Source organism: Candidatus Margulisiibacteriota bacterium, assembly GCA_003242895.1.
Taxonomy (GTDB): Bacteria; Margulisbacteria; Riflemargulisbacteria; order GWF2-39-127; family GWF2-39-127; genus GWF2-39-127.
The window spans coordinates 1-40,542 of the sequence record QKMY01000007.1 but is presented as its reverse complement, the minus strand read 5'-3'; the positions used below and the strand labels follow the sequence as shown (position 1 = coordinate 40,542).

23 protein-coding genes are annotated in these 40,542 nt (G+C 40.0%); 9 read left to right on the top strand and 14 right to left on the bottom strand.

The window, feature by feature from the left end:
• Nucleotides 1-176 precede the first annotated feature (176 nt).
• From DKM50_00875 to DKM50_00865, 3 genes are all read left to right on the top strand, one after another.
• Nucleotides 177-2,525, top strand: coding sequence for a hypothetical protein (locus tag DKM50_00875; GenBank protein PZM83969.1), 2,349 nt, complete (start codon nucleotides 177-179; stop codon nucleotides 2,523-2,525).
• Between the two features lie 19 nt (nucleotides 2,526-2,544).
• Nucleotides 2,545-4,266, top strand: coding sequence for a hypothetical protein (locus tag DKM50_00870; protein ID PZM83968.1), 1,722 nt, complete (start codon nucleotides 2,545-2,547; stop codon nucleotides 4,264-4,266).
• Nucleotides 4,267-4,552: 286 nt separating this feature from the next.
• Complete coding sequence (locus DKM50_00865; GenBank protein ID PZM83967.1) at nucleotides 4,553-4,969, top strand: hypothetical protein; 417 nt, start codon at nucleotides 4,553-4,555, stop codon at nucleotides 4,967-4,969.
• An 82-nt stretch (nucleotides 4,970-5,051) separates the two neighbouring features.
• Here the strand turns inward: DKM50_00865 and DKM50_00860 are convergent, their stop codons facing one another.
• The 4 genes from DKM50_00860 to DKM50_00845 form a co-directional block, all read right to left on the bottom strand.
• A complete protein-coding gene (locus DKM50_00860) occupies nucleotides 5,052-6,044 on the bottom strand; it encodes a hypothetical protein (protein ID PZM83966.1) in 993 nt (330 codons plus the stop codon).
• Between the two features lie 94 nt (nucleotides 6,045-6,138).
• Nucleotides 6,139-8,679: a hypothetical protein gene (locus DKM50_00855; GenBank protein PZM83965.1), complete on the bottom strand. Its 2,541-nt coding sequence runs from the start codon at nucleotides 8,677-8,679 to the stop codon at nucleotides 6,139-6,141.
• Nucleotides 8,680-8,879: 200 nt separating this feature from the next.
• Entirely contained in the window at nucleotides 8,880-9,122 is a 243-nt protein-coding gene (locus tag DKM50_00850; GenBank protein PZM83964.1) for a DUF2164 domain-containing protein, read from the bottom strand.
• Between the two features lie 91 nt (nucleotides 9,123-9,213).
• Nucleotides 9,214-9,918 (bottom strand): hypothetical protein, encoded by a 705-nt coding sequence (locus tag DKM50_00845; protein PZM83963.1) that lies wholly within the window; start codon nucleotides 9,916-9,918, stop codon nucleotides 9,214-9,216.
• Between the two features lie 234 nt (nucleotides 9,919-10,152).
• Between DKM50_00845 and DKM50_00840 the strand changes: the two genes are divergently transcribed.
• The 3 genes from DKM50_00840 (at nucleotide 10,153) to DKM50_00830 (ending at nucleotide 16,938) form a co-directional block, all read left to right on the top strand.
• The gene (locus tag DKM50_00840; protein ID PZM83962.1) at nucleotides 10,153-11,301 is read left to right on the top strand and encodes a hypothetical protein; all 1,149 of its coding nucleotides are present in this window, start codon (nucleotides 10,153-10,155) and stop codon (nucleotides 11,299-11,301) included.
• Nucleotides 11,302-11,305: 4 nt separating this feature from the next.
• Nucleotides 11,306-16,063, top strand: a complete 4,758-nt coding sequence (locus DKM50_00835) for a hypothetical protein (GenBank protein ID PZM83961.1) — start codon at nucleotides 11,306-11,308, stop codon at nucleotides 16,061-16,063.
• Nucleotides 16,064-16,569: 506 nt separating this feature from the next.
• Nucleotides 16,570-16,938 (top strand): four-helix bundle copper-binding protein, encoded by a 369-nt coding sequence (locus tag DKM50_00830; GenBank protein PZM83960.1) that lies wholly within the window; start codon nucleotides 16,570-16,572, stop codon nucleotides 16,936-16,938.
• 230 nt (nucleotides 16,939-17,168) lie between these two features.
• On the opposite strand, the gene DKM50_00825 is transcribed toward DKM50_00830, so the two are convergent.
• From DKM50_00825 to DKM50_00800, 6 genes are all read right to left on the bottom strand, one after another.
• Entirely contained in the window at nucleotides 17,169-17,747 is a 579-nt protein-coding gene (locus DKM50_00825) for a hypothetical protein (GenBank protein ID PZM83959.1), read from the bottom strand.
• Nucleotides 17,748-17,934: 187 nt separating this feature from the next.
• The gene (locus DKM50_00820; protein ID PZM83958.1) at nucleotides 17,935-18,147 is read right to left on the bottom strand and encodes a GTP-binding protein; all 213 of its coding nucleotides are present in this window, start codon (nucleotides 18,145-18,147) and stop codon (nucleotides 17,935-17,937) included.
• A 148-nt stretch (nucleotides 18,148-18,295) separates the two neighbouring features.
• Nucleotides 18,296-22,066 carry a hypothetical protein gene (locus DKM50_00815; GenBank protein PZM83957.1) on the bottom strand — a complete coding sequence of 1,257 codons (3,771 nt, stop codon included), beginning with the start codon at nucleotides 22,064-22,066 and terminating at the stop codon, nucleotides 18,296-18,298.
• Between the two features lie 45 nt (nucleotides 22,067-22,111).
• Entirely contained in the window at nucleotides 22,112-22,939 is an 828-nt protein-coding gene (locus DKM50_00810; protein ID PZM83956.1) for a hypothetical protein, read from the bottom strand.
• A gap of 334 nt (nucleotides 22,940-23,273) precedes the next feature.
• A complete protein-coding gene (locus DKM50_00805; protein ID PZM83955.1) occupies nucleotides 23,274-25,244 on the bottom strand; it encodes a hypothetical protein in 1,971 nt (656 codons plus the stop codon).
• A 31-nt stretch (nucleotides 25,245-25,275) separates the two neighbouring features.
• A complete protein-coding gene (locus DKM50_00800) occupies nucleotides 25,276-27,759 on the bottom strand; it encodes a hypothetical protein (protein PZM83954.1) in 2,484 nt (827 codons plus the stop codon).
• Nucleotides 27,760-28,040: 281 nt separating this feature from the next.
• Between DKM50_00800 and DKM50_00795 the strand changes: the two genes are divergently transcribed.
• A complete protein-coding gene (locus DKM50_00795; protein ID PZM83953.1) occupies nucleotides 28,041-28,448 on the top strand; it encodes a DUF2721 domain-containing protein in 408 nt (135 codons plus the stop codon).
• Nucleotides 28,449-28,524: 76 nt separating this feature from the next.
• Here DKM50_00795 and DKM50_00790 read toward each other — a convergent pair whose 3' ends face one another.
• From DKM50_00790 to DKM50_00780, 3 genes are all read right to left on the bottom strand, one after another.
• On the bottom strand, nucleotides 28,525-31,389 hold the full coding sequence (locus DKM50_00790; protein PZM83952.1) for a hypothetical protein: 2,865 nt from the start codon (nucleotides 31,387-31,389) through the stop codon (nucleotides 28,525-28,527).
• A gap of 189 nt (nucleotides 31,390-31,578) precedes the next feature.
• The gene (locus DKM50_00785; protein PZM83951.1) at nucleotides 31,579-32,826 is read right to left on the bottom strand and encodes a glycosyl transferase family 2; all 1,248 of its coding nucleotides are present in this window, start codon (nucleotides 32,824-32,826) and stop codon (nucleotides 31,579-31,581) included.
• Nucleotides 32,827-32,897: 71 nt separating this feature from the next.
• A complete protein-coding gene (locus tag DKM50_00780) occupies nucleotides 32,898-34,217 on the bottom strand; it encodes a hypothetical protein (GenBank protein PZM83950.1) in 1,320 nt (439 codons plus the stop codon).
• A 95-nt stretch (nucleotides 34,218-34,312) separates the two neighbouring features.
• On the opposite strand from DKM50_00780, the gene DKM50_00775 reads away from it, so the two are divergent.
• Both DKM50_00775 and DKM50_00770 read left to right on the top strand, forming a co-directional pair.
• Nucleotides 34,313-35,293 (top strand): hypothetical protein, encoded by a 981-nt coding sequence (locus DKM50_00775; GenBank protein PZM83949.1) that lies wholly within the window; start codon nucleotides 34,313-34,315, stop codon nucleotides 35,291-35,293.
• Nucleotides 35,259-36,269 (top strand): hypothetical protein, encoded by a 1,011-nt coding sequence (locus tag DKM50_00770; GenBank protein PZM83948.1) that lies wholly within the window; start codon nucleotides 35,259-35,261, stop codon nucleotides 36,267-36,269. Before DKM50_00775 ends, DKM50_00770 begins: the two co-directional genes overlap by 35 nt.
• 15 nt (nucleotides 36,270-36,284) lie before the next feature.
• Here the strand turns inward: DKM50_00770 and DKM50_00765 are convergent.
• Nucleotides 36,285-40,542 (bottom strand): hypothetical protein (locus tag DKM50_00765; GenBank protein PZM83947.1); only part of this gene is annotated, 4,258 nt, incomplete at its 5' end.

Sequence of the window (40,542 nt, the reverse complement as noted above, 5' to 3'; positions counted from 1 at the left end):
ATTATCCATTAGGTTGTTTTAATTATGGAAAGTATCTTTTCAGGTTGGGTTATCTTGAGAAAATGCAGGACGTTTTAGTTGCTTTATTTTAGGATATTACAGCCTCAAAGTACGATAAGAAAATTTTTTTTCAGCATCTGTTTAGATAGCTGAACGATATTATCAATAAAGGAGTTATGGCTATGAAACCGTTAAATTTAAGATTTCGTGATAAATTACTTTTAGCAGTTATTCCGTTAATTATTATCTCACTAAGCACACTTGGTGCGGTAATGTATTATTCAACTTCAAAAATCATAGGCATTCAGCAAAAAGAATCTATGAATCAGTCGCTGTACAAAATAGCTGAAGAAATCGAACAATGGATGAAAAGTGTTGAACAGCAAAGCGAAGTGTACTCGATTACTGACGTACTAATTAATGCATGCAAAGGCATAGACACAGAAGGAGCGCAGCGTTCCCTGACAAAATACAACCGTATAATGAATATTTATGAAAACATATTTCTTGCTAACATGAACGGAAAAATTCTCATTGATTCCATAGGGGGGAAATCAGTGGGGCTAGAAATAGCTAAAATACCTTTTTATGAAAAGAATATTCAAAAAGCCAAAGAAGGGAAGCCATGGATTACTGATGTCGGTAAATCTCCAGCAACAGGAATGCCAATTGTCTTCATGTCAAGGCCTATATATATGGAGGGCTCACTTGCAGGAATACTTGGGACACCTGTTCAGCTTGAGACATTTTCAGATACATTTATATCAGGAATTAAGCTTGGAGAAACAGGGATTATCTATATTGTTGATAAAACAGGAACAACAATAGCTCATCCGAACAAGGAACAAATCTTTAAGCTCAACATTAGCGATTATGATTATGGCAAAAAAATCCTTACTCAGAAAAACGGAGAGCTGCATTATGAACTAGAAGGCAAGCAGATGGTTGCTTTCTTAAAACATATAGAAAAGAGAGACTGGATTGTTGTAGCTGCTATACCTGAAAATGAAATATACGCTACATTAAGCAAAGCAAAACAAATTTGTCTAGTTTCAGTCTTGGCCTTTATAATAATAACAACCATTATTATCTGGCTATTTTCTGAGAAACTAATCAAACCTATCAAAAAGACATCCAGTGTTCTCAAAGATCTGCTTGAAGGAGAACGTGATTTTAGCAGGAGAATAGAGAAGACAAGCAATGACGAATTTGGCGAAATGTGTCAGTACGTGAATAATTTTTTTGATTCAATGCAGAATATAATGAAGAATGTAAAATTACACGCAATAAAGGTGCAGGATTTTTCAAAGACTCTCGCACATATAGCCCAGGAAACTGCAAAGGGAATAAACCAGATTAGCACAGCGTTGGACGGAGTTGCAAAAGGGACATCTGACCAGACGACGAGTATCGGTGAAGCCATTTACAAAACAAGAACACTCCTCGATATGATCAACAACATCGCGAAGGGGGCACAAGAACAAAACGAAAATATCAGCAAGTCTATGGAAATCTCAAGGCAAAACAGCGATGCGATGTCACAAATAAATGAAACATCGACAAAACAACTAGATAGTGCTGATAAGGTAATGAATGTTTCTTCACAGATGACCAAGGCGGTGGACCAGATTGCATCTGATGCTTCCAGAGCGGCCGAGAACTCGAAACAGACAAGAGACATAGCTCTCAATGGAGAGAATATAGTGACTCAAACCGTTATCGGCATGGGCAGAATAAGTGAGAAAGTTCTATCAGCCGCAGACAAGATAAACGAACTGGGCAAGAATTCCACCAAAATAGGCGAAATTGTCAATGTTATTGATGATATCTCTGAACAGACCAACCTTCTGGCCCTCAATGCTGCTATTGAAGCTGCCCGGGCTGGCGACCATGGACGAGGATTTGCAGTCGTTGCCGATGAGGTAAGGAAGCTGGCAGAGAAATCTTCACGAGCTACCAAAGAGATCGCTACATTAATCAAAAGCATCCAGGAATCTACGGATATAGCAGTTATCTTTATGAAGGAGAGTACCGACGAAGTCCGTAGTGGGTCTGGTTTGGTTAATCAAGCAAAATCGGCACTTACCACTATTATTGATGCGGTCAAAGACACCGTTAATCAGATCGAAAATATATCCGCCTTTACCGAAGAAATGTCTGCATCTGCATGTGAAAATGTTGCAAACATGCACAAGCTCACACAACTAACCGAAATCACAGATGGAGCCGTAAAAGAAGTATCCGTTTCTTCCAATGTAATTTTTGACTCTTTTGCAGTAGTCAGCAAAGTAGCAAAACTGAACGTTTCAATCACAAACGATATGAAGCATGGAATGGACGAGTTTATTGGACTCATTAACGACATTAGCAATGTGGCTACTGATAATTCCTCATCAACACAGGAAATAACCGCCTCCTCAGAACAAATATCAGCATCAATTAATTCGCTTAAAGATTCTTCGGAGGAAATGGTTAATCTATCAAATGAACTCTACGATAACATAGCTCAGTTTAAACTCGACTAATTGCACAAAGGAGAATAAAATGATTAGCTCCAGGTTCAGTGTCCGTTCAAAATTATTGTCCTTCATTATTCCTACGATCCTAATCTCAATTTCAGTGGTATCAATCTTTTCATATACTATTGTCTCTTCAGCCATATTGAAACAACAACGGAATACGGCAGAACATATGATAAATAAGGTCCGGGAAGATCTAAGCCTCTGGATAGAAGACAAAAAACAACAAATAACTATATATTCTGAAACAGGAGTATTCCGGGATGCTTGTTTAGGTCAGCGCTTAAATGAAGCTAAAGAAAGACTTGAGAAATACATCGAAATACAGCCAATCTATGAAAATATTTTTATCGCCGACAAATCAGCGAAGATATTCGCAGATGCAATTGGCGGGAAAACAATCGGGATCGAAATCGATAAAATTCCCGAGTATAGAATAAATGTCGAAAAAACGCTGGAAGGAAAACTATGGATTGGAGACGTTCAAAAATCGCCTGCTACCGGCAAACCAATAACATTGATTACAGCTCCTATATATGCGAACAATGAAATTATTGGAATACTAGGAGCTCCTCTACAGCTGGAAATGTTTTCTGACGCATATGTCCGCAAAGTAATTGTAGGTAAAACCGGTTATATTATAATAACTGATAAAACTGGAAAAGCAATTACTCATAAAAAAAAGGATTATATTTTAAAGCTCAATATCTCTGACTATGATTTTGGCAAACGTATGCTAGCCCAAAAAAATGGGGAATTTAAGTATTCTTTTGATAACGTCAATAAAACAGGATATTTTGTAACCTTTGAAAAGCTTGGCTGGCTTATTCTCGCAAATATCCCGATAGAAGAAACTTATGAGGATATTAATAGAATAAAAAAGATAAATATATTTGCCGGAGTATTTTTTGTTGTGATTACTGCACTATTTATTCAGGGAATAACTTCCCATCTTATGAAGTCATTAGATATAAATATTAACGGCATAGCAAAAAATAGCCGGTTGATAGCATCTGCCAGTATTGAAACAGCGTCAACGAACAATCTTATGGCAGAAAACGCGAATAATCAGTCCTCTAAACTGGAAATGGCTGCGTCTGCTCTAACACAAATATCCTCAGTAACAAGGCAAACCGTAGCCCCTGCAAAACAGGCAGACAAATCTGCGATGCAAGCTCTCGATCTAGCCCAGCAAGGTCAGCATTCTATGCTGAATCTTGTTGCTGAAATGAACGAGATGAAGAACACTTCCACCGAAACGACAAAAATCGTCAAAACTATTGACAGCATTGCATTTCAGACAAATATTCTTGCGCTTAATGCTGCGGTCGAAGCTGCGAGAGCAGGTGAGGCCGGTAAAGGATTTGCTGTAGTCGCTGACGAAGTGAGAAATCTAGCTCTGCACAGTGCGGAGGCTGCAAGGAATACGGCATCGATGCTTGAAGGTGTAGTAATGAATGCAGAAAAAGGAGTTGCAGCATCAGCAGAGGTTGTATCTTGTTTTGATAATATTGTTTCTTCTATTACGGATTCTTCAAAGATGATTGCCCAGGTAGCACGTTCGAATGAAGAACAGGCTCAAGGCATAGAGCTAATAAATACTACAATAACCCAAATGAGTGAGGTTAATCATAATTATACATCGCACATTGTAAAAATGGCAGCTGCGAACGAGGAATACAATGCAAAGGCTCAAGAACTTCAGCAATCAGCAGAACAGTTAAAAGAAACTTTCTACGGTAGCTAAGCAGATGATAAAGAAAAAAGAAAGATTGCGGTTACTCTATTGCTTAATGTATATATAATTATACTAAATATTTAATATAATCAATACTTTCATGATTGCAGAATAATATTTGCTTGCTTTTGCAAACAACAATTAATCGAAGAAGGGAGAATAAATGATATAGAATTAAATATATTATGTTATCAATTAGTTGAAACCATACCAAAGGTTAGTAATTACAAAAGAGCATCTAATCTGGGTTTCCAGGTTAATTATTTTATATATGTTCGATTACAGGAGGAATACTATGGCTAAGATAGAGATTCATTCAATACCGGGAGTTATGAGTTCTGTTCATCACGTTGGGGATTATGCAACAGTTGATACATGGTCTAATTTTTATGGAGCATCATTAGAAGCATTTAAAGGATTAATTGACGCTCATATAGCCTTTACAAAGAAACAAAAAGTGTTAGCTGTTGTTGTTGATTCAACTTATGCCACAGGTGTAATGCCAAATGCGGTACAAAAATTCATTCAAGATGAAGTTTTTTTGAGATTTAGCAAAAGTGGAATTAAATTCTTTATTAACATAAAAGCTAAGAGTTCTTTAACTAAATTAGCTGTAGATTCTTTTTCAGTAAATGCTGGTCCGGCAGGCATTACATTAGGAGAATTTGCTGACGTAGATTCAGCAATTGCCTGGCTCAAGAAAAATTCTTAAAGTACAGCCATCTTAATAATATTCCTTTTTAAATACTCAACTCTTGATTAGAGAGTTGAGTATTTACTAGCATAGCAGGTCCTTACGCATAAGGGATAGCTTCGATTTCAATCAGTCTGCGTGAAGTCGTCGCCACCTCGGCATTATCAAGGGTGGTGTTCTTATCAGCATAACCAAATTCCACGTAAAAATATCCTAATTTCGGATATTTAGCCTTAAACACCGAAATAAATCCTTGTTTCTGCAACTCTTTTATTAGCTTTTGGATTGTCTTTTTATTGTTTCGCACGTCATTGGCGGTAAGAGGAATCTTTCTTATAATCTCATCATATGAAAGCACTGCCGATAGTCTATTCAACTTATCATAATTGCTATATCTGATAACCTCGTATAATCTTTGGGCGGTAGGATTAGATATAGTATTCATAAGCTTAACCGGTAACTCATAACTATAATCGTTCTTAACGTTATTTAGAAAAGATTCTGAAAAAGAAATAGCATAAACCCTGTCATCAAACAAAAGGTTATCTGTGTAGGATACATCCGTCAGTATTGTCATCAGATGAACATCCTGCAAAGAATATTCATTTTCGTCAACTTTTGATATATATTTATTATAAATATTGTATACCGTTGTCTTCAAACGATCTATGCTTTCAGTTATTCGTTTTAAGTCTTTGCCGCCCGTAGTAGTGTTATTATTATAAAGCTCCTTAGATATGCGATAAGCATTAATAAGAAAATAATCCTTAACTCTATAATATTCACGATATTTCAGGAGCACATTCAATACTTTATAATCAAAAGCTGTGGGCACATATTGATTGTTAGCAGCGATTACTTCTACCTGGATATTCTTTTCTTTATCAAAAACATAATTAATTTTTTTATATTTCTTTTTTTTGAAACTAAAAAAAGGTATATCCACAAAATTAGCATCTTTTTTTATATATTCGATCTTGGAAATGTCTACAGATTTTGGCTTTTCTTTCTCCGTTAGATCGTATGTAATTTCTTCTGTTTCTATTGTATTTATAAATTTATTAAATTCTTCAGACACAACAGGCTCCTTAATTAACCGGCATTATTCCTACAATATAAGATTAATAGAGAAAGGTCATATATTAAATATAAATGCATCGTATTGTAACACGTTGTATGGCTACACACTACTCCTGTTGTTCCGACAGCTCTTCTGCAGATGAATCATTTATACTTTTTCCGAGAGTAAAATAAAAAATAGCTCCCCTGCCTTCTGCTCCCTCTGCCCAAACCTCGCCTAAATGCTTCCTGATAATAGCATGCACAACAGTTAGCCCGACTCCGTAGCCTGTTTCACCGGTAGGATACCCACCAAGTTGATAAAAAGGACGGAATATCTGTTCTGCATACTTATTATCAAAACCAATACCATTGTCCCTGACATAATAGGTAGCTTTTCCATCTTTATAGATTCTACCGAATTCTATTTTATATGATTTTAGGACCGTATATTTCCAGGAATTGGATATAAGGTTTTTTAGCACTTCTGTTATAGCTTCTTTATTAATCCAGTCAACGAGATCAGGCTCGATAATAAACTCTCCCGTACGCTTCGGGTCTTTACTCTTATATTCATTTGCTATTGTTGTGAATACTCCGGACAAATCAGTTTCTTGCCTCGGATAAACATCTTTAAATACTCCCAGGAGAAATTTTATTGCACTTATCATATGTTCCATCCTTTTGGTTATATCCTGTACTCGGTCAGCATATAACCTGGCTTCCTGATCACCTTCGGACTTTTCGAGTAGTTCATTCAACATTCCAGCATACCCGCTAATGCCTCTTAGCGGGCTATAGAGATCATGCGACATACTATAAATAACAGATTCCAGCTCTTCATTAGTTGCTTGAATCTGTGCCGTACGTTCGATTGCCTTCTGTTCAAGAGTCCTGGTTAGCTCCTGTAACTTTTCTTCTGCCTTCTTACGCTCACGTACGTCAAATCCAATGCCTACCAGCCTGCCGTCCGGCAGTTGCCTATGTGCCATGCTAACGATTTTTTTTGTTCCATCTTTCGCTATCATCACAAAATCCCGAAATCCTGTTTCTGAAGAAAGAGCATACTCCTCAGCCATTTTCCGATATTCAGGATCAGGATATACGGCTTCCGGCAGATTCATATGCAGTACCTCCTCTTTCGTCCAGCCCAGAAGCTCTTCAGTATATTTGTTGATCTCAATCTGGGATATGACGGGATCAAAAATATTTATCATAACAGGAACACTATCAATTATTGTCTGTAGAAGTTCCCTCTCTCTATAGAGGGCATCTTCGACCTGCTTTAATCTTGTTAAATCAGTAAAGGTAATTATTACTCCGTCTATAGCTCCTCTCTGGTCTCTGATAGGCGCTGCACTTGAATGTATCCAGTATCTCTCATCAGTCCCGAAAACATGAACACTAGCTTCTCCTGTAACAGATTCTCCTTTGAGAGCTTTTTTAATAAACATATCATTAATAGATAGAGGATTACCCTGTGCTGTTTTTAACTCAACAATCCCTGCCATCCGTTCCTCGATTGGCAAGCTAAAAACAGCTTCATCATATCGAAGTATATTTCTGATCGCAGGATTCATTCGCTTTATTCTTCCCTCTGTATCATAGATAATCAGCCCATCTGCAATAGCTGAAAGTGCAGCGTCAAGCTCAATGGATTCCTGTTCTAACTGGCTGGCCCTTTGCTGAACCTGTGATTCCAACTCTCTGTTCAATTGAATAAGGCGGCTCTCAGAATGTTTCATTTCACTAAATGCAGCTGTCAATATTAAGCCGGCAATTGTATATATTGACAGAAATCCCTGTAATAATAGAGATTCAAGTGCGGGATCTCCACTTCCAAAAGGTCCGATTCTATTTATGGTGCCCCAGACAGACAACACAAAGTTTATTACGGAATACGTGACAACCCCTTCAATATTGAATTTAAAGGCACCCCAAAAAATAAAAAAGATCAACATATACTGAATTGGATAATAGGTGCTGTTCCATGAAAATATATTGGTAAAAACAACCAGTTCAAAAATTATTAGAGATATAACAAACAGTATGCAGTTTAATACATAAGGTATCGTAATCGTGGATTTGGAAAACCTTGCAAAGGTTAAGATAAAAGGCGCAAACAATATTGCACCGGTAAAGTCGCCAAGCCACCAACCTGCAAATGTTTTACAGAAAGCCGTTACCGGAAGGAAACCGCCTACTACGTTAGTAATAGCGCCGATGGTCGAGTTTATTAAGCAACTCAATAAGATAATTATTATAAATTTAAAAACATTTGAAATACTTCTAAATGGGAACGGCGTTTTGATAATCCTTACTATCAAATAAGCCCCCGCCGATGCCTGGATAGCTGCACCGGCACCAATAACAGCACTCGATAATAGTATTGGCGTTAAGTTGGTTATATGTAAGAGACTGTAATACAATGTAAATTCAGCAAAAAAACTGCCAAGAAATACACCTGCACATATTCCATAACCTCTCAGCAATACAGCTGCAAGTGCGATTCCTGTCGAGATCCATATTGGAGATGCAATTTCCTGCGGTTGAACTAAAAATAGCCCGACCCTTGCACCAATATAATAGAAGAGAGCTACTATTAGTGTATCAACAAAACTTAGTCTACCCATTTTAAGCTTAGCATCGTTATTTACCATGGTACGCATATTAGCAGGCGGCGGATTTCAAGCAACACAAAATATTTCCCATAATCACTTCTTTACCTAATAATTGATGCTATATAAGACATGCACGACTCTGAATCAACAGGCTCATGCATGTCTCTCATAATTTCTAATTTTAGGGGGACTTTATGAAGGGGAAATTATAAAATGGTCCGATGCGGAACTATAAATCTCTTGCAATCTCAAAAAAGTTTTTTATAAAGCGGATAACAATCAGCGTCGATGTCTTCAATGACGGTCGCAAGTTTTGCTTTTATATCGTCCATAGCTTTAAGATAGAATTGAGTTCCAAGATTACTCACAAAAAAATCGATTACCTTCTCAGCAGCTATTATACCAATTTGTTCATCATACTCTTTAGAAAAGAAACCCTGCACATCACTAATCAGTTTTCTTTTATTCTCCTCTGGTAATTTTATCTCCATTATAATTGGCCTTTCTAACCATAGTAAATCCTGATTTTAACAATATCCTGCAGGGTGCAACTATCAAACCCAGATAATTCTTTTCAAAATACTATTTTCCTGCGGTTTCAATTCCAACTAGTTCGATATCAAAAACCAACACGGAATTAGGTTCTATTTGCGGAGGTGCACCCCGGTCACCATAAGCCAGTTGTGACGGAATAGTAACTTCCCACTTGTCCCCCGGTTTCATAATTTGAAGGATTTCGGTCCAGCCAGGGATAACACCGTTTAGAGGAAAAGTAACCGGTTCGTTACGTTTGTATGAACTGTCGAATTCTTTCCCGTCAATTAATCGGCCGCTGTAATGCACTTTAACCGTGTCGGTAAGTTTAGGTGAAGCGCCTGTACCTGATTTGATAACTTTGTATTGAATGCCGCTGGAGAGTGTTTTTACACCTTCCTTGGATTTGTTTTGTTCGAGGTATTTCTGTCCGAGTTCCAGGTTTTTTTTGCCTGATTCCAGCATGTTTTTTTCCTGGGCGGCGCGTTGTTCTGTCTGGAATTCAGTCAAGATCTTAGCCATTTCCTCCTCGGTTATTTTTGTTTTGCCGGCAAAGGCATCTTGAATTCCTTTGGATATTATCTTTGGGTCCAAATCCAGTTTTTGTTTAGTAATCCCGGTACCGATACTCATTCCTATAGCGTAACTATATTTTTCCTTCGGGCTGTTTAAAGCTGCTTTTTTGTCTTTAATAGTGCAGCCGGTTGCAGTAACTAAGACTAGTGCTGCAGTAACAATCAATAATTTATTCATAGGTGTTCCTCCTTGGGTAATAAACAGATACTTTTGACAAGAAATTATTTTCTCGCGCACAATAGAATATCACAAAAGACTAATTTCTGTCACCCTTTAAACTCAAAAAAAGACACAGGATAAAGTTCTAGCCAAGTGAGGATACAATGTTTCGATGTTTCACAAGATGGGTAAACTAGTTTATAGAAAAAAGCTTACGCTAAGTATATACAACGAATAAAGCAGGAGAAAATCATGAATCATTATCCAAAAATCATCTCACTCCCACACACACCGGCACGAAATAAAATTCTCCTGACGGGCAGGCCTCCCATGCCAGAGAAATATGTAGCAATGGTTGCAGATGCTGCCCGCACTGGGTGGGGAGAAAAAGCTTATGATTATATCCAACAGTTTGAACAGGAATTTGCTCAATACGTCGGGGCAAAGCATGCGCTTGCCACATCCAGCTGCACAGGCGCTCTTCATCTTGCATTGCTGGCATTAGGCATTACTGAAGGCGATGAAGTAATTGTGCCGGAAATAACCTGGGTTGCCAGTGCGGATACTGTAAAGTATTGCGGCGCCGAACCAATTATGGCAGATATCTCAGAAGACACCTGGACAATTGATCCGGATTCTATTATTGAGAAAATAACACCGAAAACAAAGGCTATAGTCATTGTCGATAACTACGGAAATGTGTGTGATATGGCTGCCATAAGAGAAATCGCACGAAAACATAATTTATATATCCTTGAAGACGCGGCTACCGGGCTTGGTGCATCTTACAACGGTACAAAAGCAGGTATTCTCGGTGATATAGGGACATTCAGTTTCGAAGGATCAAAGATAATAACCACAGGTCAGGGAGGAATGCTGGTTACCAATAATACTTCTTTTTATGAAACAGCTAAAAAATTTGGAAATCATAATATGAATACCAATGAGCCTTATATTTTTGATGGAGTCGGCTATAAATATAAAATGCCGAACCTCGTTGCTCCTTTAGGATTGGCACAGCTTAGAGATATTGACAGCTTAGTTGCAAAAAAACGACAAATATTCGATTGGTACAATAATCAGCTCAGACATATTGAAGGAATACAACTGAATGTCGAAAAACCAGGAACCAGAAATGCTTTCTGGCTTACCTCTATAGTATTGAATAAAAATTTCGGGCTCCGCAGAGATGCGATAATTTCAGCGCTGCACTCTAAAAATATTATGATCAGACCTATGCATTACCCGATTTCCAGCATGCAAGGTTATATTCCTCAGAACAACCCTACTGCCCGGAAGGTATCTGCAAACGGCATTAATTTACCTTCAGGATTTGATATGACAGAAGATTCTGTCGGTTATGTTTGCGAAAAGTTACTCGAAGTAATACAGAGGAAATAAGAAAATGACACTCTCATTTAAACTTATTGCTACAGAAACAGAAACAGTAGGAGATAATCCCCAGTCCGTTCTTAGCTGTCAGCGTTTGTTGTCCAAATTACATAATGAAGATGATCCGTTTATCTGGCATCAAACATTTGCAAAGATTGATTCCATGCTATCAGAGAAGGATCGAGATCCGATAACTCTCGTAATTAGAGATTATCGTCACGGAGTGAGAAAACTCGCGATCAATGTACCCTCGGCTGATTTACTTCGGAAAGAACATGAAAACATTATTATTTCCTATATTGCACGCTATATAAACGACTTAATTCATACATATATTCCAACAAGTATATCTGTTGCACTCCCGGAGATATATCAAGCTCGTCTGTTGACCCGGATTAATAACAAATATAACCAGATTAATCTTATTGAAAACAAGCAAACACCAGGACATATAGTCGAATTTGTCCCATTGGAGACACTATCTCAAATTGTGCCTCAATCGCCCGCCTTTGATACCATCCATTCCTATGATCCCGGCGATGGGACCGCAATCGGGCTCGACATCGGCGGCACTAATACAAAATTAGTAGTAAAGAAAAACAATGAAATAGTTTCTTCAGAAACCATCCCAACTTTTAACGCTACTGGTGAGCCGGCGCCTCAGTTCATTGCAAGATTACTCAGAACAATAAAAAGGACCCTCGATACTGCAAAGTTTACACCGGCAGATTTGTCGGCAATTTGTATCAGTTGGTGTGGCGGCACGGACAGGAACAGAGCACTTCTGCTCAGCGGCGCTCTAAGTCACTATGAAGGAACACCAGACGAAAAGATGATCAACAATCTGGCTGCTTTAATAAAAGAACACTTCAACGTTCCGGTCGCAATCCTGGATGACACGGAAACGACAGGATTTTTTCTATCAACAAGACTAAAACCAAAGACATATTTCCACATAGAAGGCACAAGTTTAATGGGAGGATACATCGATGAAAATGGAACCCATCAGAACTACACGGCTATCGATAGCAGAATCGTAGTTGATACCTCGTCCAAGGCGCGCAATCACAGCTCAACGGGAACACCGGGCGTATATCAGCAATATTGTGCTTCAAGAGGTTTTGCCAATATACTTTTAGAAGTTCTGACTGCAAAAAATATTGATCTAAATAGTTTCGGGGAAATTACTAACAATACAGCCGGACCAATAATTCAAAAACTTTTAGACAGCAGTAATACTGATGAACGAGAAATAGCAGAAGCTGTAATTAGAATGCTAAGTGAATATACTGCTCGTTTTATAGCGTTAAGAAAAAGATCGTTCCCTTTCGAAAATGTATTCCTTGGCGGTCCGTTTGTCAGCGGGAAAATGGGTGAGCTGCGAATAAAATTTGTTCAGGAAATATTGCAGCATAGATATCAACTATCGTTAAATATAGAGGTAAACCCAGAGATTAACAACTCATATCTGACTGCGCTAAGCAGCGCCGAGTACGCAACCTGTTTACTCCAGAAACCAATCCGGGCTCAGAACGTCGTAGTTTTTTCAAGGGGAACTGCAAGCGGAGAAAAGCTTGTCGAAGATATTTTAGAAAGCAACCATAACCTTATATCTATAGCAATACCCAGGAAAGCAAAAGAATTCCAAGATTTTGTTCGTGCAAAGGGTATTCCTGTTCTTATATTTCCTGATCAGGATGATCCGTTATACACGCAGAAAGTCAATGAACTGCAAACAAAGCTTCACGAGCTAAACGCTGATGTTGGCATGATTATGCAATGGTCTCATAAAATGCCGTCAGCACTTTTCGATTCCTTCAAAAAAGGATTGGTTAATTACCATCCGAGCCCGCTGCCACAATATAGAGGGGCTAGCCCGCGTCAAGCACAGATACTCGCTGGCGAAAAGACCACTGCGCTTACCTGGCATGAAGTGAACTCTGCTTTTGATGCGGGCAATATAGTTAAACAAGTTCGGGATGTCCCAATAGATAAAAACGAAACCGCTTATCAAATGTTCCAGAGGATTTTGCCGATGGCAACTGCAGCAGCAGTATCCTATCTGGACGAAATTGGAAAAGGGACCGACCTACCAGTACCACAAATCGGCGAGCCTACTAAATTTTCCTGGCGAAAAAAGAAAAGCGAACAAGAGCCTCTCATTGATATTGGGATTAATAATCAAAAACAAATAAACTGGCGCGACCTATCAGCGGATGAGATTATTACTGGAGTTAGGGTATTTAAAAATTTTTTACCAGAAGCCTTTACAACCTATGAAGGCAAAAGAATAATGATAGAAAATGCACGAAAGCTAGATATAGAGAATAATTCTCATCATGATTCCAGCCCCGGGCAGATTATAGGAATATCTCAGCAAGGATCAGTGACAGTCAGAACAAGAGATGGTTATGTCGAATTGTATTTAAGCAATAGTCATCCTGACAATCAAATATCAGCGGATGACCTTCAGGTTGGGAAGAATTTTGAAAGTTCTTCTGCGCTACCTACGTTATCGATGAACGAGGTAAACAACTTATATGTTAAAGCAGAAAAAGTTTTTAGCGAAGGGATTAATGACGTAACAAACTTTCTGCTTAATGATTTGTTTGGACTAGACCCGGATTACCTTCGCCAGTATAAAACTTTTCAGTTAAATAACGTACCAATCAACGAAAATAATAAAAATTTCATAACCGGTCTTTTCGGCTTAGATATTAAATTGCCTTGGGGATCACCAAAAGAATTAGGCAAAGAAACTTCGGCAACATTACTAACGTATGCAGGCTGTCCGATATCGTTAACACTTAAAAATGATGATACCGGATACAATCGAGGAGTCTGGTTACATAAATTGAACAGCATACCTCTCGATAACCCTATCGTAGACTTTGTTTTAAAAAAAGCTGAAGAAATAATAAAAAAACATGATTTACGATTTATTGAAAATCCTTTTGATCAGTTAGATCCTTTGGATGACAGCATCAATAGGTTATTTGGTTTGAAAGGATTTTTTTATTCCCTAAGATTATACTCCCCCTGGCTTGATGTTTACTATCAGACATTTGCTGACCTGATGGGAAAAACTGCAGTTGGTTCTATGAAAAAAGAACAGGAATTTCTGCAAATATCCAATGTAGACATAGAGCCATTAGTTGGCGCTATTTTTGACGTAATAAGCCATGACAACAACGTGCTTGTTTTTAATGGAGAATCCGGCCTGCAAACAGTCAATGCTTCCAGGAGACAGCTGAATGTGGATACTGTATGTTTTTCAGCACTTTCCTCAGCAGTTACTAAAATGAATTGCCTGGCAAACGAATGTTCACCCGGACGTATTTATGAGCAAAAAAACCTATCCGGCTTAGGTCAGTATGAGTATATTATTTATAACGGGTTGCGGCCGATGTCTCAATCTGACTATCCTGCGGGAGTGACTGTGATCCCTGATGAAAGAACTACCGACTGGAATGGGGAAATATTGCAAAACTTGCTAAAGACTGCAAAATCACATCTGGGAAGGAATGGGAAATTACTAATTATACTGAGCAGGCAATCTGATAATTATCTGAATAAGCAAGCTATAGAAGAAAATTACCAGTGTAGGTTATTGAAGTCAAACAGTTCAGGCATAACGCTATTTGAGTTGAGTATGCAAATACCTGATACGAATGAATTTCCTTTATTACCGGCTAACCACAGTTCGGAAATAATAAAGGAATTATCCGGTGGCTCATACGCCTCAACAGTGCTGGTTGGCAGTGAAAACGGCTTAATTGTCAGAAAAACTGCTACCGGGCCAGGATATAAAAAACTCGTTGAAGAAATTAACTGGATAGGCAGTTTATCAAAGGAATCTTCCCGGTACTTTCCTCAAATATTGAAGCATGAGATTTCCCCTGAACAGGCGATGTACGAAATGCCATACTGGGGGAAGAGCATCTGCCGGCTTATCATTGATGGAGAGCTGAGTTCAGAACTAGCTGTATCCGCTATCGAACAAATAGTAAATCAAATGAATAACAGTCTATATAATAGAGTGAGTTCTAATGAGGTCGGTGATTATGTCGATCGGTTCCACGTGAATAAAGTTAGGGAAAGAATTGAGGAAACAAAAACAAAAAGCGAAAATCTAGCTCAACTTATTTCACAGCCGGCACTCTCAATTAATGGCAGGGAATATTATAACATATCGCATTATCTGGACTTAATACAGCAGAATGAACATATCAGAATGCTTTTAACTCCGCCTTGTATGGTAGATGTCCATGGCGACTTTCATTTTGATAACATTTTGCTCGATCCTTCTCGGCTACCCGATCAGTATCAGGACCTTAACTTTATGCTGATAGATCCCAGAGGCATGAAAGAGGGAAATGATTTGGCCTATGAAATGGCTAAACTATTACATAGTTCCGTAGGTCTCTATGACTACGGGCATTATTTTGATGATAATATTCAAATTAAAATAGACAGCAGCGGAAAAGTGCCTGATGTTACTTTTTATCCCTTACTGCACGATACTGTAACCAGAAAATACATAGGTATTTTCGATCAAATGCACAAATACCTGGAAAAAGATTCTCTATTCAAGGGAATAGGGGTCGGAGATTCATGGAGATGCCGGGTCTTGTTTCAGCTTGCTAACGTATATGCGTCACTCGTACCCTTCCATATTAACAAAGACATCGGAGATAAACGAGGTATATTCTATTATCTTATGGCGATCAAAGCATATGACAATGCGCTCAAAGCAGCTAACTTGCAATAATCGTATCTTTATCTTCTTGTACTGCCATGGATACTCCTTAAAACACAAGATAATTTATAAGAATGATTTAACAACAATCTAAGCCTTAGCGTTTGTTCACGCAGCCTTTTGGATATTTCGCTGACAACTTTCCCGACCTCCGAGAGTAAAGTAAAAATGTTGCACCTTATTCACTTCTATTCTGCCAAGAACATTTCCAACGTGATTGATGAGAATATACCCCTTTATTGTCAGCTGCTAAATAATTGATAAACCATGTGAGAACGACTGATTCGGTAAAATAATTATGCTGGTTAGTCGCTTTGGGTATAAGGTCTGCTTGTTTAAAAAGTTCATTTTTTAATTTGATGTTGTAAAAAAGAAGACAAAACTATATTGAAAACCATACTGAATTGAGGATATAAAATAACTAAGCGGCAATGGCTATCCTTCTGATTTGACAATATATCGGTTCTAAACTATCATACCGCCCATAAATAGCTTATCAATCAAAGGGAGGTAAAAACATGGCAAAAATACTTGAGTTAAGCGACCAAATAAGAGAATGTATCGGTATTACAAAAGATTGTGCTAACACCTGTACAGAAACACAAACATACTGCCTGCAACTTGGCGGAAACCATGCAGAGCTAAATCATATGCGAATGTTACTTGATTGTACCGAGATGTGTAATACATGCTCAGATGTCATGATGAGAGGTTCTGATTACTACCAGAGCATCTGTTATACCTGTGCAGAAATTTGTGAATGGACTGCTGCCAGTTGTGATCAGTTTGAGGATATGAAAATGGGGATGTGTGCAGACACCTGTCGGCAATGTGCTAATGTATGTCGACAGATGAGTGGCAAAATGGGAGAGCGTTCTGCAGCATAGTAGCAACAAACTTCGAGTAGCTTTAAGACGTGCTGCACAAATTTATTAGGGCTGTCATCAGCGCCCTCTATTTCCAGTCAGGTTTATCCGTTCCGAAAGGTAACACCGGCTTAGAAAGCCCTAGAAATAAGGGCTTTCTAAGTTTTAGAGGCAATTACTGCTATTAATAGTAATGATGTATTTACTCCATACAGCTGAGTTCTTGTCAGACATATATAGGACAATCTGTACTAGATACCGCAGACATCAAAGGCTTTCCCTAGCCGCATAATCATAGCCGATTCTTCTCCCGAAATTTTCCCGATCCCTAAAAAACCTCCGCTGACACGCGCTATCTTATCGCAATGACCCATGATTTGTTCTTTTAAATACTTGAGTTGGGCGTCATCAAGCTCTTTACATAATCCGTGGACATAACTTATCCAGGCGTCGATTAGCTTCTTCGGAGGTTTATGTGTTAACCATGAGTCTATCAAATCCCGGTCTATCTGATTTTTCCTAAAAATATCATTATCCGCACATTCCAACACGGATTTCTTCTCCTTCTCATCAACTACACCATCTGCCCATGCAACTGCAACCAATGGAATAATTGATACCGAAGCCATAACTTGCGGATGAATATCCAACTGCACCAACCGTTCCAATATTGCATCATCGGTAATGCCTGACACTTGGGACAACGTTTCCTTAGTCTCTTTCATTTTTTCCATGAGTTTGAGGTTTTCAATCAGTTTCTGATCCTGATCATAAAAAAACAAATCTTCCAGGTTTTTACCCTGCTTGAACAAAAAGCTATCCTGATCCATAAAAAAAACACCTCCTAATATAACATAATACTTGTTGCCTTAAGTTTACAAATTATATCACGTTTGTAAACAGATGTGCCACAATCTGCTGATCAGTCACAGGCATTGAAAATGAATTCTGTTTCGATATGAAGAGTGTGCGCTGAACCGGCTCCACCCTAAATTTCTCAATCGAGAGAAAAAATCCCTAACTTGTAAAAAGATCAAATATATTACCAAGCAATCCTGATTCTGCCTTGTATAATTCTGTATATTTGCAATTATTACAAGTTACAGCCGTGAACTTCTTATTCTGGATATCAAAAAAGCGGGACATACCGCCGGTTGTTCTGATTTCATCGGTTTCATAGCCGGTGTTGCCGCATTTAGGGCATTTGTAGTTAATATTCACATTATTCATATTTTTCAATCTCCTAATCGAGTAATAATAGTAATGATAATATTAAATCATTCCGAAAGTCTACCCCCCTCAAACTCTTAATTATTTATATATATACGAACGAAACAAGCCCCCTTAGGGAACAAGGGGCTTGTTAGGGTGGGAAAACCTAGTGATATTTTATTTCATGAGCTTTCGGAGTGCCCATGAGAGTTTGCAAATACTCTTCTTTTTCAGTATTGCTGTCAAATACATAGATGTAATCCAGATTAGCGATATTCCCAGGAATCTTCAAATCTTTGAGCTCTTCAGTGGAAGTCAGGACAATCGTTTTCAAGCCGCGTTTTTTGGTGGCATTAAAGGCGATAACGTCAGTCAGGCTGTTGAGCCCGTCAATAATGACTGCTGGATAATGTCCATGTTTTCTCGCTTGTTCACTGAGCCTGGTCAGTTCTTCTTCAATCCGGTGCTGCTCATAATCCCGGTCAAGCCATTGGTTACGATCTTCCTTGATAACAGCGATATCATCGAACATCTCTATGGTTTGTTCCAGATGGGCGCTATCGCGTAGCGCTTTGCGCTCATACACTTTGCTTTGTTCCAGTATAGTTAAAACGATCTCTTCTCGCCTTGACCGCTCCAGAGAGACAGTTTCCCGGTGAGATCCCGGAGTTTTTATATTAAAAATCGGACCATTGATCCCCTGGTTTTTATGTTTCGTTTTTTCGTAGCGGAGAATATGGTAAGCAATATACTGTGCATATTCTTCCCAGTTGAACAGGTTTTCCGGATCGAGAAATTCTTTCATAACAGTGAACTGCTCAAGGTTCTTGGTAGTGAGGTACCGGTCAAGAAGCGCATTCATACTGCTGGGCGCGACTTTGTTTAAGCGCATCGGCATAAATTTAAACTCCAGACCACCGATTTTCAAGGGTTTTTTCATTGCTTTGACAGTTGCTTCTTTGCTACCCAGGATTTTTTCCAGTTTATTGATCTTTTTATCGAGTGCTTCCTGTCGGTGTGGGTCAGAAGAAAGTGCCCGGATATCTTTCCAGATAGAAAGCTCATAAAGAAGCATACCAGTCTTGTCAATCCGGTTTAAACTGAAAATGTTGCGCAAAAAGCTGAAATCATCCCGGGTATTAGACAGATCACTGATGGTCCGGCGAAGTTTTCGTGAGAGAGCAAAATCAGAGACACCGCTCAGAGATTGGGACAGATCTTGTTTGATCGTATAGAGATAAAGCAATTTGACAGTCGCACTGCTGATGGATTGCAGTGGGGCAAATCCGCTTGCTTCAATCCCGCCGGGCGTAAAGTTGCCCCGATTCTTTTTGTCTTCGGTAAGCGATCCTATATTGACTGCGTATTGTCCTTTGGCATCCCGCCGGTCCATTTCCCGGGTCACTAAATAGCTACGGAGTGCAGAGATATTATTGAAAAACAGGTTCTCCACGTGACCAACCAACTCAACCCAGATATCGATCAACCGATCGATTTTTTTCCGTTGACCTTTATCCGGGATACTCTTGTGCAATTCGGTTTTCAGTTCGTTGATCACCTCCGGGCTGAGTGTTTCCCGGAATACAGTAGGATTCGTTACCTGATCAGGCAGCATTTCTCCTTGATTTTTATAGCTTTTTCCTTGTATACCTGCAATTTTAAGCAAGGTATTAATAAATGGCCAAACCACATAATTGCCGGTGATATGTGTAGCTATGTTCGATAATCCTATTGCTGCCAGGAAAGTAAGGTTCATCCCGGACAGGAACCATTCCGGCTTGAACATGATCGAAACCTGAACTTCGGTTTTGTTGCTGAAAGCGTTCCACAACCCTTTGAACAGCACATTGAAAAACCGATGGTTCATCGCCGGCATGATAAAGGTCTTAATAATGACTGCCTGTTCCAATGCTTGTTTCCCGACTAGCTTTTTGATATCTTGCGGAGTCTTGTCCGGCCATGCAACCTGTGCCTGACGATAAAGTTTTTCCACGAGATGTTGATGATGAAGGTTCTGGGCCTCTCCAAGAATACGTTGCAAAAAATCACCCTGGACTGTTCCATCGTTATTGAAAGCGGCAAACCGGATATTATTTTTTTCCCAGTAATCAGCGACACTCAGGATCAGGTTCCGTACCGCTTGTTCTTCGGGTCCTTTGATCAAATAGTCCTGGTTAACCTGGTCAACACTTATTTCTCCTTTTTTAGAGAACGAGAAACTGAGGATCGAGTTTTTGTATTGTTCGGATGTCCCGACGAACTCGCCTTTACCGTTAGTCAGGTAGCTTGCACCGGCCATCAGAATATGGTCGAGGCCGCCCAGTGAATTAATGTAAAGAAGAGGCACTCCGTATTGTTCGCTGACAGTTCGGATCAGATCTTCCCGGGTGTCGGTGCGAGGATTTTCCAGTGTAAAGGCCATGTTCTCTATAATCGCTGTTCCAGGACGAAGGTTGCGAAAATTTTCCGGGTTCAGTTTATGAGGAATGAGGTATCCGACCTGTTCGGGCGAGGCTGAAGTATTGATCAGAATATCGGCTGCACTATTCAGCGTTCCTTCCAGCCTTTTATCCAGAATAATTCCACCCTGAGAATCCATGAGTTTGGCTGCGACTTTTTGGTTAGACTCCTGCCACATGTCTTCACAGATATAGACCCCGATCTTTTGCCCTCTCCAGAGAAACACATGTTTACGGTTATGATCCCCGGGCGAGAAGATATGTTTTTCATAAAAATATGAACTGGGATCATCAGCTAGCCGTTGTTTGTGAACCTGCATACCCAAACTTCCATCCCCTCGGAAACAGAATGCAGCATTGAACGGTTTGTCGTTACTGGCAATGGCTACAGGGATAATGCTGGCCATTCCAAAAGCATCATAATTATTCTCAAGCCGTCTGATAATCTCAGAGCAGGGCTCAAGGTTATGTCGTTCCAGTATCTGCTGCAAAGCAAAACTGAGCCGTTCCTGTTTTAGCGGTGGTTGCTTGGTTTCATCATGCCAGGAATCGGTTGCCAGATCTCCGGCATCAATGTCGTCGAGCGCTTTTGCGAATTCACTCATGATAGCCCGAGTATTATCGATATCGTATAATTGCAGTTGCTGACTAAGCCATGCGGTTATGTCTTCTTTAAAATAGTAACGTTGTTGTTTGTTGAGATTTTGTACAACGGACATTTGTTTTGCCAGGAATTGTGAATATTCGACGGAATCGAGCACTTGATAAGAAGAGACAATCAATTCCGGGAAAATAACGAGATTGGTGTTCCGCTCACGGGCTCCGGCCAGCGCCAGGCTGAGCTTAAGCAAATTGTCTTCAAAGGCACCGGCCTTGACGTTAACGGTTATCCCTTCGGCTTTGATCTCCTTTTTCTGTTGATCGTTGAAGGCAAGATGGCTGGTATAAAGAGAAACAATCCGGTTGAGGGTTCGTCTTTTTTCTTGGTTATCATCAATATTTTTCAGCATCCGGCTAGCGCCGTTACGGATCGTGGAATCAGTGCTTTTGAGCAGGTTAGTTAGGATCGCCAACTCAACTAGTTCTTCTCCCTGTCCTTTATAGTCACGTTTTCCGAACCGAAGAAACTCAAGAAGGTCTTTGGATAAAAGGATTTCTTTAGTTTCGCTGTTAATCAGCGTGGTAATATAGGTATTGGAATTTAAGCCGGCAGTACGAAAGAGTTTAAACGAATAATCTTTCAACTCTGGTATTTGTTCGATCAGCTTCGAATAAAAAGGAGTGCTGATAACACAATGGTCTGGATACAGTTTCGGGTCGGTATACCCGTCACTGGTCCTGTTATAAGTAAGTACCTGCCCGGGAAAAACAGCCCGCAAATGCTGAGTAGAAGCAATTGTGCTGTAGCTCCTGGATATTTCACTTACACTTCGCGCTATTACTCGTTCTTCTATTCCTGCAATAAATTTATTTCTCATAATTAATCCCTTCTTTCTATCTTTTTCAGTCTGGCTGCTCTTATTTCAGTTCGTTTGTTTCGGCACCTTACCCTTTAAGAAATAGTCTATATACGGCGTGATGCCGGAGATTGATTCACTTAACTTTTTCTTCCCTTCAGTCCAGGCATTGCTTATGGTGTGTGATACACTATTCGCTGCAGGCCCAAGGGTTTGAGAAATCTCTGAGCCCACTGACCGGACATTAGTTTTCAGCGATTCAAACCAACCATTGGCCGAAGATGTCGCGGATTGCTCCGATTGCGTTGAAGGAGCTGGGGTAGCTTCCACCTGAGGGGCGATCTCAAGCGGATCAACCTGTGTAATGGCAATGGGAGGATAGACCGGCGTTGCCATGTCCGGTGTGTTCTGTGGCTTTTCTTCAGTAACAGCTTGGATATTCTCAGAAGTAACAGTCGGCTCCGGTGCTTCTGCCTTAAGAGGCGCTAATCTGCTTGGAGCATAAGCAAAGCGGTTAAAATCGATCGAGTTTTTTTTAACTGTTTCGATAAAGTCATTTATATAGCCTTTCGGAGGAATATACAGCTCTTGCCCGGCGTAGATCAGGTTAGGGTTCGGTACGTGGAAGTTCCGGTTCAGACTGAGATTATAGTAATAAATACAAAGCCAGTACTGCCCGGCATCATTTTTTCTGGCTTCAGGGTAAGTTTTCAGATAATCTTCGGCAAAGCATCGGACCGCAATTCGGCTGAAAGAATTTAAGCTCGTATTATTCACGGTCATTGTGGTAGTGGGTTGCTGATATTTTTCGGCCAATTCCTGTAAAGCCGGATGGACTCCGGGTACCGCCGTGTACGAAACTGTTCCTGCCTGTACTGAATTGATCATGGTCATTGCTGTGCTCCTTTGCTACTTTTTTTATAAAGATTGCAGCAAAAAACGAGCCAAATGATCGTAACGCTTATATCTGTAGTATTTCATTCATGCATAGCTCATTTATCCGGGATCAGGAGGACCCGAAAAGATACATTTTTGTCTAGCATTGTCATTACTCGAACAAAAATGTAACAAATCAGACACTTATTTTCATAGAGACTTGGCGTGAGGTTGATAGCGGGCAAATATAATTTAAGGCATTAGGAAAAGAATTCAGGAATCGGGACTGGAATTCGTCTCATCCCAGGCAAAAAAGTACAGACTTTCTAATAAGAATTTATGCGTTAAGGATTTAATATCCCACCATATTTTTATATCCATAAGGATCATATGTAGCTTGTGACATATCAGCAGCGGCAGCTTCAAGGCCATTCCAGTGCTGGACCGGATATATGGTTAGTTTGAGGTCAGGAATGTATATTTTTGTAAGCTTATTGCTAATTTCAATTTTTTCATAGGCAAAATCTTTGAAAGCGGTTATGATACCGTTCGTATCTGAATTAAGGAATAAGGTTCCGCCGCCTTTTCTTGAAAGCAGCATTTCTTCAAGTATCTGCAGACCTGTTTTTCCTTCTATATTTGCTCTCAAATCGCTTAAAAAATCACCATCGGATATAACAACCAGATGTACCGGTTCATTATTATAATTATCATAAGCTTCTACCAAATCTTGAAAAGGAAATTCGGTACTTCCCTGTCTTGGATTGTAGTTAAGTAAGTATTTCATTATTTCGTTACGATTATCCGACATCCCGTCCATAGCAACGTAGTTCTGTTGAGTTTCATAGTTGCAGGCTCTCACTTGTTTGCTTGAATTTAGTGCAGATTCCACAGCAATTGTTCCTGCCAGGGTAAGTGGTGATAATTTTTTATTAGGATTAGTCATCGACCCTGACGCATCGGTATAAATAAGCAAATCAGGCGGTTCAATTGTTTCTTTAGTGTCGAGACCTTCCACATACTCACGTTGGAGGGTTGTATATCCGGGAATAATAATTCCTTGCTGCAAAGATAATGGCAAGTCCAGTCGTTCGATAGGATCTTGGGAAGGGTCCCATCCGGCAACTCCTTCCATGACTTCAGCACCATGCCAGCGTGGCACAGAAGGAAATTGCACAGCATACGGGCTAGCCAGGTCCAGATAGTACATGATTGTTGCTTCTATCGTATCATCAGCCAGGTTCATACGCCGCATCAGACCTTGATATTCCGGCAATTCCCGTACTGCCCCATATCCATTCTCCCCCTCCTGTTTTCGGCTCATACCTTCAGCGGCTTTCTTCGCTGCATCTTTAGCCACTGCCCCTGCAGAGGACTTTTTGTTGCCGGAAGACATATCGCTGTCGAGAGGCGAAGGATTACTATTCTCCTGAGGATCATAATATTTATTTATTATCTCTGCGGCTTCTTTGGCTTTTATAATATAATTACGAGGTTGACTGTCACGTATTATTTTGACCAGTAAAGCGGCATCGCATTCCAGCTCCGGCGAGATATCCGTGCTTTGAGCCTTGAACAGATCTTCCGAGAAAGTGAGGACCTCTTTTTTCCCTTCAGGTAAAATAGATTGCTGCCAGAGCAGTTCGCATGTCCGCATATAAAGTTGCCAGAACGGGCTTATATTCGATTTCTCATCGGTCATTTTTTCATAGAGCAGATGCATAGGCACCCCACGTTCGCTAAACAGCCGATCGTTAATAACCAGATCTTCGTAAACATTGGCAATATAAGCAGCCTTGTCCTGATCTTCGGTCACCTTATAAACAGAGTCAACAATCAGAATCAATGTTTTTAAATCATAGGGTATCCACTTATGATGCCCGATTTCATGGCCCATAAGCATGATCATATACACCTGAAAGCCAGCTTTTTCGATCGATATTGTGCCTGAGTTGACTTGTTCTGCAATTCCACCCAGCAGATTTCTCGTAACAGTAGTTTTTTTCGGATCTCTGTTGGTATCTATTTCATTCTCAATCCATTTTTTTATTTCATTCCAGTCATCTTGCGTAAACGGGCCGAAGGCTTTCTGGAATTTTTGAACATTAATATACGTATCTTTAGTCGGTATAGAGATACCACCGATCTCGTCCTGCATTTCCGGGTATTTCTTAAGGTCTTGCTCGGTCCTCAGAACTGTTGGCTGTCTAAGGCTGACATTTCCAAGCAGCGGGCCGGTCAGCCTCCAGAGTTTATTATATTCGTCTATAGAAAGAAGATTGCGGGATTGTTCATTCTTTATTGCTATTATTTTGTTATTCATTAAGTTCAAAACCTTTCAAATAGTACAAAAATTAAGTTCTGACAACACGAAAACCAATATGGTCGATACGAAAAAATGCACCACTGGAGCAACGGTACGTGGCGCGAAACTGGTTTTCTATCTTATGGAGCCAGGAAACACCGCGTACCACACGGTCCTTACCTGTACCCAGATTTACAGGGTCTTTACTACTGGCTGTTTTCCAAAAATCTAAATTCCAGGTATCGGAACACCACTGCAGTACATTTCCCCTCATCTTTAGACCATGAATATTTGCCTTTCCTTTATCCACACTATGAGTTATGCCACCGCTATTCCGGGCACTCCAGGATTCGTCGCCTTCCTCTTGAGCTGCATACTCCCATTCTGCTTCTGTAGGCAATCTGAATAAACGGGCATTAGGATGCCATATCGTGTATTTATTATAGTCTCCCGGACTCAAATCCTTAATTTCATTTTTTATAGTGGGACTGATATCATTTGCCAGCATCGACAACTTCTGGGCATATGCATTAGCTTCAACCCAATTGACTTGCTCAACCGGATGCCTGCCGGTATCCGTTATTCCAGCAGCAATGATTTTATCATTTGTTATTGTGAAGCCAGATGGATTGATCCCCATTACCTGCTCATACATCGCTTGGGTAACACACGTCTCACTTATACTGAATGGCAACAAGCTCACTATATGCGGTGGATTCTCGCTAAACTCGGCCGAACCGAGCGGTATATTATCGCCTCCGGGAAGCCTCACATATTTCATGCCGACACTGTCAGTAGTACTGTCAATATTATTCGTTACTGCTGCCGGGCTGGTCTTTTGAACAATTTTTTCTTTTATCAGTGAAGCTGTTGTTGTCTCTTCTGGTGTGATAGGCATTAGTCCCTTGCCGTCCAGCACCTGCCCATATATTTCATAGAACAAAAGCTTCATAGCCAGTAGTTCTTCCAGCCCTTCCGAGCCTTCCAGGTGGCCTTTTGCAAAATCTTCCATCGATTTATAAATTACTGCCAGCTTCTCGCCCGATCCAGGAAGTTCCTCTACTGCATCCTTCAGGTCCCAGTAGTTATCGTATCCTGAGGCCTGTTCATACTGTGCATCAGTAAAATATTCCGGCACGCTCTTCAGATCGCTTACTGTTTCCTGTTTGTTCGGGAACCTTGTATCATATTTTTCCATAGCCTGTTGCCACAAATACCGGCTTCGCTCCCAGGCATCATATTTATATATCAAATCAATCTTTTCAAAATGCGGCGATGGTGTAAACCGGTGCAAAGATGCCGGAATGATCACCGCAGCTATATCTTCGGTATCGCACTGCTCCTTACCCCTGAACCACGCCAGTGCTTTTGCATAATGCAGCACTGAACGCAGGAATCGGTCACTCACTGTTCCTTCGATCAAAGCACTCAATGTTGTTTTGGGGTCATCATGCCCCTTGCTGTTAAATACCGAGGAACTTTTTACTCCTGAGCCCGACAAGTTAGCCTTGTACCCGTGTTCCGGTTTAGATGCAGCATTCTCCGCAGCATTGAGCAGCGATAAGAAATAGTTCAGCCTGCGCTGTGCATCTTGCGATACCCCCAGCCCATCAATCTGTTTTCTTACAACACTGAGTTCATCAGCCTTGAAAATAGACTCTTCGGGAAACTGGGCGGTATTGTCAGGTGTGGTTATTCCTGTATATATATAATTGCGCGGATAGGCCATTACGGATATTTCAAATCTATCAAGCAGTGCATGTATCAATTCATAGGTCCCGCCACCGTTCTTATCATTCATCGTGGCAAATACTGCCCTGTCCTTAACATCCATGACCTCCCCAAACAACTCCACATATTTTTCTGCCAGCAAGCTCAAGATTGCTGACTGGGTCTTAGTTGGGATACGGTTAATTTCATCAATTATCAGGTCAGCTTGTTGATTGGTTATACGTTCGTGGAATATGGCCTTAACAATGCCTTTCTGGTACTCTGCCAGGTCCAGATTCCCGAACAGGTCACTTATTGTTAATTGCGGCTGTCCATGGACAACTTCTTTCTTGAGCTGGTCATATTCTCTGCCGGCTGCCAGCCCCATCATCATAGCCATACTGGTCTTACCTGTCCCCGGGTCCCCAAGTATCATTACCGATCCGTTAATCAGCTTGGTAAGGATATTGTAGAGAATAAACGCACTATAGCTTTCAGGATACAACATTATATTTTTTTCGGAATTTAAACTTATTTGTTTTGTCTCCTGGCCCTCTCGTGCGAATCCCATATCCGGCACCAGTCCGATTATCCGGTTCCGGGATATATAGCCATAGAGGCTTCTCGCCTTCACTGATAGCTGAATTGCAGAAAGTGCATTCGCATGAACACCTTCGTTCACTCCGAAGGCGCTCTCAGCGGGTGTCTTAATTGAAATTTCTTCCTGCATACTGATCAATTTAGTTGTGAAAATATTCATATTTTTTCCTTTTAAATAGATACCTATTAATATATCGCAGTTACTATCAATTATTTCTCTCAATTCTTATTTTGCCCCTGTGAATAAGTTGTTAAACATATCTACCCTTCTTGAACTTCGCGTTTTTGCGCTAACCGCGGTACTATCCCTAAATACCGACATCAGTTAAAACCTGAAAAACTGAGAAAATTAATAGACTTAGCATCACAAAGCATTCCTTTAGAAATTATTTCCTGCTTACAGCAAAAAATTATTTCAAAAGGAACTCTCAGGTTAATCGTTAGTTTGATAAACTATAAAGGTAAGGATACAATATTCAAAAAAAATAAAATGAAGGATTAAACATGGATCTTACACTTTCTACACCTGGACTTCTCTTCGCCTCAATTTCATTGCTACTTCTGGCGTACACTAACCGGTTCCTCGCGCTCGCAAGCCTTATTCGAAATCTCATTGCCAGCTACGAGACACATCCCAGAGATAGTATCCCGCCCCAGATCAGTAATCTTCGTATCAGGATCGTTATCATTCAGTATATGCAGGCACTTGGAATATTAAGCTTTTTTTTCTGTGTATTAAGCATGGCATTCCTGTTTTTTAACAATAACCTTTTCGGGCAAATGTCTTTTGGGATTTCACTCATCCTGCTGATGGCATCTTTGCTTCTCTCGTTCATAGAAATATCTCTTTCAGTCAGAGCATTGATTATCCAGATGGATGATATAACCTATCACATTCATTCAGGGAAATAGATATATGATTTCGGCGGAAAGAGGCGCGCTTTTCAAATTACTTAACCGGACGGCAGTGAACATTATTTATAGATATTTATGGATAAATAACGTTTGCAGTACCGCTCGAAATCTCAAAAGTGCTACGATTATCTTTATTTCCAAGCGCATCAATATATTCAAAGGGAGAATTCCCTCCCAGGGATTTAAGTATATTATTAAACTTTTCACCACCTTCATATTTGCCGACCAGTGTGAGCCCAAGAGATTGTGCCCTGCGCTTTGCCATCTCTAGAATAGCCGTCTCTGCTTCTGTCTGTCCTATTTCTCCGCTGACATAAGTGCGCTCTAAGAATAGAACAGGTTTTTCGGCTATTGTGTCAGAGAGAATACGAAAAATGGCGCGACCCTTTATTCTGCCATCATCCCCGCGAATAATAAGCGCACGGTTTTTGCCATCAGTTAAATAGGCAAGCAGACATTTACTAAGGTCAATATTCTTATATATGCTTTGGCAACTCCCATCCACCTCTACTCCGAGGAGCAACATATCTCCGTAGCTATCTGTATCTTCAACTGACCATTTTTGTCGGTCAGATTTGAAATCGCCAATGAGTTGCTTTGACAATCCTTGCAGATCAGCAAGAAATACTTCAGGTAATACCTGTTTTTTCTCAACTAACTGATTAATCTCGTTAATTATATTCCTCTTACTTTTTATATCTTCAGCTTTAAGTAGGGTTATCATCATTTCCTGTATTCTTAATCGCAATAATTGATTGCTGAGCACCGGCAATTCTTCCCTGGCTGCCGGCAACCTGGATTTCTGCTTTAATTCGGTCTGCTTATCTTCTATAGCTGTCTTGATATTTGATGATGTAGATTTATTACCAGATAAAAAGTCGTGAATATATGAATAATCTTTAGCTTCGAGATGCTTATCGGCAAGAATCTTCTGCCTTAAATATGAAGTAACATCCATGTCGTGAGATTCTTCGCTTTTCTCATTAGTTGCAACTTCTTCATAAGTAAGAGATGTACCTTTTTGCCAGTTGGCCTCTAACTCCTGATTGTTACCAAATACCTTATCCAGATGAATTCGCACAGTATTATATCTGAACTCAGAATAAGTTCCTTCCAGCACCGCAGTTAGAAATTTAGAGAATAAATTTTTTGCCTGATAGCTAACCGTGCAGACTTTTGCTCCAAAATGGAAAATGCCATCACGATCACGGAGTGAGAAAACGTTTTTCAGAAGTTTATTCCAGAGATTAGCTACCTGAGCAACTCCAAAATCATTTTCAACTAGCTGCTTTAGTTGCTTTTCAAAATCCGTTGAAGCTTGTTTTTTTAATAAGTCATCTGTTTTTCCCAAATTGATGAACATTGACACAATAGATAATTGTTTGATCAGTATTTCAACAACTTTTTTTATCGTAGGTTCATCGGTATTATCGGGATCCTCTATGTATTTACACCTTGAGCAAGCCAGGGAGATAAGTCGTTGTTTGTCGGAATCGGATAAAGAGGATTCCTTCAAGGTCATTAAGGAATTATATAAGCGCATCCGATCATTCTGGCTGATATTCTTTCTAGTTGTTGTAATGACTTTATCCATAATAAATATACTGTTATTATCGAATGAATTACCATTCAAACTCTCACATAGCAATTTCCCGATAATAATGTTGCCTGACTGAGTAAATTTCAACTTGGAGGTATCAATATTCTCGTTCAGCCATTCACTGATTTTTTGGTTGGAATTATGTTTAAAAAAGAAATCGAGAAATATATCTGCTATCTTTACTTTTAGGACAGGGTCCCGCAAATCAAATATTGCCTTAATAATAGGTATAGATGCGTTGATTTCCTCTATAGGTAATTTTGCCAGTTTACTACTAATTGAGATTTTAGCAAGTAATGTAAGCATTTGAATTTGCAATTCCGGATTCCGTAATTTTTGAATAAAGGATTTTAGTTCATTATATTCTTCAGGAATTAGTTTCAAATCATTTTCGAGAGTTTCATTTTTCATTATAATTTGAAGTTCAGGATAAGCTTTTATTGACCGTCCATATAAATCATTTTCATTATTATCTTCATTATTTTTTTTAAAATTCATGTCATTAATAATATCATTAATGTATAAATGAATTAGCTCACTAAAATTATAATTTTCTCTATATTTTATGGAATCAATATTCTGGTTAATAGAAGTCAGGAAAATGTTAAGTAATGGTTCCTGGTCAGTTAGCCGATAATCTTTAATATATTTGGATGTCAATTCTCCATTCTGAGTTGCTGCGATCTTAGCAATTTCAGCAAATTCAACCGGATTATGCTCTAACGATTCATTATAATAGCCAGAGTGATATTGTGATTCACGTCTGATACTACAATAGTTTTGTATATATTTTGATAGACATTCCCCATCCTTTGCAGCTTCAATTTTTGCAATTTCAATTAGAGAATCTGCATCCTCAATCCCATATTCCTGAATACGTTCCGATATTCTATCATCGGATTTTGCAGCAATTTTTGCAATTTCAACCAAAGCCTTTTGATCTGTTATTTTATAATTTTTAATATGCACTGTTGTGTACCAGCCACTATGAGCAGCAGCAATCTTGGCAATGGCAATTCGGTCCTTCTCCTCAACTATTCCAAAATTCCCAATTCTATCTGAAAACTGTGAATCGTTAGCTACAGCAATTTTTGCAATTTCAACAAGAATCTTTTGATCCTCTATTCCATAGTTTTTTATATATTCCGATACTGCCCAGCCGTTCTTCGTAACGGCTATCATTGCAATTTCAGCAAGAGCCTTTTGATCTGTAATTCCATATTTTTTAATATCTAATGATATTCGCCAGGAATCTTTGGCAGCAAGGATTTTAGCTTCAGATATTTTATCCTGAATGAGCTTTTCTGGATTTATCGCTATGATTTTGTTATTTAACATTCTGATTCCTCCGAATCTCACTGATCTATTTAAAATTTTACCCAGGTATTTTTAATTACAAACATAATCTATGTGCATAACTGCAATAATCTTTGAAGGAATATTCAGAGATATATCGATTTTTGAAATCAAATATATTCCTGGAGAAAGGCACCGGCAGGGCACAAGAGTATTCAGGCTAACACCTTGTTATTTACCATTTATTGATATCGTCTTGAAGTCGACACTTTTAGTGTGTTTTGTCGGGTTCCAGGTTTTGTTCGTGAAGGTTAAAAGCGCCCAGAAAAACAAAGGAATATACGATAAGTTAAAAACAACCATACTCATATAACTTTTTATAATATTTATTTTTTTTTCTGAATCTGTGGAAATAGCAAAACCAATATAAGCAAACTGAAATAACAGAATAAACAGCCATACATGCCAATGAAAAACAAGTCCAAACCAATGTGATTTAAAGAAAAATGATGCCAACAATAGCGCCGAAGTTACAGTATTGAGTATAATTTTACCGGGATTAACCAGGTAGACCGCGCCGTCAAAAGACAGGAAGTCCAACTTACTTATGGCCCTCCATAGTAGTTTATGTGTATACCGGAAATTAACATCCCAGTGACCTCGCACCCATCGAAGGCGTTGGGAAACCGATGCCCGGAAACTTTCCGGCTTTTCGTCAAAAACCCTGGCAGTATGGCACCATTTTGCCGGGACCCCTTCCAATAAGCATTGCATGGTAAATTCAAGGTCTTCAGTCAGAGAACGTACCGTCCATCCTATTTTGACAAGCAGTTTTGTCTCTACACAGAAACCGGTTCCGCCAATGGCGTTACCCAGCCCTAGTTTGGATTTGGCCAATTGCCAGGAACGGTTCATATAATAATAGCTCGTCGCATAAGACAATGTAATCCAGTTGTCATCGGGGTTCTTAGTATCAAGATAACACTGTATCAATCTGTCGCCGTTTAAGAGGTGATTATTCATTTCCCGTAAATAATTAAGAGTAACGAGATTATCCGCGTCAAAGAATGCTACAGCATCGAATTGGGCCAAGCTCTCGCCGTAGTGGGTTACGGCATATTTGATAGCATGAGGTTTTCCTTTTGGTTCTCCCGGGATATAGGTGTGTTCAATGACAGTAGCTCCTGACTTTCTTGCTATATCAGCGGTGGTGTCATTGCAATTATCAGCGATAACGCATATTTGATAGAGCGTTTTGGGATAGTCCAGGTTATTGAGGTTTTCCAGCAATTGTGCGATAACTCGCTCCTCATTGTGAGCGGGCACAAGAAGTAGAAACCTATTGTAAGGTTCATATGTTTTTTGTTTAAGCGGTTTGCCAAAACCAAAAAGACTGATAAACAGCCAGTATATCCAAAAGAAAAAAAGCAGGTATTGCAGACTTATTAAAAAAACTGAAACAACATATTTGAGCTCCATAGCTTTTCTACCTTTTTTTGTTCCTGCCTGGTTCGAGGTATATTACTTTCTTAAGGAAAAGTAAACTCCGATTAACTATCATTACCCAGTGAGTCCCCGGAATAATCTTCATTTCCGGCAGCAAATATTATCCCGATAAGCATCCAGAACATAAATATTATCCGGGCATCATAAAGCACATGGTCAACCAGCCCGTGGAATAACAGTCCTGACAATGCAGCTGTTGAGGTATACGAGAGCCTTCTATAATATTGATCAATCGCATTGCGTGCTGTTACAAGCCCGGCTTTACATGTTACCGCTACATTGAACAGAAACATGAGTAAACCCCAGATACCTGTTTCCACGGCAATGTTAAGGAACACATTATGAGCATGGACAAAGTTAACAGTTGTTGCTGAATAACCTGGATAAATCTGATTAAACGTGCCATATCCGGTACCGATAAGCCAACTATCCTTGAACATCCTCAGGGATGCAGACCAGATAATGAACCTGTAAGCGTTAGCAGTATCGCTTATATTTGCTATGCTTTTGATCCTTTCCATTACCTCAACCGGCAAAAAAACCAGGAGCATTGCCCCTAACGTCAATATGACAGGAATCAACTTCCTTTCTTCATAATAAAGTATGATGAAACAAGCCAGGGCTAAACCAAGCCAGCCTCCTCTGGAAAAAGTTGCGAGAAGGCACATGACATTTATCAAGGTGGCTACGGCAACAATGCGTTTTTTCCACGCAGTACCGCACTGCAAAAATAGTCCGGTACCGATACTGCAGGCGATAACCAGATATTCAGCCAGAATATTTGGGTTATCAAGAGTTGAATATACTCTGACTCTCAGGTGCGCGTTGGTACTGCGATCTGCCCATAACCATAATTGCGGTGACATCTCAAGTGTAAAGTATTGATATATACCTATAAGCGATACTACTGTAGCAGACAACAGAAAGCAGAGTAATAATATGTTCAGCTTTGTTTTATCAAAGCTTTTAGCGATAATGAACATAATCATCACTGCGCTGACATAATAATAGAAACTTTTAAAGCTGGAAATCAACGGAAACGCAATTATCGAAGCTATCAAAACAATAAAAAGAAATAAGAGCACACCATAATCTATTCCGGATATTTTTAGACGCTTTTCTTTGAGAAGGAATGCCGCAAAAGTAAAAAGGGTCAGCACATAGACATTTCGAAAGTTAGCAAAGGGCAAAGCGATCATAGAACAATATATTCCCAGTTCCGGCTTGCGGAGTTGAATTACTGCTACAGCCAGAATTAGAAAAACTACATTACAATCCCTGACTGGCAATATATCCGTATGATAAAGCGCTCCAAATAACAGGCTTAGGACCAGCAAAGCGGTTATAGTTATTTTCTTTTTCAAAATAGCTCCTTTTAGGAAACAAAGACGATACTTTTAAAATAAAATCGATAGTGCTATAGTGCCCCACAAATATATAGCAAAATATTTTAGGAGCAATGGCTATTTTCCCAAAAATCACAACTATCATCGCAACCTGCAATAGGCCTGCCTTCATTAAACTGGCAGTAGACAGTATTATTGATCAGAACTATTACAATACGGAGATAATCGTGGTTGATGACGGGTCTAGCCCACCGGCGAGCCAAGTCCTCAGTGATTATATTGATAAAGGTATTATTCACTATATATTTCAGGATAATAAAGGACGCTCCGCGGCACGTAATGCCGGCTTGAATAGAACAACCGGGGATTATGTAACTTTTCTTGATGATGATGATGAATTATTAAATAATTATTATCAGGAGCTAGTCACCGTTATGGAAAGCAATAAGGCCTTAAAATTAGCCTTTTGTAACTGTTATAAGGAAAAAACCGGTTCTTTTCAACAATACATAAATGATGAATTTAAAGATGATAATATTTTTGTCAGACAGATCTACAGTCATATGATTCCAATAATGTGCATAATGTTCAGGAAGGAAGCCGTCATAAATTGTTATTTTAATGAGGAGCTGGATTTTTGTGAAGATTATGATTTTATCATGAAAATTATGCGCAAAGATAATGTATCCTTTATCAATCAGCCTTTAGCCGTTTATCATTTGCATGCGGATAACTCCGTTAATAACGGGTCTTTTGAGATCAATCTGGCCAACTTGCAAGTTATGACAGAGCTCTTCAAAAGACACCAGAATGACAGGTATCTTCGCAACCATATTCTAACGGCTTACCGCAGATATTTTAAAAAAGCATTGCAACATTACATCAAAAAGCGTAATAGACAATATTTAATAAAATTATTCCGGTTTGATACTGTTCAGGGACTGACAGCCACTCCATTATATTGGGTGCTTCACCAGCTCAGGCTCATTATCCTTCGTACTCACGTGTACCGTTTGAGCTTATCGCAAGCTGCCAGCGAACTTATAACTCAAAAAAAACATGAAAATTTATCTCTATGGGGTATACTGGTATAACCATTTTGAAATAGGAGTGGCCAAAGCCTTAAAAAAAGCCGGTTGCACAGTTAAATTCGTTTGCAAATCAGAGCTAAAGCACCGGTTTGGTTATTACTATTACGCAATGTTTAATAAAAGGTTTAAAAAGAGGCAGGATGTTTTCCTGGCATCACTGGAAGAATTTATATTACAAGATATCACAAGTTTCCAACCGGACTTTTTACTGGTTTTTGGCGGGCAAAACCTGAGAAGGTCATGTTTTCAGTCCGTCAAAGAAAAACTTCGAATCCCTATCATCGCCTGGTATGTTGATAACCCCTTTCATTTTCCCGAAGTTAAAGATAGCCTGGACCTGCCAGATCAGATCATCACACATGACAGAGCAATTAGGGATGACATCCTCAAGTACAACAATAATGTGACCTATTTGCCCAACTGCACAGATCCTGAGCTGTTTATACAGACAAAGAATTCCAGGCTCAGATTTGGCAATATCTCGTTTATCGGACATTCCTATGGCGGTCATTCGAAAACCGGGCTCAAAAGAGCGAGCGCAATAAACACGGTCGCAGATCATGGCGTAGTAGTCTACGGGGACAGAAACTGGAAAAACACATATACATATTTTACTGGACTACGAGGTAGATGTATTGATAGAATACTCACCCCGCAAGAGTGTGCTTACATTTATTATAATTCCAAAATAAATCTTAATATCAACCATATCCAGAATATAGATTCTGTTACTCAGCGAACTTTTGATATCCCTGTTGCCGGGGGGTTTCAGATTGTGGAATACGCTCCATGCATTGAAGAGCTCTTCCACAAACAGGACATAGTGTCTTTCAAAACATTAGATGATTTATGGCATAAAACCTTATTCTACCTGAAACATGAAACACTCCGAAGCGATATCGTTCAAAGGAGCGCCGCACATATTCTTCAGCATCATACTTTTGATAATCGTGTCCAAAAGCTTCTAAGAATCATCTAAAGCAGCACTTATACATCAGTTGATTCCATCTATGATTAATTTCTCCAGAAGTCTGCCTAAACATCCCGGCAAAGCATCTATATTGCGTTCCTGAACATAGTGTTTGTAATGTTTTTCTACTGACTGTATTCCTTCTCCTATGCCTATACCTATAACCGTTATGCCTTCTTTGGCTGCTTCTTTCTGCAATTGTTCCAAAGATTTGCCGCCTGAAATATTTCCCTCGCCATCTGTCAGCACTATAACGATGTTTTCATCAGCTGTCCCTACTGTCCTTATTGTCTCTATTCCAGTAGCAAGCCCTTCACTATCATTACTGCCACCCCCATTGTAATAATAGGATTCCACATCACTTATAAACCGGTTCTTCGCCTTTAGATCTTCATGCTCTTCATCAAATTCTTTATGTACAACTGCTCTATCAGAAAATCCAACCACGGAATACTTTATTCCCAGCTCTCCCAGAACATGCATAAATATTGCCATCATCTCCATTACGCTTTCCTTATGTCCATCCATACTTCCCGACTCATCCAATACAAATGCGAACCTGTAATCCCTCTTCTCCGGCATTGTTTTCTTTTTAAATATCTTTAAAAATGTTCCCTGCGAAGTGTAATATCTCAACAAATGCTTTGACGATATCTTACTCCCGCTCATATGAGGAAACGTATAACTGGGGCTATCATTCATTACAAAAACTGATTCCAGTCTGCCCAGAATATCATTTGCCAGTGAAGACACTCTGCGAAAATATTTCGTGAATGGGTTATTTATATCATTTATTTCAGTAATCTTTCTTCGGTTCCGGGCACTTTTGAGCATATCTTCAACTGTCATTTTTTTGTCTGCGCTGCTAACCGGTTCACTATCCTGACTTAGCTTATCAAGGTCAGCCATCTTCTTATCCATATAGCTCTTATCAGGCCTGTCAAACATACCCTCTAATTTACCAGACTCGCTTTTTGCAATTTTTTCTATCTTGTTGTCTACAATTCTTTTTAGAATATCCCGAGCTTCTTTGCCCAGGTCCTGTCCTTGCCCGGATGCCATATCATTTAATTCTTTCTTAACATCATCAGGCAACTTGTCATATTCCTCCGGGGTTATACTCAGTGGATTTCCAGATGACGGTTGTCCCTTACCGTATTTGCCGTCAAGGTTGTCTTTCTTAAACTGCTCGATTGCATCTTCGTTATCCTGCTTTACCAGGTTCAGATATTCTTCAAGGATTTTCTCTTTAATAATTTGCAGCTCTTTTGCACCATACTGCCTCTTTACCTTTTCAGAAGGCTCAAATTCGGTTGGGCGGGCTTCCCACGCTTCTTTTATTGCAGGTAATACTTTAGAAATACAATCAGAAACACGTTTATCGACATAATCCGGCGCATCATACATAGCACTGCAATTTTCCTTGGATACCAGCCAACAATTCAATACTTCACTATTAAACTGCTGAAATAAAGGCATGAACTTCGCTGCTTCAACTTCTCCTGGGGTCTGCGGTCCTGCATATATCCTTGCGTGCCTTTTCGACAGATAATCCTTTGCTCCTGCGAACCTGTCTATCTGCCTGAGATTAACCCTGCCATCTTCTATGACATTAAAGAGTAAGTGTTTAATTTTATCCTCATAAAACTCCATATCAAAACATCTCGTAAGCTCTGAATGTCCGCCCTCGTGAAAAATAATTCCCAGTAATTCGTCATCAGAATGTTTAATAAAGTCGTCTTTATTAAGTTCTATTACATTTCGCTCAGGATAATGACAATTCTGTTCACCTATCTCTAATTGAACGGTATTATGACCAGATAGTTTAGCCAGATATACAAGTTTTGAATTTAGCTGCTTTAGCCTTTCCACCTCTGCTTCCGCCTGCGCCTTATCCATCTGGGTATCTGATAGGAACATGCTTATCTTCCCATAATCGACCTCTGACATTTTTATTGTATTTTCCGGCTGAACCATATTTGTTCTTCGAATACTTTTTGGTAACGGAACATTTCCCGGAGAAACTACCTCATTCATCTCACCTTGCACAGACTCTGTTGCCGTAATATTTAGTGGAATAATATCTATCTTATGTCCGGCAGAATTAACAACTCCCAACTCTTTTCTTATAATAGTCCTGACTTCTTCATCCGGCATATCATCCTCTACCCAGATACGGCGGTACCGGTTGATAAATGCCGGTGAGAGCTTCTTGCGTCCTGCATAACTCGCAGGGTTCATCGCTACTATCAACCGGAACTTATCATGCGGTACCAACACTCTGCGCTGCCCATTCTCCGTGACCACAATATTCCGGTCATCATCCAGCAGCGAAAATATCCGGTCCAGTATCTCAGGTTTGCCCAGATTTACTTCATCCAGAAATAACCATTCGCCTTTTAGCATAGCCTGTAGCAATATCCCCTCGACAAACCTCACACTCCCATCTTCCATATGCCGGTATGTACCTATCAGATCATCCACATCCAAATTCTCATTTATCGTAAACCTATCCAGTTTATTTCCGCTCAGCCTTGCCAGATACCCTACAATACTGCTCTTAGCTGCCGCGGTCAGTCCTTCCAGCATCACTGCCTCGCTTCTTATCAGCGAATCAAGTATCTTCTTCCCGTATTTACACGTTGTCGGCACGCCCTCCAGCGCTGCCCACTCGCCTGGGATGTTCCTGCCATCTCCCTGTATCCCGGGATGCCCGGCTATCAGTTCTCTTAGCCCGGCTTCGGTCACTATACCTTCTTCCGGTTTCTCGATTCCCTTCCCGAACTGCGCTCTCACCTGTTCCCAGAACTGCTTCCGGTCGGTTTCGCTCTTTAACCCATCAGCGTACGCTTCCTGCAAGGCAAGTCCCATCGAGTCATTCTCACTAGCTCCGCTACTCACATATTCCTCATACCTTCCGGCACATCTCAGTGCATCCCGGATTGTAAACGCATACGCTTCCCGGTTGTCCTGACCCAACTCCCGGGCACGTGCCAGCTCTCCCAGCTTGTACTGGAACTTACCCAGATTGATTGCCATATCACCAGGCAGCTCATATCTGCCCTGTACTACCGCCGAGATATCTTCTGCGCTCATATCAGGGACATTTATCGTTACAAACCGGTTCATTATCGCATCATCCAGTTTGTTCCTCCCGGCATCGCTGTGATAGTTCATCGTCCCAAACATTCGGAACCCTGCCCCGATCGCTATCTCACTATCTCCGGCTCTCTCGTACACGTTCAGCCGGCCTTCATCATCCGTCAACTGGTTGAGTCTGCCAAGCACCGCTGCCGGTGCCAGATTAAGTTCATCCAGCACCAGGATATGGCCTTTCTTCGCTGCGTCTACCAGTATCCCGTCTATCCACTCAAAATACATTTTTACCGAAGGCTCGTCTCCCTCAGCTACTTTATCCATATCTACTCTCGGTACCGGTTTGACCCCTCCGATCAGGTCCATACTATCTGTCTGCCGGGACAGGTTTATTCTCCGGTACTGCTCTTCCCTGCCGGTGAGTTCACAATACCATTTAATGGCTGCGGTCTTACCTTCACCGCTATTACCCACGAACAGTCCGGGTTTCCCAAGTTGGTCCAGGTCCGATATGGCTTTGAGCCGTTCAAGTGACTGGTCTGTCACCACAAACGGCAGAGCCTTAACCGGGTCAGAGGACTCTGCCAGTTTATGCGCCATCTCTGTTCCCAGTAATATTTCATGATAATCATCGATTATGAGCTTGTTGCCGGATATTTTTATCCGGGCATGCAGCTGTTTCGCTGCTGATTCCAGCACCTCAGCCGCTGACGTTTCATACAGCTTATCTGCTGCTTCGAATGATACCTTATCCAGAACTCCCTCAAATCCCAATTTCTCAACCAATTGAGTGTATTCTTCCATCGTACTGGCTCTATTCAGTAAACTGGTAGCCATACCCGCATCAGTTATTGTGAGCTTATCATCTAACACCAAGTTTTTTCCCACCTGTATTGAATGCCAATCGCCTGCTCGTATTTGCGCTTTCAACTCCTCCTCTATATTCTTGACATCTAACCTGCCATCTAACACTAACTTAACTCCCGCATTTATTGCCTCCCACTTCCCTGCTGCTATTTTAGCTTTTAGCTTTTCCAACAGCTCTGGAACATCTAATTTACCACCTAACAACATAAATCCCTCAGTTATAGCGTCAGCACATCCTGCTGATATTTTAATTTTTAGCTCGCCAAATATTTCTCCTCGAGTGTCCTTCCCAGCTAACACCAACTTAACTCCCGCATTT

Coding starts and splice junctions, on each gene's coding strand:
- DKM50_00820 (PZM83958.1), bottom strand. CDS start 18,147: ATGAATAATGTGAATATTAACTACAAATGCCCTAAATGCGGCAACACC.
- DKM50_00775 (PZM83949.1), top strand. CDS start 34,313: ATGGCTATTTTCCCAAAAATCACAACTATCATCGCAACCTGCAATAGG.
- DKM50_00845 (PZM83963.1), bottom strand. CDS start 9,918: ATGAATAAATTATTGATTGTTACTGCAGCACTAGTCTTAGTTACTGCA.
- DKM50_00865 (PZM83967.1), top strand. CDS start 4,553: ATGGCTAAGATAGAGATTCATTCAATACCGGGAGTTATGAGTTCTGTT.
- DKM50_00790 (PZM83952.1), bottom strand. CDS start 31,389: ATGTTAAATAACAAAATCATAGCGATAAATCCAGAAAAGCTCATTCAG.
- DKM50_00810 (PZM83956.1), bottom strand. CDS start 22,939: ATGACCATGATCAATTCAGTACAGGCAGGAACAGTTTCGTACACGGCG.
- DKM50_00855 (PZM83965.1), bottom strand. CDS start 8,679: ATGCGTACCATGGTAAATAACGATGCTAAGCTTAAAATGGGTAGACTA.
- DKM50_00875 (PZM83969.1), top strand. CDS start 177: ATGGCTATGAAACCGTTAAATTTAAGATTTCGTGATAAATTACTTTTA.
- DKM50_00870 (PZM83968.1), top strand. CDS start 2,545: ATGATTAGCTCCAGGTTCAGTGTCCGTTCAAAATTATTGTCCTTCATT.
- DKM50_00825 (PZM83959.1), bottom strand. CDS start 17,747: ATGGATCAGGATAGCTTTTTGTTCAAGCAGGGTAAAAACCTGGAAGAT.
- DKM50_00840 (PZM83962.1), top strand. CDS start 10,153: ATGAATCATTATCCAAAAATCATCTCACTCCCACACACACCGGCACGA.
- DKM50_00830 (PZM83960.1), top strand. CDS start 16,570: ATGGCAAAAATACTTGAGTTAAGCGACCAAATAAGAGAATGTATCGGT.
- DKM50_00815 (PZM83957.1), bottom strand. CDS start 22,066: ATGAGAAATAAATTTATTGCAGGAATAGAAGAACGAGTAATAGCGCGA.
- DKM50_00835 (PZM83961.1), top strand. CDS start 11,306: ATGACACTCTCATTTAAACTTATTGCTACAGAAACAGAAACAGTAGGA.
- DKM50_00850 (PZM83964.1), bottom strand. CDS start 9,122: ATGGAGATAAAATTACCAGAGGAGAATAAAAGAAAACTGATTAGTGAT.
- DKM50_00795 (PZM83953.1), top strand. CDS start 28,041: ATGGATCTTACACTTTCTACACCTGGACTTCTCTTCGCCTCAATTTCA.
- DKM50_00805 (PZM83955.1), bottom strand. CDS start 25,244: ATGAATAACAAAATAATAGCAATAAAGAATGAACAATCCCGCAATCTT.
- DKM50_00770 (PZM83948.1), top strand. CDS start 35,259: ATGAAAATTTATCTCTATGGGGTATACTGGTATAACCATTTTGAAATA.
- DKM50_00785 (PZM83951.1), bottom strand. CDS start 32,826: ATGGAGCTCAAATATGTTGTTTCAGTTTTTTTAATAAGTCTGCAATAC.